The sequence below is a fragment of the Pseudomonas sp. HP_08 genome (genome assembly GCF_055284095.1).
In genome coordinates, this window is sequence record NZ_JBTOQC010000014.1 from 1 (window position 1) to 55338 (window position 55338).

Below are 55338 nucleotides of genomic sequence, written 5' to 3' on the forward strand. Positions count from 1 at the left end.
TCGCCGCCCCCGGCGCGGTCGCCCGCGCCACCGCCCCGCCCCCGGCTGCTTTTGCAGTCGTAAATTTTCAGCGTTTCCGAGATTTTGCGAGCGCTACGCACTCGGTCGCGGGCAAGCGCGCTCCTACAGTGGTGTGTGCCAGATCAGGCGTTGGCCAGTTCTGCCTCTTTGGCTTCAGCCTTTTTGCGTGCCATCGAGGTGCGCATCTTGATGTTGATCGCTTCCACCGCCAGCGAGAACGCCATGGCGAAATACACGTAGCCTTTTGGCACATGCACATCGAACGCTTCGGCGATCAGCACGGTGCCGACCACGATCAGGAACGACAGGGCGAGCATCTTCAGCGACGGGTGCTTGTCGATGAAATCGCTGATCGCGCCGGAGCAGAGCATCATCACCAGTACCGCCACGATGATCGCGGCGACCATCACCGGTACATCCGAGACCATGCCGACCGCAGTGATCACCGAGTCCAGCGAGAACACGATGTCGATGATCGCGATCTGCACGATGGTGTAAAGGAACATGCCGCCGGTGCCTTTTGGTTCTTCGCCGCCCTCTTCTTCACCTTCCATGCCCTGGAAGATTTCCTGCGAGCTTTTCCACAGCAGGAACAGGCCGCCGAAGAACAGAATCAGGTCACGGCCCGAGATGCCCTGGCCGAATACGCTGAACAGGTCGGTGGTCAGGCGCATGACCCAGGTAATCGACAGCAGCAACAGGATGCGCGTGACCATCGCCAGCGCCAGGCCGAACAGCCGGGTGCGTTGTTGCATGGCTTTGGGCATGCGGCTGACCAGAATCGAAATCATGATGATGTTGTCGATTCCCAGAACGATTTCCAGGGCGGTCAGGGTAAAGAAAGCAACCCATATTTCGGGGTTGAGTAGCCATTCCATCTACGTTTCCTCAAGCGATAAAAAATCGCCGCCAGCACAGGCTGACGGCGATCAGGGGTGGTACAGGGAAAATCAGACGCTGCTGACGAGCGGGAAGATACCCATCACCAGTGCCGCGACCATGATGCACAGGCACACCAGGATCGCCCATTTCAGGGTGAAGCGCTGGTGGTCACCGAAATCGATACCGGCCAGGGCCACCAGCAGGTAGGTCGACGGCACCAGCGGGCTGAGCAAGTGAACCGGCTGACCAACGATCGAGGCGCGGGCCATTTCGACGGCGCTGATGCCGTAGTGCGAAGCGGCTTCGGACAGCACCGGCAGCACGCCGTAGTAGAACGCGTCGTTGGACATGAAGAAGGTGAACGGCATGCTCACCAGCGCGGTGATCACCGCCAGGTACGGGCCCATTGCATCGGGGATCACTGCCAGCAGGCTCTTGGACATGGCGTCTACCATGCCGGTGCCGGTCAGGATGCCGGTGAAGATACCGGCGGCGAAGATCAGGCCGACCACCGACAACACGCTACCGGCGTGGGCCGAGACGCGGTCTTTCTGGTCCTGCAGGTTCGGGTAGTTGATGATCATCGCGATGCTGAAGGCCACCATGAACAGCACCGGCAGCGGCAGCAGGCCCATGATCAGCGTGACCATCAGACAGAAGGTCAGCGCACCGTTGAACCAGATCATCTTCGGACGACGGGCGTCAGGGAATTGCGAGACGCTGATTTCGCTGTGGTCGATCTCGTCGCCGGCCAGTTGCAGCACGCCCAGGCGGGCCCGCTCACGCTTGCCGTAGAAGTACGAGATGGCCAGCAGGCAGATCACACCGGCCGCCATGGCCGGGATCATCGGTACGAAAATGTCCGAGGCATCCACATGCAGGGCACTGGCTGCACGCGCCGTCGGGCCGCCCCAAGGAGTCATGTTCATGATGCCGCCGGCCAGAATGATCAGGCCGGCCATGATCCGCGGGCTCATGCCGACGCGGCTGTACAGCGGCAGCATGGCCGCCACGCAGATCATGTAGGTGGTTGCACCGTCACCGTCCAGCGACACCACCAGCGCCAGCACCGCAGTGCCGACCGAGATGCGCATCGGGTCGCCCTTGACCATTTTCAGGATCTTGCGCACCGCAGGGTCGAACAGGCCCGAATCGATCATCAAGGCGAAGTACAGAATGGCGAACATCAGCATGACGCCGGTCGGCGCCAGCTTGGTGATACCGGCCAGCATCATCGGGCCGATCTGCGGACCGAAGCCGCCGAACAGGGCAAAAATGATCGGCACCAGAATCAGAGCGATCAGCGCGGTCATGCGCTTGCTCATGATCAGGTACATGAAGGCAATGACCATGGCAAAGCCAAGGAAAGTCAGCATGGCGAAACTCCAGACGTAATGCGGCCAGGGAAACCGGAAAAGGAAAAGTCAGTTCGGGTCAGCGAAGGGCTGTCTGGGTGCTGTCCTGGGAGGGGCGCGTAACGAGGGTGTACAGGGGGGAAGCAAGCATTTTAATCACCGTTATTCTTGTTGAGTGTCCGGGGGCTCTTGGCAGCCGCCCTGGCTTACCGGTCTGTTGCCGGTGCTGAAGGCGATGCTAAGCCCCCAAGCTTTCAGCCAGCTTTCAGTGGATCAAAGTTTTCTATGGATCCATTGATGTTTATTCAGGGCGATTAACGGTTACTTTTGTTTGACTGATTCCATGGTTTGGCTATTCAATGGATCCATTAAATAAAAACAACACCGGAGAGCCTGTCTCATGTACCCCACCAATACCTGGTATGTCGCCTGCACCCCCGATGAAATCGCCGAAAAGCCACTCGGTCGGCAGATCTGTGGCGAGAAAATGGTGTTTTACCGCGGGCCGGAAAACCGCGTGGTCGCGGTCGAGGACTTTTGTCCGCACCGTGGCGCGCCATTGTCGCTGGGGTATGTCGAGAACGGCCTGCTGGTCTGCGGCTATCACGGCCTAGCCATGGGCAGTGATGGCAAGACCGCCTCGATGCCCGGCCAGCGGGTGCGCGGCTTTCCGTGCAACAAGACCTTCGCCGTCGAAGAGCGCTATGGCTTTATCTGGGTCTGGCCGGGCGATCAGGCCCAGGCCGATGCCACGCTGATTCCGCACCTGGAATGGGCGGTCAGCGACCAATGGGCCTACGGCGGCGGCCTGTTCCACATCGGTTGCGACTACCGGCTGATGATCGACAACCTGATGGACCTGACCCACGAAACCTATGTCCACGCCTCCAGCATCGGCCAGAAGGAAATCGACGAGGCAGCACCGGTCACCCAGATTCAGGGCGACGAGGTGATCACCGCCCGGCACATGGAAAACATCATGGCCCCGCCCTTCTGGCGCATGGCCTTGCGCGGCAATAACCTGGCCGACGATGTGCCGGTGGACCGCTGGCAGATCTGCCGCTTTACCCCGCCCAGCCATGTGCTGATCGAAGTCGGCGTCGCGCATGCCGGTCATGGCGGTTATCACGCCGATGCGCGCTACAAGGCCTCCAGCATCGTGGTCGACTTCATCACCCCGGAAAGCGACACCTCGATCTGGTACTTCTGGGGCATGGCGCGCAACTTCAATCCGCAGGACCAGGCGCTCACCGCGAGCATTCGCGACGGCCAGGGCAAAATCTTCAGCGAAGACCTGGAGATGCTCGAACGCCAGCAGCAGAACCTGCTCAAGTACCCGGAACGCAACCTGCTCAAGCTCAATATCGATGCCGGCGGCGTGCAGTCGCGCAAGGTGCTGGAACGCATCATCGCCAGCGAGCGGGCGGCAACGCCGTCGCTGATCGCCACTGCCCAATAAACCGCCGGAGCCACCGAAATGATCGACGTCGTGGTGATTTCCCGCAAAGAAGAAGCGCCGGGCATTTGCAGCTACGAGCTGGCGCGTGCCGACCGCAGCCCGCTGCCGGCTTTCAGCGCCGGCGCACACATTGATGTGCATGTTCCGGGTGACGCCGGGCTGGTGCGCCAGTATTCGCTGTGCAATGCCCCGCATGAGCAGCATCGCTACCAGATCGGCGTGCTCGACGACCCGGCCTCGCGCGGCGGCTCGGCGACCATTCACCGGCAGTTGCAGGCCGGCATGAACCTGCGCATCAGCGAGCCGCGCAACCTGTTCGAACTGGCCCCCGAGGCGCGGCGCAGTTTGCTGTTTGCCGGCGGCATCGGCATCACGCCGATCCTGTGCATGGCCGAACACCTGGCGACCAGCGGCGCCGATTTTGAACTGCACTACTGCGTACGCGCCCGCGACCGGGCGGCATTCATCACCCGCTTGCAGGCCTCGACCTTTGCCGATCGGGTGTTTGTGCATGCCGATGAAGAACCGGCCAGCGCGTTGCAAGCCGCAGCGGTCCTGGCCGGCCCTCAGCCCGACATGCACCTGTACGTGTGCGGCCCCGGCGGTTTCATGCAGCACGTGCTGGACAGCGCCCGCGCGCAGGGCTGGAATGAAGCCAACCTGCACCGCGAATACTTTGCCGCCGCCCCGGTGGACACCAGCGCCGACGGCAGCTTCTCGGTCAAGGTCAACAGCACTGGGCAAGTGTTCGAGATCCCCAGGGACCAGAGCGTGATCCAGGTGCTGGAGCTGCACGGCATCGAACTGCCGGTGTCGTGCGAGCAAGGCGTGTGCGGCACCTGCCTGACCGGCGTGCTGGAAGGCATCCCCGAGCACCGCGATATGTACCTGACCGAAGAAGAACAGGCACTGAACGACCAGTTCACCCCGTGCTGTTCACGGGCGAAGACACCGCTATTGGTGCTGGATATTTAAGACGCCCAGACGCACGACCCTCGTAGGAGCGGCTTCAGCCGCGAATGGCACACCGCAATTGTGGTGTCTGCTTCCCGACTAAAGTCGGTCCTACGCGGTTCGCCGCATCGTCGTTCGTCGATGTGTTAGCGCTGGATCACTTTCATCCGTTCGGCTGAGGAGGCGCTGAAGATTTCGGCGTAGCGCAGGGTCGCGTTGGCGTGTTCGCGCATGATCGCTTCGGCGCGGGCGCCCTGGCGGTTGACCAGGGCATCGACGATGGAGTGATGCTGCATGTGCGCGTAGTTGAAGCGGCGGTATTCGCGGGCCATGTCGTGGCGGTCGATGGCCAGCGCGCTGACCGAGGCGAACGGCAGGTGGTCGTTGCGCGCCAGGGCATCGGCGATCGCCGGGTTGCCGCTGCCTTCGACGATGATCCGGTGAAAACGCATGTTCAGGTCGTGATAGACCTCAAGGTCGTCCTCGGTCACATAGCCCTTGTCGAACAGCGCATCACCCTCGACCAGGCAGGCGTGCAACTGCTCGCAGGCCTCGGGGGTCAGGCCGCGTTCGGCGCTTTGCCGCGCGGCCAGGCCTTCGAGCACACCGCGCACTTCCACGGCGCCGGCAATGTCTTGGGTGCTGACCGAGCGCACCTGAAAGCCACGCCCGCCGTGGCGTACCAGCAGGCCTTCCTGTTCCAGGGTACGAAACGCGATGCGCACCGGCATGCGCGAGACGCCGAACAATTCGGCGGTAGGCACTTCCATCAGCCGCTCGCCGGCCGCCAGTTCGCCGGCGGCGATCATCTTGCGCAACGCAACCAGCACCGTCTGGCCGGGCTTGTTCATGCAGGTTACTTCCAGCAATCAAGGGGCGCCCATGGTAGCGCGCTGGAATTAATCCACAAACGCTAATGGCAGCTTTGCGCTGTGCAGCCCGGCGACATGCCGGTCGGCCTCGGGCAGCAGCCAGGTAAAGAAGAACTGCGCGGTGTGCAGCTTGGCGGCGCGCAGCGGGTCGTCGGCATCCAGGTGCTGCGCCACGCGGGCGGCGCGGGTCCAGACAAACGCCTGCAAGGTCAGCCCGCACAGGCGCAAAAAGTCCCCGGCGGCGCGGTACGGGTATTCGGCATCCAGCGCGGTCTGCTCGACGCACAAGTGCCAGGCCTGTTCGAGGCCCTGGCAACGGTGCTGCAGCTCATCGGCCAATGCCCGGCACGGCGCTGACTGGCTGGCCAGCCGGGCTTCGTCGCGCAGGATCACCAGCAAGTGCTGCAAGGCCTCGCCGTTGTCGCCCAGCACCTTGCGCAGCAGCAGGTCGTTGGCCTGAATCTCGTTGCTGCCCTCGTAGATCATCGCGATGCGGCTGTCGCGCAGGGTCTGTTCGATGGCGAACTCGCCGACATAGCCATAACCGCCGAACACTTGCAGCGCCTGGCTGGCCAGTTGAAAGCCGCGCTCGGTAAAGAACGCCTTGATGATCGGGGTCAGCAGGCCGCTCAGTTGCGCGGCCTGGGCGCGGGCCTCGGGGGTGCCGGCGTGGTCGGCCTGATCGAGCAGGTGCGCGGCCCAGTAGCCAAGGGCACGCAAGCCTTCGCTGCTGGCGCGCAGTTCCAGCAGGGTGCGGCGTATCGCCGGGTGATAGTGGATCGGGTCGGCGGCGCTGGCAGCCACGCCTTCGGGACGCCGGGGCGCGCGCATCTGCCGGCGTTCGCGGGCGTATTCACGGGCGTTCTGCCAGGCGGCTTCGGCATGCCCCAGGCCTTGCAGGCCGACATGCAGGCGCGCCGAGTTCATCATCACGAACATCGCCGCCAGGCCTTGATGCGCCTGGCCGATCAGCCAACCCTGGGCATTATCGAAGACCAGCGAACAGGTGGCGCTGCCCTTGATGCCCATCTTGTGTTCGATACCGTCGCAGCGCACCGCGTTCAGCGTGCCGTCGTCCAGGCGTCTGGGCACCAGAAACAGCGAAATGCCGCGGCTGCCGGCCGGTGCGTCCGGCAAGCGCGCCAGCACCAGGTGCAGAATGTCGTCGCACAGGTCGTGCTCGCCGCCGGAAATAAACAGCTTGTTGCCGCTCAGCGCGTAGCTGCCGTCAGCTTGCGGCTGGGCGCGACTGCGCAGCAGGCCGACGTCGCTGCCGGCGTGTGGCTCGGTCAGGCACATGGTCGGCAGCGCCTGGCCGCTGACGATGTCGGGCACATAGCGGTCCTGGATCCACTGCGACGCGTGGGTCTTGAGGCACAAATAGGCGCCGTGGGCGATGCCGGTGTACATCGCCCAGGCGTGATTGCTGGCGTAGAGCATTTCCTGCAAGGCCGCATCCAGCAGTTGCGGCAGGCCTTGGCCGCCGTGTTCGGCACTGCACGCCAGCGCCGGCCAGCCGCCCTCGACCCAGGCTTTATAAGCGGCCTTGAAGCCTGCGGGGGTGATGACCTGGCCGTTGTCGAAGCGGCAACCTTCGCGGTCGCCGCTGGCATTCAACGGTGCGAGCACATCGCTGCAAAACAGCCCGGCCTGCTCCAGCACCTGAGTGGCAAGAGGCGCATCGAGAAAATCGAAGGCTTCGGTCTGGCGCCAGCTGTCAGGCGCGTCGAGCCAGTGCTCGATCACGAACTGCATGTCACGCAACGGTGACTGGTAGTGCCACATGGCAATCTCCTTATCAGTTACACCACAGGCCCCCTGTAGGAGCGCGCTTGCCCGCGACCGAGTGCGTAGCGCTCGCAAAATCTGCGAAACGCCACAAATTTACGACTGCTAACGCAGCCGGTCGCGGGCAAGCGCGCTCCTACTAGAGCCCCGTGTTTCAGGGGGTCCAATCCGGGTTTTCGATCAGGATGGCCATGCCTTGGCCGCCGCCGACACAGGCGGCGGCAATGCCATAGCGCAGGTTGCCTTCGCGCAGCTGGCGGGCCAGGGTCAGTACCAGGCGCAGGCCGCTGGCGGCCAGTGGATGGCCGAGACCAATCGAGCCGCCGCGGCGATTGAGGCGTTCGCCGTCCAGTTCCAGCTCGCGGGCCACGGCCAGCACTTGCGCGGCCTGGGCTTCGTTGATTTCCACAAGATCAATCTCGTCCAGGCGCAGGCCGCTGCGTTGCAGCAGCAGACGAATCGCCGGCGCCGGGCCGATGCCCATGTGTTCCGGTGCCACGCCGACCACCGCGCTGGCGCGTAAGTACGCCAGCGCCGCACGGTCCGACACCGGCCCGACCAGCGCCGCTGCGGCGCCATCGACCACCGCGCAACTGTTGCCGGCGGTCTGCACACCGCCGTCATGCACCGCCCGCAAGCGCGCCAGGGCTTCCAGGCTGCTGGCGCGGGGATGACTGTCCTGGCTGACGCTGTCGAGGCCGCGTGGCAGGCGAATGCCGCGTGGCTGATAACCGTCCAGCTCGAAGCGTTCATTCACCACCGGCACGATTTCGTCTGCCAGCCAGCCGCTGGCCTGCGCTTCAAGGGTCAGGCGATGGCTTTGCAGCGCATAGCGGTCGACGGCTTCGCGCGGCAAATCGTAATGCCGCGCCAGGCGGTCGGCGGTGGCGATCATGTCGATGCCAGGTGCCGGGTCGTGCAGCGCCTCCCAGAGAAAGTCCTTGAACTGCACGCCGGCACCAAGCTTGAAGCCATCGCGGTGGGTGTAGGCGGCAATCGGGTTGCGCGACATCGATTCGGCGGCCACGCACAGCGCCAGTTGCGCGCCCTCGCCCACTTGCACGGCGGCCTGGCGCAGCAGCTCGAAACCGGTGGCGCAGATCCGCTGCACGCCCAAGGCCGGCACATGCAACGGCACGCCGCTGTACAAACCGATATGCCGGGGCAGCAGGTACGCATCGAAACTGGCCTGGGCCATCGAGCCGGCCAGCACGCTGTCGACCTGCGTGGCTTCAAGTCCGGCGCGAGCCAGCACGCTGCGCCCGGCCTTTATCCCCAGGTCGATGGGCGACACCTGCGCCAGCGCGCCACCCAGATCGACCCAGGGCGTGCGCACCGCGTCGAACAGCGCCACCTCGGCAAACGCCGAATACTGGCCGGCGGCGTTCATGCCGGCACGCTGGCTGAATGGGATGCCGCGCGCAGAATCGTCGGGTCTTCGCCGCGATACAGCGCCTCGACTTGCGCTGCGCGCCACTGCAACACGGCGCGCTGGTTGATCGAGCCCTTGTCGGTGATTTCACCACGGTCGATGGACGGCGCCTCGACCAGCAGCGCGACCCACTCCAGGCGACTGGCATTGCCGGTGGCGTTCGCGTTCAAGCGTTGCAGCCAGCCGGCAAACCACTGGCACACCGGCGCGCTGGCCAATACTTCGGCGTCTGTGGCTTGCGCGCCGAGGCCGGCCAGTTGCCGACAGTCGTACACACGCGGGAACACCAGCGCGCCCAGGCATTCGCGGTCCGGTGCGGTGACCACGATGTCTTGCACATACGGCGAGCCTTCGAGCACCGCGCGGTTGCGCAGCGGCCCGACGCTGACGAACACACCGGACGACAGCTTGAAGTCCTCGGCAATGCGCCCGTCGAACATCAGCCCCAATTGCGGATCTTGCGGGTCGGCCAGCTTCAGTGCATCGCCCGAGCAATAGAAACCTTCACTGTCGAACGCCTCGGCCGTCTGCTGCGGCGAGCGCCAGTAGCCGGGCATGATGTGCGGCCCGCGAAAGCGCCCTTCCAGCTTGCCGTCGACCGGCACCAGACGCACTTCGCAGCCCGGCGCCGGCAGGCCGATGTAGCCGGCCTGCGACAGGGGACCTGTGGTGAAGGTGCACGACGGCGAGGCTTCGGTCATGCCCAGGCCTGCCATCATGCGGATGCGCTCGCCGCAATGCTGCTCGGCGACGCGGTCCAGACGGTCCCAGATGCTTTGCGAGAGGCCGGCGGCGGCAAAGAAGAACAGCTTCATGCGCGTGAAAAAGCGCTCGCGCAGTTCGGCGTCTTTTTCCAGCGCATTGACCAGTTCTTCCCAGCCCTTGGGCACGGTCAGGTAAGCGGTGGGCGAGATGTCCTTGAGGTTGCGCAGGGTTTCGACAAAGCCCTGCGGCGTCGGCTTGCCGTTATCCAGGTAAAACGTGCCGCCGTTATAGAGCACGATGCCGAGGTTATGACTGCCGCCGAAGGTGTGGTTCCACGGCAGCCAGTCGACCAGCACTGGCGGCTCTTCGCCGAACACCGGGAAGGTCTGCAACAGCATTTGCTGGTTGGCGCAGAGCATGCGCTGGGTGGTGACCACGGCCTTGGGCAGCTTGGTGGAGCCTGAGGTGAACAGGAATTTGGCGATGGTGTCCGGGCCGGTCGCGGCAAAGGCGGCTTCGGCCTCGGGGCCGCCGGGTTGTTCGAGCAGGCGCGCAAACGGCGTCAGCGCGCGGCCCGGCAACTCGCCGCGCACGCTGATCACCGCAACATCGGCGGGCAATACGGCGTCGATGGCTTTCTGATAGCTGGCTGTGTCGCTGACGAACACCAGCCCCGGTTGCAGCACATCACAGACATGGCGCAGCTTGGCAAAGTCCTGCGACAGCAGCGAATAGGCCGGCGACACCGGGCAATAGGGAATGCCGGCGTACATCGCGCCAAGGGCGATTTGCAGGTGTTCGATGTCATTGCCCGACAACAGCGCCAGCGGTCGTTCGGCCGACAGCCCGTAACCGAGCAGGTACTGGGCGATGGCGCGCACATCGTTGAGCATTTGCGCGTAGCTGACTTCGCGCCAGCCGCCGTGGCTGTCGCGGGCGGCGATAAAGGTCTGTGCCGGGCGCACCTCGGCCCAGTGCAACAGGCGGTCGAGCAGCCGGTCGGGAAGTTGGGCCAGCGGTTCCAGGGCGCGCATGTGCAGCACGCCGTGTTCTTCGGTGACCTGCACGGCCGGGTGGCCGATGGAGACCTGGCGATAGCGCGCAGGGTTGGGCCTGACGCTTGCGGATTGGGGATTCACGTGCTGCTCCTCCATCGAGACCGGCCACGCGGGCGGTCTCTGGCTGTCGCCTTATTGTTATTCAGGGGCGGGCGACGCAGGTCGCCCGGACGCAAGAGCGCTTTTATATCGGGTAATGCCGCGGGCCGTTCTGCAGCGTCACCCAGCGCAACTGGGTGAAGAAGTCGACCGAGGCGCTGGCGCCAAAGCTGCCGTAGCCGCTGGACTTGACCCCGCCGAAGGGCATCTGCGCCTCGTCGTGTACGGTCGGCCCGTTGATATGGCAAATGCCCGACTCGACGCGCTGGGCCAGCGCCAGGGCGCGGCCGGTGTCGCGGCTGAAGATCGCCGACGACAAACCGAATTCCGAGTCGTTGGCCAGGCGCAGCAGTTCTTCGTCGCCGCTGCCACGCACCACCACGGCCACCGGGCCAAACGATTCTTCGCGGTACAGGCGCATGCTGTCGGTGACGTGGTCGAGCAGGGTCGGCTGCAAGATGCTGCCGCTGCATTGTCCGCCGGCCACCAGCGTGGCGCCGTGGCTGACCGCGTCGTTGATCAGGCCCAGAATGCGTTCGCCGGCACTGGCATCGACCAGCGAGCCCAGCACCGAGGCCGGATCGTCCGGGCGGCCGGCGCGCAGGGTGGCGATCTTGGCGGCCAGCTTGTCGACGAAGGCATCGGCGACGTTGCTGTCGACGATCAGCCGTTCGGTCGACATGCAGATCTGGCCCTGATTGAAGTACGCCCCGAAGGCCGCCGCTTCAACGGCCGCATCGAGGTCGGCGTCGTCGAGCACCAGAAACGGCGCCTTGCCGCCCAGTTCCAGCAGCGCAGGCTTGAGGTGCCGCGCCGACAGCTCGCCGACAATGCGACCCACATGGGTGGAGCCGGTGAAGTTGACCCGGCGCACAGCCGGGTTGGCGATCAGTCGCTCGACAATGGCCGGCGCGTCGCTGGGGGCGTTGCTGATCACGTTGACCACGCCGTCGCCCAGCCCGGCTTCATGCAGAATCTGGCCGATCAGCCGGTGTACGGCGGGGCTCAGTTCCGAGGCCTTGAGCACCACGGTATTGCCGCACGCCAGCGGCATGGCGATGGCGCGGGTGGCGAGAATCACCGGGGCGTTCCACGGCGCAATACCGAGTACCACGCCGCACGGCTGGCGCAGCGCCATGGCAAAACTGCCGGGTACATCGGAAGGAATGACCTGGCCGACGATCTGGGTGGTCATCGACGCCGCTTCACGGAGGATATTGGCCGCCAGCTTGACGTTGAAGCCATACCAGTTGGCCATCGCGCCGGTTTCGCCGGCGGCGGCGATAAAGCGTTCGCTGTTGGCCTGTAACAGCTCGGCGCCCTTGAGCAACCGCGTGCGGCGCTCGTTGGGCGCCAGGGCGGCCCAGGCGGGAAACGCGGCCTGGGCCGCGGCGACAGCGGCATCGGCGTCTTCAAGGGTGGCGGCGGCGACGTGCGAGACGACCTCGCCGGTCACCGGGTTGCGCCGTTCAAAGGTGCGACCGTCACGCGCAGGCAGCGATTGCCCGCCGATCAGCAAGGGCACGTCGAGCATGGTTCTTCCTCTTTATTGTCTTTATCGGGAACACCGGACACCTCTAAAAACTACCTGCGTTGCCATCGCTGCGTTAAAAACAGGCTCACAATGCTCATTGACAACCAGTCAACTCCGCTTGCTCGCCTGTTTTTGCCTTGCGCTGACTGCCTCGCCTACGTTTTTAGAGGCGCCCTACAGGTGATTCGGGGGCGCGTCCGTATGGCGGGGCTCAGCGCTTGTAAGTCTGCAGGCCCGGCTTGATGCTTTTCTCGTCCAGGAACTGCTTCATGCCCTGCTCGCGGCCGCCTTCGGTGTCGAGCAGGCGCGACTGGTCGAGCTTGGCGTACAGGTAGTCTTCGTTCTGCTCCCAAGTCAGTTCGCGGCAGCGCTTGAAGCCGTGCTTGGCAGCGCGCAGCACGACCGGGTTTTTCTCCAGCAGATTACGCGCCAGCTCGATGGTGGTCTCGCGCAGTTGCTCAAGCGGTACGCTTTCGTTGACCAGGCCCATCTCGGCGGCCTTTTTACCGCCGAAGGTCTTGCCGGTCATGATGTAGTACAGCGACTGACGATGGCCCACGGTGTCGGCCATGGCCTTGCTGACCAGGTTGCCCGGCGGGATGCCCCAGTTGATTTCCGAAAGGCCGAAGGTTGCTTCGTCGGCGCAGATCGCCAGGTCACAGGCCACCAGCGGGCTGAAGCCGCCACCGAAGCACCAGCCGTTGACCATGGCGATGGTGGGCTTGGAGTACATGCGCAGCAGTTTCCACTGCCACTGCGAGGCTTCGCGGCGGATTTTTTCCTGCAGGATTTCAGGGCCCGCGTCGGTTTCGCGGAAGTATTCCTTGAGGTCCATCCCGGCAGTCCACGACTCGCCTGCACCGGTCAGCACCAGCACGCCGGCGTCGGCGTCCTGCTCCAGGGTCTCCAGCACGTCGATCATTTCCCGGTTGAGGGTCGGGCTCATGGCGTTGCGTTTTTCCGGGCGGTTGAGGATGACCCAGGCAATGCCTTCTTCGATCTCGACTTTGACGGTGCTCCAGCGGCCTTCGTAATTGCTCATGGTGGACTCTCTTGTTTTGTGTGTGGGCTTGGTTGCCGATGAACAAAAATTAGCCTGAGAAAATAGTTATGTCAATTAACTATTAATCGAATTAACCAAGCGTTTTATGTCTGCGTGGCGGCCTGCATCGATTCGCCCGGTCGTAGAGATAGCCATGACGGTCCAATCCCGGCAAACTGCATAGCCTTGTTAACTGACCGAATCAGGACTTGCCTCATGGCCAAGCTTTCCAGTGCTGCCCTTTTACGCGATGCCGTGCCAGGCGATGCCGACGCTCCGCTGGATGCGGCGCTGGACGACCTGATCGGTTACGCCCTGCGCCGCGCCCAGCTCAAGCTGTTCCAGAACCTCATCGCGCAACTGGCAGTACACGACCTGCGGCCGGCGCAGTTTTCGGCGCTGGCGATCATTGACCGCAATCCCGGGCTGATGCAGGCCGACCTGGCCCGGGCGCTTGCCATCGAACCGCCCCAAGTGGTGCCGCTGCTCAATAAACTCGAAAGCCGCGCGCTGGCGGTCAGAGTGCGCTGCAAGCCGGACAAGCGCTCGTACGGGATTTTTTTGAGCAAGACCGGTGAAACGCTGCTCAAGGAATTGAAGCAGATCGCCGTGCAAAGCGACCTGGACTCAACCGCCGCACTCGACGACACCGAGCGCGAGCAACTGCTGACGTTGCTGCGCAAGGTCTACCTGTAACGTCCTGACACCCCCCTGTGTAGGAGCGCGCTCGCCGGAATGCCGGACCACCGCGACCGGCTGCGTTAGCAGTCGTAAATTTTCAGCGTTTCCGAGATTTTGCGAGCGCTACGCACTCGGTCGCGGGCAAGCGCGCTCCTACACAAAGGTGTTGTGTTGGTGTGATGCATTACCAGAGCGGCAAGGTGTAGGTCGCCAGAAACCGCGTCTCAATGACGCCGAGCGCGAGCAACTGCTGGCGTTGCTGCGCAAGGTCTAACTGTAATGTCCTGACACCCCCTGTGTAGGAGCGCGCTCGCCCGCGACCGAGTGCGCTAGCGCTCGCAAAATCTGCGAAACGCCACAAAATTACGACTGCTAACGCAGCCGGTCGCGGGCAAGCGCGCTCCTACACAAGGTGTTGTGTTGGTGTGATGCATTACCAGAGCGGCAAGGTGTAGGTCGCCAGAAACCGCGTCTGGTTTTCGTCGCGAAAGGCTGCCCCGGTCGGGAAGTCGTTGCGGTAAATGGCCTTGCGCACCACAAAGCCCAGTTGCTTGAGCGGGCCGCTCTGGATCACGTAGCCCAGTTCCATCTGGAATTCGCGTTCCTTGCGGTCCTCGGCGCGCAGCGAGGTCAGTTCGATGTTGTCGCCGCGCACATAGCGCAGGCGGCTCTTGAGGCCGGGGATGCCGGCGGCGGCAAAGTCGTAGTCGTAGATGGCCTGCCAAGTGCGCTCCTTGGCATTGAGAAAGTCCGAGGCCATGGTCAGTTCGCTCATGCCCATCAGTTCGGTGCCCGACACATATGGTGTGGCGGTGTCGCCGGTCGAGTTCATGTAGCCGACGCCAAGCTTGTGCCCGCCCCAGCGGTACGAAAACAGGGCCGAGGCGTTGATGTTGTCGACCTTGCCGGCCTTGGCGGCGCCTGCTTCTTCGCTGAAAAAACTGCGCAGGTCGCTGGTCAGTACGCCGTCGCCCAGCGGCAGGTTGTGCAGCAGCGCCAAGGTGCTTTGCCGGTACAAATCGTCCACTTCGGCGTGGTACACGCGCACGCTCAGGTCCTTGTTGACCTGGTAGTCGCCGCCCAGATAGCTCATGTGCGAGCTGGTGGCCGCGCCGTTGAAGCGCCCGTTCGGCGAGGCGATGGCCATGTTCTGGTAAGAGGTCGAGTCGCGGCGGTTGATGCGGTCGATGTAGCCGGCATTCAGCGTCAGCCCGTCGATGTCCTTGGAACTCAGGGTGGTGCCGCGAAAGGTCTGCGGCAGCAGGCGCGACGGGCTGGCGAAGGCAAACGGCAGAAAGATCGACACATCGCCGGTTTTCACCGTGGTCTTGGCAAAGCGCAGTTTGCCGGTCAGCGCCAGGCGCGAGTAGTCGTCCGGGGCGCGTTTGTCGCTGGCAGACACCGGCAGCAGTTCGGTGCCGCTGCGGTCCGGCGATGAGTCCAGCTTGATCCCCACCAGCGCCCGCGCATCGAGGCCAAAACCCAATGCGCCCGGTGTATAGCCCGATTCGACATTGAGGATGAATGCCTGTGCCCATTCGCGGGCGGCGGTCTTGGCGCCGTTGTCCTTGTAGTCGCGGTCCAAGTAGTAATTGCGCAGCGTCAGGGTGCCGTGGCTGTCGTCCAGCAGACCTTCGGCGTATAGCGCCGGGCTGCACAGGCTCAAGCCAAGGCCCAGCCCCAGGCAGCAGCGAGCAGGAAGTGCATGAAACGGAAGGCTCGGGCGAGCCCCCTGGATGTCCGAAGGTGTGTCTGGCATGTCCGTTGTCCATTTATTGTTGTTGTTCTTGAGCGCGAGCGGCGCAGATCCCGTGCCGCTTGCGGGCAAGAATGGGAAGGCGGCACGCGGTCGTCAACGGGGAATATCCGATAATCGAACGTTAATTTTGTTATCTATATTTTCGGCTGGGCATGGTTTTGGTTAAGTCCATGTTTTTACTGAGCATGCTGGTTCGTCTGGCGATTCAGCATCGGCTTTGCTTTTTAGTTATCTTTGTTAATCTTATTTTCAAGCCCGGCATGACCCTGCTACCGTGCGGCCGTCAGCTTCGCGATCACAACAAAAACAACAATGAGGTTTATCCATGGACAGTTCATTGCGCCGCCCGGCGCTCACCATCGCGCTGTGCTTTATCGTGGCGCTTATCGAAGGCTTCGACCTGCAAGCGGCAGGCACGGCGGCTGCCGGTTTGCGCCATACATTCGAGCTGGACCCCAGGATGCTCGGCTGGGTATTCAGTGCCGGCATCATCGGCCTGCTGCCCGGTGCCTTCTTTGGTGGCTGGATTGCCGACCGGATCGGGCGCAAGAAAATCCTGATTGCCGCCGTGCTGCTGTTTGGTGTGTTTTCCCTGGCCACCGCCTACGTGCAGAGCTACGCGGTGCTGTTGCTGGTGCGCTTCATGACCGGGCTGGGCCTGGGCGCGGCCTTGCCCAACCTCATCGCCCTGTGCGCGGAAGCGGTGGGCGAGCAGCGGCGCGGCACGGCGATCAGCATCATGTACGCCGGCGTACCGCTGGGCGGCGCCCTGGCGGCGGTGGTGGCAATGCTTGGCGGCGATCACTGGCAACTGACGTTCATCATCGGCGGCATGGCGCCCTTGCTGGTGGTGCCGTTGATGATGGTGCTGCTGCCCGAGTCCACCGTGTTCCGTCAGCAGGCCGATGCCACGGCGCGGGTCTCGACTTCCAAAGCCCTGTTCGGCGAAAGCCGTGCGCCGATCACCCTGGCGTTGTGGGTCAGCTACTTCTTCACCCTGACGGTGATGTACATGCTGCTCAACTGGCTGCCGTCGTTGCTGATGGGCCAGGGTTTTAGCAAGCCTGAAGCCGGGCTGGTGCAGATGCTGTTCAACATTGGCGGCGCGCTGGGTTCGCTGTCCGGCGGCCTGCTGCTTGACCGCTTCAATGGCGTCAAAGTGGTGATCGGCGTGTACCTGGGCCTGCTGGCCGCGCTGGTCGGCGTCGGCCTGTCGGTCGGCATCGTGCCGATGGCGATCGCCGGCTTTGCGGCCGGTGTGTTCGTGATGGCGGCGCAACTGGTGCTGTACGCCATGGCGCCGCCGTCCTACCCGACCTCGGTGCGGGCGACCGGTGTCGGCGCGGCGGTGGCGATCGGGCGACTGGGTTCGGTGGCCGGGCCATTGGCGGCCGGGCAGATTCTGGCGGCGGGTGCCGGCACCACCGGCGTGCTGCTGGCAACCTCGCCGGGGCTGGTGATTGCGGCGCTGGCGATCATTACCGTGGTGTCACGCCCTGGCCTGGGCGTGCGACCACGGCTGAAGACCGCCAATTGAAGGCTTACAGCGCCTTTTCGAAGATCTTCGAATTACGCTGGTAGTTGTACAGCGAGGCACGCGCGCTCGGCAGGCGGTCAACGCTGCTGGGCTCGAAGCCGCGTTCGCGGAACCAGTGCGCGGTGCGGGTGGTGAGGACGAACAAGGTCTTCAGCCCCAGCGCCCGCGCACGGTTTTCGATGCGCTCAAGCAATTCATCGCCGCGCCCGCCATGGCGGTATTCCGGGTTGACCGCCAGGCACGCCAGCTCGCCGGTTTGCGAGTCGGCAATCGGGTACAGCGCCGCGCAGGCGATGATCATGCCTTCACGCTCGACCACGCTGAACTGCTCGATCTCGCGCTCCAGCACTTCGCGTGAGCGCCGCACCAGAATGCCCTGCTCTTCCAGTGGCGTGATCAGCTCGATCAGGCCGCCGACATCTTCGATGGCCGCTTCGCGCACGCGCTCGAACTGCTCTTGCGCGACCAGTGTGCCGCCACCGTCACGGGTGAACAGCTCGGTCAGCAGTGCGCCGTTTTCGGCGTAGCTGACGATATGGCTACGGCCCACGCCGCCACGGCACGCTTCGGCGGCGGCATCCAGCAGTTCGGCCTGGTAGTTGCTGCCCAGGCGCTGCAAATGCGCCGGCACTTGTTGCGGACGCAGCTCGCGCACCAGATGGCCGCGCTCATCCAGCAGGCCCTGTTCTTCGCCGAACAGCAGCAGCTTGTCGGCGCCCAGGTCGATGGCCACGCGGGTCGCGACGTCTTCGCAGGCCAGGTTGAACACCTCGCCGGTCGGCGAATACCCCAGTGGCGAGAGCAGCACGATGTGGCGCTCATCGAGCAGGCGGTTGATGCCCTTGCGGTCGACGCGGCGCACTTCGCCGGTGTGTTGATAGTCGACGCCTTCAAGCACGCCGATCGGCCGCGCGGTAACCAGGTTGCCGCCAGTGACCCGCAGCCGCGAGCCCTGCATCGGCGAGGCGGCAATGTCCATCGACAGCCGCGCCTCGATGGCGATGCGCAAGCCGCCGACTGCGTCGATCACGCATTCCAGGGTTTCGGCATCGGTGACCCGCAGGTCGCGGTGAAAGCGCGGGGTCAGGCCGCGCTGGGCCAGACGGCTCTCGATCTGCGGCCGGGTGCCATGCACCAGCACCAGGCGCACGCCCAGGCTGTGCAGCAGCACCAGGTCGTGGACGATATTGCCGAAGTTGGGGTGTTCGACACCGTCACCGGGCAGCATGACCACAAAGGTGCAGTCGCGGTGGGCGTTGATATAAGGAGAAGCGTGGCGAAGCCAATTGACGTATTCGGGCATAACCGCAAAAGCCTGTAAAAAGTTGGACGAAAGACACACAACACGCACAACAGAGGTGGCGGTTATCGTCGGAACAGGCTTGGCAACACGCGCATTCTCCTTTCTATCAAGGTTCGCTATCAGGGTTCGGCCTGCCGCTTATTGCGGGGTCAGGCAGTAATGTTCGATCAACTGGCTTAACAGACGCACTGTAGGCTGCAAACGTGACATTTCAAGATATTCGCCCGGCTGATGCGCACAGGCGATGTCACCAGGGCCCAACACCAGGGTTTCGCAGCCCAGCCGTTGAAGATAAGGCGCTTCGGTGCCAAATGCCACCGCTGCGGCCGTATGCCCTGTCAGACGCTCGGCAACCCGCACCAGTTCCGCGTCGGCGGCCTGTTCGAACGGCGCGCACTCCGGAAACAGCGGTTTGTAGTCGATCTGCACCTGATGCCGCTCGGCAAGGGGCTGTAGTTTCTGACGAATCAGCGAGCGCAAAATTTCCGGGTCCATGCCCGGCAGCGGCCGCAGGTCGAATTCCAGCGAGCACTGCCCGCAAATCCGGTTGGGGTTATCGCCGCCATGAATGCAGCCCAGGTTGAGGGTCGGCTGCGGCACCGTGAACTGCGGGTTGCGGTACTCGGTCTGCCATTGCGTGCGCAGGCCTTTCAGCTCGCTGATGGCGTCGTGCATGGCTTCCAGTGCGCTGTGGCCCAGGCTGGGGTCTGAAGAGTGGCCGCTGCGCCCGAGAATGTCGATGCGCTCCATCATCACGCCCTTGTGCAGGCGAATCGGCTTGAGCCCGGTCGGCTCGCCGATCACCGCCGCGCGTCCCAGTGGCCGGCCGGCATCGGCCAGGGCACGGGCGCCGGCCATCGAGCTTTCTTCGTCGCAGGTGGCCAGAATCAGCAGCGGCTGCCTGAACGGCTGGTCGAGCAACGGCCTTACCGCCTCGATGATCAAGGCAAAAAAGCCCTTCATGTCGCAACTGCCCAGGCCCACCCAGCGGCCGTCGACCTCGGTCAGCTTCAGCGGGTCGGTCTGCCACAACGCATCGTCGTAGGGCACCGTGTCGCTGTGCCCGGCCAGCACCAGGCCGCCCGGGCCGCTGCCGTAAGTGGCCAGCAGATTGAACTTGCCCGGCGATATGGTCTGGATCTCGCAGGCAAAGCCCAGGTCGCCCAGCCAGCCGGCCAGCAGGTCGATGACCGCCCGGTTGGACTGGTCCAGCGACGCCTGGGTGCAGCTAACCGATGGGGTGGCGATCAGCGCGGCGAACTGGTCCTTCAAGGATGGCAAGGGCATGAGCGGCTCCGCAGCAAGAGTGACAAGAGTGGCAAAACGCGATGCGGTCCATCATAGAGGCATAACGCGTCAGGAATAAACCGTGATGGCCCATGTCCTGTACACTGCCGTTCTCATCAGTACCAGCGTTTGGATTGCCCCGGCCATGCACAAAGAAACCGAAATCAAACTGCGCGTCAGCCGCGAAACCCTCGTCGCCCTGCGCGAGCATCCCCTGCTGAAAAAGCGTAACAAGAGCGGCTGGGAGCGCCTGGAACTGACCAACCAGTACTTCGATACCGCGGAACGCGACCTGGCCGGCGCCAAGGTCGCGCTGCGCATTCGCCGCGATGGCGAGCAGCTGATCCAGACCCTCAAGACCCGTGGCCAGAGCGTCGCCGGGCTGTCGGAGCGCAACGAGTTCAACTGGGACCTGGCCAAGGCCAAGCTCGACCTGAAGAAGCTCGATGACCAGTGCTGGCCCGAGCAACTGGCCGAACTCGACAAGAAAACCATCAAGCCGCTGTTCACCACCGATTTCGTCCGCGAAAAAGCCGAGATTGCCTGGGGTCGCGGCAAGGCCAAGGTGGTGATCGAAGCCGCGCTGGACCTGGGTCAGGTGGTGGCCGGCAAGCAGAAAGAAGAAATCTGCGAGCTGGAGCTTGAGCTGCGTGAAGGCGAGCCCGATGCCCTGCTGGAACTGGCCGCCGAGCTGGCCGCGACCCTGCCGCTGATGCCGTGCGATATCAGCAAGGCCGAGCGCGGCTATCGCCTGCTCGATGCCGGCAGCTACTCGCTGAGCCTCAAGGCGCCGCAACTGCACGCCGAACTGCCGCTGGACGACGCCTACACCGCGCTGGCCTGGCACCTGCTGGGCAGCAGCCAGCGGCTGGCCGAGCAATATCGCTTCAACGGTCACTGGCGCCTGCTGCAAGACTGGGTCGAGCAACTCGCCGAGCTGCGCGCCCTGACCGGTAGCCTGGGCCAGTGCGCCCCGCGCGCCACCACCGCCAGCCTGCGCAGCGCACTGGATGCCTTGCTCGAAGACTGGCGCCCGCTGGTGCAGGCCGGCCAGGACGACGAAGACGTGCGCGGCGCCGCCCATGAGCAGTTCCTCGAAGAACTGCAAGACACCCGCTGGGGCGAGTTCTCGCTGAACACCTCGCGCTGGTTGCTGGCCCGCAGCTGGACGGTGGATCGCAACAATCGCGGCAACCGCCTGGGCGCCGTCGAGCTGGGTAACTGGCTACCGACGCAACTGGCCGACGAAGCCCGGTCCTTGCAACTGACCCGTTACCAGCAACAGCCCGAAGACCTGGCCGAGCAACTGCCGCGCATCGAGCGCTTGCAGGCCTGGCTGCACTGGGCCCGCCATGTGCTTGAGCTGCCGGAGATGGACCGTTTGTATGGCGAGCTGAACAAGCTGGAAAAGCTGGCCAACCAGGACATCAGCGACGAAGTGCTCGACGCCCGCGTCCAGCAGGCGCTGACGGTCGCGCAGACCAAGACCTGGAAAGAACTGCTGAAGTTGTAATCCCGTGCCATTCGCGGCCATTGGCCGCGAATGGCTAGCGCCCGATCGGCAAGGTCGTGGTCGATTTGATTTCCGATAACGCCACGATCGAATTCACTTCCTGAATCCCCGGCACCATCGACAGTTTGTCGAAGAAGAATTTCTCGTAGGCCTCGATATCGGCCGTCACGATGCGCAACAGAAAATCCACCGCGCCCATCAGCACATAACACTCCAGCACCTCGGGAAACTCGCGAATCGCCTCGGTGAATTCGGCGAAGTTGGAGCGGCCGTGGGCGTTGAGTTTGATCTCGGCGAAGATTTGCGTATTCAGACCGATCTTCTTGCGATCGAGCAAGGTGACCTGACGGCGGATAACCCCTTCATCCTTGAGCCGCTGAATCCGTCGCCAGCACGGCGACTGCGACAAGCCCACTTGCTCGGCGATTTGCGCGCTGGAAAGAGAGGCGTCTTCCTGAAGAAGTGTCAGGATCTTGCGATCAAAGGCATCCAGCTCTGTTGACATGAATAATTCTCTTTGGGCGTGCATGACAGATTGATCATGCGCTATCTGGCGCTCAGGCCGGATAATAGACCAGTTTTGCCGCGATCTTCATGCAAGAATTTCAGCACTTGCTCAGGAGATCCGCCCATGCCCACGCTCGAAGCCGTACCTGCCTCGCCACGCCGCCCGGATGCCTGGTCCGCCGCTCAATCGCAGTGTGCGGTGCGCTACCGTATCCAGGCCGCCGCCGAGCCTGCGCTGCTCTGTCAGGTGCTGAACCTGTTTGCCATGCAGTATCTGGTGCCCAGCCAGATCAATATGTTGCGCCGTGGCGATGAGCTGCACATCGAGGTGGATGTGGATGGCCTGAGCGCGCACCGGGCCGAGGTGATCGGTGAAAAAATGCGCAACCTGATCGATGTCGATTCAGTGCAATTGCAGGCCCTCGATCACGCCCTGGCAGTCGAATCCATGGGCGCCCGAGCGATGGCGTAACCAATATTTGCAGCAATGCCTGTTCACATAAGGGGCGCAACACTGGCACGCTTGGGGTCTACGCTTGCTCGCTATCAGAGTGACACCTCTCCGGACTCGCCCAAGGAACCAGCATGGCTGTTCACGCTACCTCTTCCACGGACCGCTGGCTTGACCTCAACGATCTGCTGCGCGACCTGGTTACTCAGGGTCATCTGGAGCAAAGCGACGCCGAAACGGCCATCACCCTGCGGCGTGGTTCGGCCAATATTCAGTTGCACCCGCTGGAGTTTCTCGCCAGCCAGGCCTTTGAAGACCTCAAGCGTCCCGGTCGCAAGCTGGACCTGGAAACCCTGACCGCCTGGCTGGCGGCGCAATCAGGCCAGCCGTACCTGCGCATCGACCCGCTGAAGATCAACGTGGCGGCCGTTACCCCGCTGATGTCCTACGCCTTCGCCCAGCGCCACCGGATTCTGGCCGTGGCGGTGGACCGCGAGTCGGTGACCATCGCCAGCGCGCAACCTTATGTGCAGGGCTGGGAAGCAGACCTGTCGCATGTGCTCAAGCTGCCGATCAAGCGCGTGGTCGCCAACCCGGCCGATATCCAGCGCATGACCGTGGAATTCTTTCGCCTGGCAAAATCGGTCAGCGGCGCCACGGCAACCGATCAGAAAACCAGCAACATGGGCAACTTCGAGCAGCTGCTCAAGCTCGGTGCCAGCGACCAGGAGCCCGACGCCAACGATGCGCACATCGTCAATATCGTCGACTGGCTGTTCCAGTACGCTTTTCAGCAACGCGCCAGCGATATCCACATCGAGCCACGCCGCGAACACGGCACGGTGCGCTTTCGCATCGACGGCGTGCTGCACAACGTTTATCAGTTTCCGCCGCAGGTGATCATGGCGGTGGTCAGCCGGCTCAAGAGCCTGGGCCGCATGAACGTCGCCGAAAAGCGCAAGCCCCAGGACGGCCGGGTCAAGACCAGCACCCCGGCCGGCGGCGAGGTCGAGCTGCGGCTGTCGACGCTCCCGACCGCCTTCGGCGAAAAGCTGGTGATGCGGATTTTCGACCCTGATGTGCTGCTCAAGGACTTCGACCAGCTGGGTTTTTCCAGCGACGATTTGCGCCGCTGGCAGGGCATGACCTGCCAGCCCAACGGCATCATTCTGGTCACCGGCCCGACCGGTTCCGGCAAGACCACCACGCTGTACACCACGCTCAAGAAGCTGGCGACCAGCGAGGTCAACCTGTGCACCATTGAAGACCCGATCGAAATGGTCGAGCCGGCCTTCAACCAGATGCAGGTGCAGCATAATATCGACCTGACCTTCGCCAGCGGCGTGCGGGCCCTGATGCGTCAGGACCCGGATATCATCATGATCGGCGAAATTCGTGACCTGGAGACCGCTGAAATGGCGATTCAGGCGGCCTTGACCGGTCACCTGGTGCTGTCGACCCTGCACACCAACGACGCGCCCAGCGCCATCAGCCGCCTGCTCGAGCTGGGCGTGCCGCACTATCTGCTCAAGGCGACGATTCTCGGCGTCATGGCCCAGCGTCTGGTGCGCACGTTATGCCCGCATTGCAAGGCGCCCATCGAGCTGGACGAGGTCGACTGGCAAACCCTCACCCGTCCCTGGCAGGCGCCGGTGCCGGCCGGCGCGCACCGTGCCGTGGGCTGCGCCGAGTGCCGCGACACCGGCTATCGCGGGCGCGCCGGGGTGTACGAGATCATGCTGATGTCCGACGGCGTCAAGGCCCTGATCGCCGCCGACCTGGACCTCACCGCCATGCGCCGCCAGGCTTTCAAGGAAGGCATGCGCAGCTTGCGCCTGTCGGGGGCGCAAAAGGTCTCGGCCGGGCTGACTACGCTTGAGGAAGTGCTGCGCGTCACACCGCAGAGCGAACAACGTTGAAATACTTGCCCGCGTGCTGCATTGCTGTACATCGACGACAATCGCCGCCCTCAACTCGTACTGACAAGGAAGTACCATGCAAACCGGAAGTATCGTAATCCTCCTGTTCGTTGGCCTGGCACTGGCCATCGTGTTCATGGGCTTCAAGGTGGTACCGCAAGGCTACCAGTGGACCGTGGAGCGCTTTGGCCGCTACACCAACACGCTCAAGCCCGGCCTGAACATCATCATTCCGGTCATGGACCGCATCGGACGCAAGATCAACGTGATGGAAAGCGTGCTCGACATTCCGCCGCAGGAAGTCATCACCGCCGACAACGCCACGGTGCAGATCGATGCCGTGTGCTTCTTTCAAGTCATCAATACGGCCCAGGCCGCGTACGAGGTGAACAACCTCGAACACGCGATCCGCAACCTGCTGCAAACCAACATCCGCACCGTACTGGGCTCGATGGAGCTGGATGCAATGCTCAGCCAGCGTGACGGTATCAACGAGCGGCTGCTGCGCATCGTCGATGAAGCGACTGCGCCGTGGGGCATCAAGATTACCCGTATCGAGATCAAGGACATCAGCCCGCCGCAGGACCTGATGGCGGCCATGAGCGGACAGATGAAAGCCGAGCGGATCAAGCGTGCGCAGATTCTTGAAGCCGAAGGCTTGCGTGCCTCGGCGATCCTGACCGCCGAAGGCAAGAAGCAGGCACAGATCCTTGAAGCCGAGGGCAGCCGGCAAGCGGCCTTTCTGGAATCCGAAGCCCGTGAGCGCCAGGCCGAGGCCGAAGCGCAGGCGACCCGCGTGGTGTCCGAGGCGATTGCCACCGGCAACGTGCAGGCCATCAACTACTTCGTGGCACAGAAATACATCGAAGCGCTCGGCCAGCTGGCGTCTGCCGACAACAGCAAGGTCATCCTGATGCCGCTGGAAGCCAGCCAGGTCATCGGCGCGGTGAGCGGTATCGGCGAGATCGTCAAAGCCACTTTCGACCGCAAGGCCTGAGGCGCACACCATGAGCTGGCTGTCTAACCTCTCGTTCTGGGACTGGCTGGCGCTGGGCACGATCCTGTTGATTCTGGAAGTGTTCGGTGCCGGCGGCTACCTGCTGTGGATCGGCATCGCGGCGGCGGCGGTCGGTGTGCTGAGTTTCGTGCTGCCGGAGTTGCCATGGACCGCGCAGTTTCTGCTGTTCGCGGTGTTTGCGGTGCTGACGGCGGTGTACTGGTGGTATCGGCAGCGTACGGCGGCGCGGCCTTCGGACCAGCCGGGGCTGAACAGGCGCGGTCATGAACTGATCGGCCACAGCTTTGTGGTGCAGCAAGCCATCGTCGAAGGGCGCGGCAAGATCAGGGTTGGCGACAGCGTGTGGATCGTGGTCGGGCCCGATACAGCGGTGGGCAACCGGGTCAGGGTCGTGAGCCAGGACGGTACGGTGCTGAAGGTCGAACCGGTGTGAGCCATCGAGGGCGCAGGGAACTACAGGAGGCGGAAAATCTCCAATGGCTTGGAACATCCCCTATCTGGAGTACTTCACCATGCGTCTGAAACTTGCTGTCGCCACCTGTGCTCTGCTCTCTCTTCCGGTCGGTTCGGCCATGGCCGATGCCGGTTTCTGGCGTGACGTCATTTCGTCGGGTGCCACTACCGGTTCTACTTACCTGACCTTCAAGGATCACAAGCTGATCGTCGCCGCTCAAGACGACGCCGGTAGCTTCGTGGCCAGCGATGGCGGGATTCGCGGGCCATTCCTGGAGGCCGCCATTGCCCAGGTACGCCAGGACAATCCTGGCCTGCAGGCCAGCGACATGGAACTGGCCAACGCGATCCTGACCCGCGAAGCTCAGTGATACACGTAAAACGCGTACACAAAAAAATGCCGCTCAATGGAGCGGCATTTTTTTGAGGGGTTATTCGCCGATAGCGGCCTGATAACCGGCTGCATCGAGCAGCTTGGCCAGATCGGCCTCGGCGTCGGCTGGTTTGAGCTTGAAGATCCAGGTGCCGTAGGGTTCGCTGTTGAGCAGCTCGGGGCTGTCGCCCAGTTGTTCATTGGCCTGGATAACTTCACCGGCCACCGGCGAATAGATGTCGGAGGCGGCCTTGACCGACTCGACCACGCCTGCGGTGTCGCCGGCGGCGAACACGGTGCCGACTTCCGGCAACTCGACGAACACTACATCACCCAACGCTTGTTGAGCGTGGTCGGAAATGCCCACGGTAATCGTACCGTCGGCTTCCAGGCGCGCCCATTCATGGCTTTCGGCGAAACGCAGTTCGGCGGGAATATTGCTCATTTGTCATCCTCAGCTTCATCAGGTCAGCGGTCACCCGCATAAATTCATTAGATAAGCACTTTGCCATGGCGCACAAAGCTCGGGCGCACCACGCGCACGGGGTACCACTTGCCGCGAATTTCCACCTCGGCCCGGTCGGCGGTAGCCATCGGCACGCGGGCCAGAGCAATCGACTTGCTCAGCGTAGGAGAGAAACTACCACTGGTGATCTCTCCATCGCCAATTTCTGCGATTCGTACCACTTGATGGGCGCGTAAAACACCGCGCTCTTCAAGCACCAGGCCGACCAGCTTGGAAGCGGCGCCTGCGGCCCGCTCGTGCTCCAGCGCAGTGCGGCCGATGAAGTTGCGCTCTGCAGGCTCCCAGGCAATGCTCCAGGCCATGTTGGCGACCAGCGGCGAGACATTTTCGTCGATGTCCTGGCCATACAGGTTCATGCCGGCCTCCAGGCGCAGCGTGTCACGCGCGCCCAGGCCGATCGGCGAGATGCCGGCGCCGACCAGATCGTTGAAAAACGCCGGCGCCTGATCGGCGGGCAAAATTATTTCCAGCCCGTCTTCGCCGGTATAGCCGGTGCGGGCAATGAACCAGTCTTGATCATCATGGCCTTCGAAAGGCTTGAGGCGGCGGATCAGCTCGGCGCGCTGGCTCGACAGCAACTCGGCAATCCGCTGGCGGGCCCGCGGGCCCTGAATGGCCAGCATCGCCAGTTCCGGGTGCTCGATCAGTTGCACATCGAAGCCGGCCAGGTGAGCCTGCATCCAGGCCAGGTCCTTGGCGCCGGTGGCGGCATTGACCACCAGGCGATAACCGACAGGCGTTAGGTAGACGACCATGTCGTCGATGATGCCGCCCTGTTCATCGAGCATGGCGCTGTACAGCGCCCGGCCGGTGTCTTGCAGGCGGCCCACATCGTTGGCCAGCAGGTAACGCAGCCAGGGCTTGGCCTGGCTGCCGATAATATCGATCACATGCATGTGAGAGACATCGAATACACCGCAATCGCGACGCACCTGATGGTGCTCCTCAACTTGCGAGCCGTAGTGCAACGGCATGTCCCAACCACCAAAATCGACCATCTTCGCGCCCAGCGCGAGGTGCAGGTCAAACAGGGGGGTACGCTGTCCCATGGGTTTCTCCTTCCGGGCGTGGCGAGGATACGGGCCGCAACTGGCTGGCAAGCCCCCAATGACTCGGGGTCTGCTACAACTGAAAACCTGCCGTCGAAGCAACGGTCCGCATCGATTGCGGCGCATTGTAGCCGCATGACGAGAAGCCCGCATCCGACGCAGGACGATCTGAAATACGCAGTGTCATTTCATTTGGCCAGCAGCAAGGTATCAGCCGTGCTGGCGGGCCGAGCGGCGAATGAGGCCGATCACCGGCAGCAGGCCGACCAGCACCAGGGTCAGGGCCGGCAAGGCGGCCCGCGCCCACTCGCCCTCGCTGGTCATTTCAAAGATGCGCACCGCCAGGGTGTCCCAGCCGAACGGGCGCATCAGCAAGGTGGCGGGCATTTCCTTGAGCACATCGACAAACACCAGCAAGGCCGCGCTCAAGGCGCCCGGCACCAGCAAGGGCAGATAAATGGTGAAAAACAGCCGTGGGCCGCTGGTGCCCAGGCTGCGCGCCGCTTCCGGCAACGACGGGCGGATCCGCGCCAGGCTGCTTTCCAGCGGGCTGTAGGCCACGGCAATGAAACGCACCAGATACGCCAGCAGCAAGGCCGCCAGGCTGCCCAGCAGCAACGGCTTGCCGGCGCCGCCCAGCCACGACGACAGCGGAATCACCAGCGCCCGGTCCAGGTAACTGAACGCCAGCATGATCGACACCGCCAGCACCGAGCCCGGCAGCGCATAGCCCAGGTTGGCAAGGCCGACCCCTGAGCGTATCGCCGTGATCGGCGCCAGGCGCTGGGCGAACACCAGCACCAGCGCCACGCTGACGGTGATCAGCGCGGCAATGCTGCCTAGGTACAAGGTGTGCAGCACCAGGCCGGTGTAACGTTCGTCCAGGTCGAAGCGCCCGCGCTGCCAGACCCAGACCACCAGTTGCAGCATCGGCACGGCAAACGCGCAGATGAACACCAGCGCGCACCAGCTGCTGGCCGCCAGCGCCTTGAAACCACGCAGGTGGTACAACGCCTTGCCGCGCGGGCGCTCGTTGGTGGGCCGGCTGATGCCGCGTGCGCGACGTTCGCCATACAACACGACCATCACCGCCAGTAACAGCAGGCTGGCCAGTTGCGCTGCGCTGGAGAGGCTGAAGAAGCCGTACCAGGTCTTGTAGATGGCGGTGGTAAAGGTGTCGAAGTTGAACACTGACACCGCGCCAAAATCCGCCAGGGTTTCCATCAGCGCCAGCGCCACGCCGGCACCGATGGCCGGGCGTGCCATCGGCAGGCCCACGCGCCAGAACGCTTGCAGAGGCGACAGGCCGAGCACCCGCGCCGCTTCCGTCAGGCCGCGACCCTGAGCCAGAAACGCAGTGCGCGCCAGCAGGTAGACATAGGGATAGAACACCAGCACCAGCACCACGATCACCCCGCCGGTGGAGCGCACACGTGGCAGGCGCAGACCAGTGCCGAACCACTCGCGCAGCAGAGTTTGCACGGGGCCGGCAAAGTCCAGCAGGCCGACGAAGACAAACGCCAGCACATAGGCGGGGATCGCGAACGGCAGCATCAAGGCCCAGTCGAGCCAGCGCCGGCCGGGGAATTCGCACAGGCTGGTCAGCCAGGCCAGGCTCACGCCCAGCAGGGTCACGCCCACCCCGACGCCGAGCACCAGCGTCAGGGTGTTGCCCAGCAAGCGGGTCATCTGGGTTTCAAGCAGGTGCGACCAGATCTGTTGATCGACACTTTGCCAGGACAACAACAGGACGCTGAGGGGTAACAGCACCAGCGCGGCGATGGCAAAGACCAGGGGATACCAGCGGCGTTGGGCGGGATGGGCCAAAAGAGGGAATCTCGGTTCGCGGTGGTTCGCCAGTGTTCGCGGTTTTAACCGCGAACGGCGAAAAGGGCGGGTATTAAATCAATTCCAGCCCGCGCGATCCATCATGCGAATCGCTTCTGCCTGACGCTTGCCCGCGACTTCGACCGGGATGGTGTCGGCCTTGAACGAACCCCAGCTGGCCACTTCGGCACTCGGCGGCACGTTCGGGTTGGCCGGGAACTCCTGATTGACGCCGGCGAAGATCGCCTGGGCTTCAGGACCGGTCATCCATTCCACCAGCGCCTTGGCCGCCTCGGCATGCGGTGCGTGCTTCGTCAGGCCGATACCCGACAGGTTGACGTGTACGCCACGGTCGTTCTGGTTGGGCCAGAACAGTTTCACCGCCAATTGCGGGTTCTGCTTGTGCAGACGGCCGTAGTAGTAGCTGTTGACGATGCCGACGTCGCACTGGCCGGCGTTGATGGCCTCAAGCACGGCGATGTCGTCGGAGAACACGTCGGTGGACAGGTTGTTGACCCAGCCCTTGAGAATCTTGTCGGTGGCCTCGACGCCGTGGGTTTCGATCAGGGTGGCGGTCAGCGACTGGTTATAAACCTTCTTGGCCGTGCGCAGGCACAGGCGGCCTTCCCAGTTCTTGTCGGCCAGCGCCTCGTAGGTGCTCAGCTCTTCGGGTTTGACCCGGTCGGTCGAGTAGGCAATGGTCCGCGCGCGCAGGCTCAGCCCGGTCCAGGCGTGGGTCGATGAGCGATACTGCGTCGGGATGTTGGCATCGATCGTCGGCGTGCTGAACGGTTGCAGGATGCCCATCTGCTCGGCTTGCCACAGGTTGCCGGCATCGACGGTCAGCAGCAGGTCGGCGGTGGCGTTTTCACCCTCGGCCTTGATGCGCTGCATCAGCGGCGCTTCCTTGTCAGTGATGAACTTGATCTTGACCCCGGTCTTGGCGGTATAGGCATCGAAAACGGGCTTGATCAACTCGTCGATTCGCGACGAATACACCACAACTTCATCGGCCGCCTGGGCAGTGCTGCCGAGCATTGTCAGTGTCAGGGCAGCGAGAAGACGCTTGCTTGCCTGCATGGGAAAGCCTCTAGGTTCAAATACGAGGCCGAAATGGTAGTCAATACCATTGGCGACCTCAATCAAGGGAGGTGAAGAGCCGTAACTTAATGTTGCGACACGCGGCTTAGATCCGCGCCAGGGCCGGCATTTCTCCCGACAATCCCAATGCTTCGCGCACGAACATGGCTTTGACTTCGGGCAGGTCGTTGACCACTTTCAGGCCGGTGTTGCGCAGCCAGCGCAAGGGCAGACGGTCGTCCTGGAACAGCCGCTCGAAGCCTTCCATTGCGGCCATCAGGCTCAGGTTGTGCGGCATGCGCCGGCGCTCGTAGCGACCCAGTACACGTTCATCGGCAAGCCTTTCGCCGCGTGCGGCGGCGTGCAACAGCACTTCAGCCAGCACGGCCGCATCCAGAAAGCCCAGGTTCACGCCCTGCCCGGCCAACGGGTGAATGGTGTGCGCGGCATCGCCGATCAGCGCCAGGCCCGGGGCCACATAGCGCTTGGCGTGGCGCTGGCGCAGCGGTACGCACATGCGCGCGTCGGCATGCAGCACGGTGCCCAGTTGTCCCTCGAAGGCGCGTTCCAGTTCGGCGCTGAACAAGGTGCTGTCGAGCGCCATCAAGCGTTCGGCCTCGACCGGGGTCACCGACCAGACGATGGAGCACCAATGCTCGCCTTCGCGCGCCAGTGGCAGGAAGGCCAGCGGGCCGTCGTCGGTGAAGCGCTGCCAGGCCGTGCGGCCGTGCGGTTGTTCGGTGCGCACGCTGGTGACGATGGCGTGATGCAGGTAATCCCATTCGCGGGTCGGCGTGCCGCTCAAGCGGCGGATGGCCGAGTGTGCACCGTCCGCGCCGACCACCAGCGGTGCCCGCAGGCGCCGGCCATCGGCCAGGGTCAGCAGCCAGTCATCGCCGGAATGGCGCAGCTGTTCGAGGCGTGCATGCTCCAGCAGGCCGATGTCGCTGTCGTGCAGGCGCTCAAGCAGCGCATCCTGGACCACGCGGTTCTCGACGATGTGACCGAGCACATCGGCGTGCACGCTGGCGGCGGAAAAATGAATCTGTCCGGTGCCGCTGCCATCCCAGACCTGCATCTGCGCGTAGGGACTCAGGCGCCTTGAGACGATGCCGTCCCAAGCGCCGAGACGCTGCAGAATCCGCTGGCTGGCGGCCGACAGCGCGCTGACACGCGGCTCGAACGGCGCGTGCGGGTCGAACGGTTCGACGCTCATGGAGCCGCCGTCGACCACCAGCACGTCCAGGCCGCTGCCTTGCAATGCCAGCGCCAGGGCACTGCCGACCATGCCGGCTCCAACGATCAGCACATCCGCGCGGGTTTCCATGGTTCAGATCACTCGTATTGGGCGCGCAGGCCGGTGGGTGGTGAGAGGCTCAAGCATCGGGACGGGTTCCCAGGCCCATGGCCTGGCGGGCGAACCAGCGTTTGGCCGGCGGCAGCAGGTCCAGGCCGAGCAGTCCCAGGTTACGCCCGGCGGTGACCGCCGACCGGGTACTGCCGAACAGCCGCGTGACCTTGTCGGAAAAGCCCACGGTCAGTTGTTGATCGAGTTGCTGGCGGTCGCGATAACGTTGCAGCGTCGCCAGGTCGCCCGGCGCCTCGGGGCTTTCAAGCAGCGTACGCGCCAGAGCATCGGCGTCACGCAGCGACAGGTTGAAGCCCTGCCCGGCAATCGGGTGCAGGCTGTGCGCCGCATTGCCGAGGACCACCAGGTGCGAGCGCACCTGCTCATCGGCCTCGACCAGCGTCAGCGGGTACACATGCCGTGCGCCGACCTGGCACAAGCGGCCCAGGCGGTAGCCGAACACGTCCTGCAGCTCACGCAGGAAACTGCGCTCGTCGAGGGCCGCCAGCCGCTGGGTGTCGTCGCCGGTGCGGGTCCAGACCAGCGCGCAGCGGTTCTCCGGCAGCGGCAGCAAGGCCATCGGGCCCTGATCGGTAAAACGTTCGAAGGCCTGGCCGCAATGCGCTTCGGCGGGGCTGATATTGGCGATCAACGCACTCTGCCCGTAAGGCCGCTGGCGCACGCTGATGCCCAGTTGTTCGCGCAGGCTGGAGCGCCCGCCGTCGGCCAGAATGGCCAGGTCGCATTCCAGCTCGGTTTCGTCGCTGAGGCTCAGGCGGTAGCCACCGGTAATCGGCTGCATCGTGCGCACCTCGGCCGGCACCCGCCAACTGATTACCTCAGGGTCCAGGCCTTGCCACAGGCATTGGCCCAGCCAGGCGTTTTCCACGACATAACCCAGTGCCGGCACGCCTTCTTCGAGCGCCGACAGGCGTGTAGCGCCAAAGCGGCCGCGATCCGACACCTGAATCTGCAGGATCGGCTCGGCGCGCCGGGCAATGTCCTGCCACAGGCCCAGCTGTTCGTAGATGCGCCGGGCGCCAAACGACAGCGCCGAAGAGCGTGCGTCGTAGCTGGGCTGATAGGCATCGCCCGGAGCGAACGGCTCGATCAGCACGATCTTCCAGCCGCGTGCACGGGCACCGGCCTGTAAGGCCAGGGCCAGGCTGGCGCCGACCAGCCCGCCACCGACGATGGCCAGATTGAAGCGGCTCATGCGGCCTGTACCCGGGCGGCGGCCATCAAGGCCTCGATCTCGGCCACGGTTCTGGGCACATCACCGGTCAGGATGTCGCAACCCTGGCGGGTCACCACCACATCGTCTTCGATTCGCACACCGATCCCTCGCCATTTTTTCGCGACAGTCTTGTTGTCTGCCGCAATATAGATGCCCGGTTCCACGGTCAGTGCCATGCCGGGTTCGAGCACGCGCCATTGGCCGCCGACCTTGTAGTCGCCGACATCATGGACATCCATGCCCAGCCAGTGGCCGGCACGGTGCATGTAGAACGCCTTGTGCGCGTCGCTGGCGATCAGCGCGTCGATGTCGCCATCGAGCAGTCCCAGCTCAACCAGCCCTTCGGTAATGACCCGCACCGTGGCTTCGTGCGCCTCGTTCCAGTGACGGCCCGGCGCGATGGCCTCGAAGGCGGCTTGCTGGGCCTTGAGCACCAGCTCGTAAATCGCCTTTTGCTCCGGCGAAAACGTACCGCTGACCGGAAAGGTGCGAGTGATGTCGCTGGCATAGCAGTCGATCTCGCAGCCGGCATCGATCAGCACCAGATCCCCGTCCTTGAGCGGCGCGTTGTTTTCCTGATAGTGCAGGATGCAGGCATTGCGGCCCGAGGCGACAATCGAGCCATAGGCCGGCATGCGCGCCCCGCCCTTGCGGAACTCATACTCCAGCTCGGCTTCCAGGCTGTATTCATGCAAGCCTGCGCGGCTGGCCTGCATCGCCCGCACATGGGCACGGGCCGACACCTGCGCTGCGTAGCGCATGACCTTGATCTCGGCCGCCGATTTATACAGGCGCATGTCATGCAGCAGGTGATCCAGGGCAACGAATTCGTTTGGCGGCTGCGCGCCCAGGTGGGCCTTGGAGCGGATGGTGTTGATCCACTCCATCAGGTGCCGGTCGAATTCCGGGTTGCTGCCCATCGCCGAGTACACCCGGTCGCGGCCTTCGATCAGGCCCGGCAGGATGTCGTCGATGTCACTGATCGGAAAAGCGTCAGCGGCGCCGTAGTCGCGCACGGCACCTTCCTGGCCGGCGCGCAGGCCGTCCCACAGTTCTCGCTCGGGATTGCGTTCACGGCAGAACAACACGTACTCGCCGTATTCGCGGCCCGGAATCAGCACCACCACCGCTTCCGGCTCCGGGAAGCCGCTCAGGTAGTGGAAGTCGCTGTCCTGGCGATAGACGTGCTCGACATCGCGGTTACGAATCGCCACCGCCGCTGCCGGCAGGATGGCAATGCTGTCGGGTTCCATCTGCGCCATCAGGGCCTTGCGGCGCCGGGCGTATTCGGACTTCGGGATATGCATCATGGGTAATGGGCGTCCCCGTTCAAACGGTGTGAACACCCTGGCACTGGCCAGGTGTTCACAGCGTACTTGAGATGATGGGATCAGTGCAGCGAAGGCTTGGCGGCTGCCGGTGCGGCGCTGGCTTTGGCGCACTCGGTGAACAGTAGCAGCGGCGCGACGCGCAGGTATTCCATGACTTCCATGTAATCGCTTTCGCCGTCTTCGGACTCTTCCAGTGCGTCCTGAACCTGAGCAATGGCGGCCAGGTCCTGCAGCACTTCGGTGGCCTCCGGGCTGATCACCCGGTCGCCGGCAGCCAGGCCAAAGCCCGACAGAAAGCCCTGGCACCATTGGCCCAGTGCGGCGGCGCGCTCGGTCAGTGGCTCATCGTCACCGGGCAACAGCAGCACCACGGTCATGTCGTCGCTGGTCAGTTCACCCTTGACCATTTCCTGCAGTCCGACCAGGGCCTGGCGCACGTTGTCCTGTGGCTCGGTTTCCAGCAGGATCGAGGCATCGGCAAACCAGCTTTCGGCATCGAAGCCTGCACCGGCGCAACTGCGGCCAAGCAGCATGCCATGCAGCTCGGCGGGAGAGACCGGATGGCCGCCGCTGGCGAGCAAGGTGGCGAAGGCTTTGTAAGGGGAGTTTTGAGTAGGCATGGGTAACTGGTCGCCAAACGGCGCAATGTCTAGAATGAAGGCCTTGTATCCTAGGGGCTGTTAGCGTTGCAGCACAAGCTGAACCCCACAAACTATCTGTAAGGCACGTGGGTCCGGCAAGCTTATCGAGGCCGTGCAGCCGACGCTCTTTATTGCGCCACTTATCAGAAATAATCAGTGAGGCTCCATGCCAGATACCGATCTGCAAGCGCTGATGGCCCGCTTGGAGTTGTTGCTTGACCATGTCGAGCAACTAAAAGGCCAAAATGCGTTCCTATTAGCTCAGCAAAAGTCCTGGCGCGAGGAACGCGCCCACCTCATTGAAAAGAACGAAATCGCCCGGCAGAAGGTCGAGTCACTGATTTCGCGCCTCAAAGCCCTGGAGCAAGACTCATGAGCAATGGCAACAGCGTTACCGTGCAAATCCTCGACAAGGAATATTCCATCAGTTGCCCGGCCGAGGAGCGCGCCAATCTGGTCAGCGCTGCCCGCTACCTCGATGGCAAGATGCGGGAAATCCGCACCACCGGCAAAGTCATCGGCGCCGATCGCATTGCCGTGATGGCCGCCCTGAACATCACCCACGACCTGCTGCACAGGCAGAGCCTGCCCGACGTACAGGCCAATGGCTCGACGCGTGAACAGGTGCGCAACCTGCTCGAACGGGTCGACCTTGAGCTGTCCGGCGATGCCCCGACTAGTGGCAGTTCGTCGCACAGCTGATTATTTCGTAACGTTTCTGTATACTTGCGCCGCTCCCTGGAGTGTTTGCCAGTCGGTCATGTCCCTGAGCCGATACGCACAACCACGGGGGTTGCACGTGGAGTTGGTGTGCATGTCCGCTCGCCGGAAAGCCTTAAAACTTCCTGTAATCTCCACCTTGAACTTTCGGGTTCAAGGGCTACACCGACAGCGGCTCGTCGGGGAGTCTTGATTCAAGCCATTGCCTGGTAACGCCCGGCAATGGCTTTCTTCTTCCTCAATTCGAGGACCTGTCTGCATGACACTTCGCTCATGATCAGCGCCACCTCAATGTCCCGCCCCCAACTGCGCCGCTTGCTGCGCAAAACGCGCCGTGCCTTGAGCCGTAGCCAGCAACACGCCGCCGCGCACGGGCTGTACCGGCAACTGGCGCAACATCCGCTGTTTCGCCGCGCCCGGCATGTCTCGCTGTACCTGGCCAATGACGGTGAAATCGACCCGCGCCTGCTGCTGCAGGCTGCCCAGCGACGTGGCAAGACGGTTTACCTGCCGTTGCTCAACGCCTGGCCCAGAACCCGAATGGTGTTCCAGCGCGTGCAGCGTGGCGAGACGTTCAGGCCCAATCGTTTTGGTATTCCGGAGCCGCTCATCAACCGCGCCCGGCAACGGCCGGTCTGGGCGCTGGACCTGATTCTGATGCCGTTGGTGGGGTTCGACGAGCAGGGTGGGCGTCTGGGGATGGGCGGCGGCTTCTACGATCGCAGCCTGGCCTATCGCAGCCGCCGGCAAACCTGGCGCAAGCCGACGCTGCTGGGCCTTGCCCACGAATGTCAGAAAGTCGAGCAGTTGGCCCTGGCCAGTTGGGATATCCCGCTGCAGGGCACGGTGTCAGACAAGCGCTGGTATCTGGCTTAGAGACGGCGGGGCCGGTCAATCAATGACGGCCCGGAACCTTTTGCTGTTGCTGAACGATTTCCAGCGGCGCGTCAGGCTTGTTGGTCCACAGACTTTGCGCATAGCCGGTGGTGACAATACCCAGGCCGAACAAGATGACAAGAATCCAGAGAAGATCCGGCTTGCGATTCACTGATTGCCTCCTGAAGCGAATCAAATACGTTGTCAGCAGCGGGGTAAGGTGGGGGCCGTGCGGCAGCGTGGTACGAAAGGGAGCGCATTTTGCGGTAACGTGACGCAGTACGCAAATCATCAATTCAACCGGCTGTCGGTTTGTCATGAACTTGTATTAACCCCCCTTTCAGGAGTACCGCGCGTGGCCTATTGGCTGATGAAATCCGAACCCGACGAGTTCTCGATCAGCGACCTCAAGCGCCTGGGCAGCGCCCGCTGGGACGGTGTACGCAACTATCAGGCGCGTAACTTTCTGCGCAGCATGGCCGAGGGCGACGGGTTCTTTTTCTACCACTCCAGTTGCCCGCAGCCGGGTATCGCCGGCATTGGCAGCATCGTGCGCAGCGCCTACCCCGACCCCACCGCGCTTGACCCGGACAGCCACTATTTCGACGCCAAGGCCAGCCTGGAGAAAAATCCCTGGAGCGCCATCGACGTGGGCTTTACCGGGATTTTTCCCAAGGTGCTGGGGCTCGACTGGCTCAAACAGCAACGTGCGCTGGAGGCGCTGCCCCTGGTGCAAAAGGGCAGCCGCTTGTCGGTCATGCCGGTGAGCGCCGAACAGTGGGCCGCGATTATGGCGCTGGTGGGCGGTAAATGACCGCCCCAACCGGCTCTACTGGGCGATCAGGTTGTTGAACAGCAAATCATCAACGATCGGCTTGCCTTCTTCGTCGTTCATGACCTGCTGGACCTGCTTGAGCGCTTCCTGACGCAGCTTTTCCTTGGCCTCGGCGGTGCTCATGCTCTCGACGGTCTGCTGGGCAAACAGTGCCACCAACTGGTTGCGCAGCAAGGCGTCATTGCGCTTGACCGCCGCCTGGGCATCGGCGCCGGTAACGCGCAAGGCGATATCGGCCTTGTACACGCGCACCTTTGGGCCGCCATCCAGCGCATAGTTACCCACGAACGGTGGCGTCATGCTCACATACGCCGCCTTCGGTGCGCCCTCTTCTTCCTTCTTTTCTTCTGCCTGCGCCAGGGCGGGCAGCGACAAGGCCAGCAACATCAGAATCCACGCTTTCACAGTCCACTCCTTCAATACAGTTAGCGCCGGGCTGCGCAGTCTACAGCGTTTGAATAGACGCCTGCCGAATGCTCATCCAGCCGGATCGGCGTTGTCCTGAGCATATCGGCCAGCACGATAAAAGAAATAGCCATGAACGCTGAATGCTCATCAAAACGACGCCCCGCCCTCTGTAAAGACCAGAAGATTGCGAGCCTCTATCTTTCTGGGGGCCTTGCGCGTGACCCGCCACGGCTCGAAACGCCATTGACTCACCGTAGCCACGACGTCCTTTTCAAATCCCGGATGAGTGCTCTTGAGGATCCTGACACGGCTGACCGTACCGTCGTTGTGGATAACAAAGCTGATGCTGACCAGGCCGGAAAGTCTGGCCTGTAGCATCTCTGCGGGATAAGCCGGAACCGGTTGATGGGTAAATACCACGTTGAATGGCGTGGCCATGGCTGTAGTGCAAGCCAGCCATAGGGCAAAAACCGCCAGTATCCTGCGATTCATCAGGACGCCTCCTGCAGTTCAACCGGCTCATCGACGCCCACCAGCAATTGCCTGATGGACGGCGGCAGATGATCGCCGTATCGGGATTGCGGCCGCTGGCGGCAGCCTTTGACAATGCCTGGAATGGCTGTCTCCAGCTTGGCAAGCAAGGCCTGGCGCTCACGTTCATCGTGTTGCAAGGCAACGTATTCGTCATGCAGGAATTGCCGGGTGTACCAGAACACGTCGACCTGTCTCATCGGTGCGTGTGGGAAGTGTTGTTGCTGGGCTTTGACTTCATAGTTGATATAGGCGCAGCGAATATTGCCCAGGCCGACATTCACGAGGCTGTCAAAGCGGGCAAGGCCTTGGGAGCCGAAGATCACCGGCAGAGTGACGGCAACCTGTGGTGGTGCCCTGAGGTTTCCTGCCCATGGTTTGAAACGCCACTGCTCAAAGGTTTTTTCGACGGAGGTGGTCAGTGCCGGATGCATGCTTTCGATGACCCTGACCTCGGCAATCGAACCATCGGACTTCACGATCAGCCGTGCTCGCACCTTGCCGGCGTAGCGGTTTTCGATCAGTTGCGCGGGGTATTCGGGAGCGGGGGCCAGTACCGGTACCAGCACCAGCCGCTCTTTCGCCGCCTGCACCGGGTACGGCAATAACCCCATGATCAACACCACCAGCCATTTCATCCCCACCTCCAGCGCAGAAACGCCGGTATGGCGCCATGGCTGTGATGCTAGGCCGAATGGGCGTTGTTCATAAGTTCATGGCGTCCGAGGCGGTTGTAGGAGAACTCCGAAATATCTTGTATCCACCTGAACGAGGTGGATACACAGTTTTTTCAGGACAGCGAGCCGCAGCGTTTGAGGCGTGCTTCCAGTACCCGGTCCGGCATGGCATGGCTGCGCAGGGCCTGAGCGGTCTGGTGGACATAGTCGCGGGTGGTGCCGAAGCGTCCGCAGGCGCTGGCCAGTACCTGGCTGAGTACGCTGTCGGGCAGGTTGCCGGCGTAGCTGGGCAGGTGGCGCTCCAGCACAAAACCCAGCGCCTGAACCTTGCGGCCATCTTCCAGGCGGCAGCTGAGCCAGTGCGGGCGATAGGAGGGATAAGGCATTTCACGTTTCCACAACGCGATCAGCGATTCTTCGAGGCATTCTTCGCCCAGCCGATAGGCAAAGCCGGTGCAGGAGCCGCCACGGTCCAGGCCGAACACCAGGCCCGGAATGTCCGGCGTGCCACGGTGTTCGTGGGACCACAGGTACAGGCCGCGATGATAACCGTGCACTTTGGCGCGCTGACGCTCCACGGCGGGGCATTCGGGGCGCCAGATCAGCGAGCCGTAGGCGAACAGCCAGACCGGGCCGCCTTCGTGGCCTTGCAGCGTGGCGTGCATCGACGCCAGCAATTGTTCGTGGGTGAGTTGCGGGCCGAGGTCGATGCTCGGTGGATAGGTCAGGCCCAGACCGTTATGTACGGCGGCTGACAGCTCATTGACTGGATTACCCATGTGTCCCCCTGGCAGTGGCCGAAGGCGTGATCTGCCGGTGTTACAAAGAACGTCTAGCGATTGAAAAGGTGTCCGATGAAACGAAATCGAACAAGGCCTCAATACTGGCATGAAGCAATTTTTAATCCAACCGCAAAGGGCGTGCGGCAGGCTTCAGATCAGCGGGATATAAGACCGTTTGAGGATAAGAAGCTGTGCAAATGCCATAAGGCTATGCAATAGCGGCCGGTCGGCCGCTGTTATCGAGGGGCGTAGGCGAAGACGTCGGCGCGCATGCGATGGGCGTCCATGCCGGCTTCGACCAGAGCATCCAGGGTGGCGTAGATCATGGCCGGTGAGCCGCTGGCATAGACATTCACGGCGGACAGATCCTTGATGTCTTCACGCACCGCTTCATGCAGCATGCCGCAACGGCCTTCCCAGCCGCACAGGTCGCTGACGACCTTGTGCAGGAACAGGTTGGGCAGCTTCAACCATTCGTCCCAGTGGCCGATGGCGTAGAAGTCTTCCGGGCGGCGTACGCCCCAGTACAGGTGCACCGGGTGCTTGAAGCCTTCGGCGCGGCAGTGTTCGATCAGGCTGTGCATCTGCGCCATGCCGGTGCCGGCGGCGATCAGCACCAGCGGGCCATCCGGCAGCTCGGCCAGGTGAGTGTCGCCGAACGGTAGCTCGACCCGCGCCAGGCCGTCGCGCTGCAATTGCGCGATCAAGGCCAGAGAACCGGCTTCACGGGCCAGCACATGCAGTTCAAGGTCGCGGCCACGGTGCGGCGCGCTGGCCAGCGAAAACGCTGACTTTTCGCCGCCCTCGCGCTCGATCATCAAATATTGCCCGGCGTGGTAGCGCGGCGGCTTGCCTGCCGGTGCGCGCAGGCCGATGCGCCAGACATCGCCGCCCACCGGCGTGCATTCGCTCAACTGGCACGCCAGGCGGCGCACCGGCAACTCACCCAGGGCAAGCACGCCGTCCCACAGCAGCACGCAGTCTTCAAGCGGCTCGGCCAGGCAGGTATAGACCTCGCCGTGGTCGTGCGCCTGCCCGCCTTGCAGCACCTGGCCTTCGACCAGCAAGGCGGCGCACACATGGCAGTTACCGTTGCGGCAGCTGTTCGGGCATTCGTAGCCCAGGCGCTGCGCGGCGGCAAGAATGGCCTCGCCGGGCAGGGTTTCCAGCACCGCGCCCGAGGGCTGCAAGGTGACACGCATCAGTTGATTCCCAGTTGGTTCCAGATCTCGTCGACGCGGCGTGTGACGGCCTCATCCTTGACGATTGCGCGGCCCCATTCACGGGTGGTTTCGCCCGGCCATTTGTGCGTGGCGTCCAGGCCCATCTTCGAGCCCAGCCCGGACACCGGCGAGGCGAAGTCCAGATAGTCGATGGGCGTGTTCTCGATCATCACCGTGTCGCGCTTGGGGTCCATGCGCGTGGTGATGGCCCAGATCACGTCGTTCCAGTCGCGTGCGTTGATGTCGTCGTCGGTGACGATAACGAACTTGGTGTACATGAACTGTCGCAAAAACGACCACACGCCGAGCATCACGCGCTTGGCATGGCCGGGGTACTGCTTCTTGATGGTCACCACCGCCATGCGGTACGAGCAGCCTTCGGGCGGCAGGTAGAAGTCGACGATTTCCGGGAACTGCTTCTGCAGGATCGGCACGAACACTTCGTTGAGCGCAACGCCGAGAATCGCCGGCTCATCCGGTGGCCGGCCGGTGTAGGTGCTGTGATAGATCGGCTTGATCCGATGGGTGATGCGCTCGACGGTGAACACCGGAAAGCTGTCGACTTCGTTGTAGTAGCCGGTGTGGTCGCCATACGGGCCTTCATCGGCCATTTCGCCGGGATGAATCACCCCTTCGAGGACGATTTCGGCGCTGGCCGGCACTTGCAGGTCGTTGCCACGGCACTTGATCAGCTCGGTGCGGCTGTCGCGCAGCAGGCCAGCGAAGGCATATTCCGAGAGGCTATCGGGCACTGGTGTCACGGCGCCAAGAATGGTCGCCGGGTCCGCCCCGAGGGCCACGGCCACCGGAAACGGCTGGCCCGGATGTTTGGCGCACCATTCCTTGAAGTCCAGCGCGCCGCCACGGTGGCTGAGCCAGCGCATGATGACCTTGTTGCGACCAATCACCTGCTGGCGATAGATGCCCAGGTTCTGGCGCTCCTTGTTCGGCCCGCGGGTGACGGTCAGGCCCCAGGTGATCAGCGGCGCGACATCGCCCGGCCAGCAGGTTTGCACCGGCAGCAGGCCCAGGTCGACGTCGTCGCCTTCGATGACCACTTCCTGGCACGGTGCGTCCTTGACCACTTTGGGGGCCATGGCGATGACTTTCTTGAAGATCGGCAGCTTCGACCAGGCGTCCTTGAGCCCCTTGGGCGGCTCGGGCTCTTTGAGGAAGGCCAGCAATTTGCCGATCTCGCGCAACTCGGCAGTGGTCTCGGCGCCCATGCCCATGGCCACCCGCTCAGGGGTGCCGAACAGGTTGCCGAGCACCGGAATATCGAAACCGACGGGCTTTTCGAACAGCAGGGCCGGGCCCTTGGCACGCAGGGTGCGATCACAGATCTCGGTCATTTCCAGGACTGGGGAAATGGGCATCTGGATGCGTTTCAACTCTCCGCGCTGCTCAAGCTGCTGCACGAAATCCCTAAGATCCTTGAATTTCATTGACCCGGCCACTTTCTGAAATAGGTGCGTATCGTACCTGCTCCAGAGCGTGGCTTGGGCACACAGGCAAAAAAAATGGCGCCCCGAAGGGCGCCATTTTCATGAGTTGCTGCCTGTCACTTGCGTTTCATGGACAGGAAGAACTCATCGTTGGTCTTGGTCGTCTTGAGCTTGTCGATCAGGAACTCGATGGCCGCGACTTCATCCATAGGATGCAGCAGCTTGCGCAGGATCCACATACGCTGCAGTTCGTCGTCGGCCGTCAGCAACTCTTCACGGCGAGTGCCGGAGCGGTTGATGTTGATGGCCGGGAAGACGCGCTTCTCGGCGATCTTGCGGTCCAGGGGCAGTTCCATGTTGCCGGTACCCTTGAACTCTTCGTAGATGACTTCATCCATCTTCGAGCCGGTTTCGATCAGCGCGGTGGCGATGATGGTCAGCGAGCCGCCTTCTTCGATGTTACGCGCGGCACCGAAGAAGCGTTTCGGCTTCTCGAGGGCGTGGGCATCGACACCACCGGTCAGTACCTTGCCGGAGCTCGGGATCACGGTGTTGTAGGCACGTGCCAGACGGGTGATGGAGTCGAGCAGGATGACCACGTCCTTCTTGTGCTCGACCAGGCGCTTGGCCTTCTCGATCACCATTTCGGCAACCTGCACGTGGCGGGTTGGCGGTTCGTCGAAGGTGGAGGCAACTACTTCACCGCGCACGGTGCGCTGCATCTCGGTCACTTCTTCCGGGCGCTCGTCGATCAGCAGAACGATCAGGTGCACTTCGGGGTTGTTACGCGTGATGTTCGACGCGATGTTCTGCAGCATGATGGTCTTGCCGGCCTTTGGCGGCGCAACGATCAGGCCGCGCTGGCCCTTGCCGATCGGCGCGCAAAGGTCGATCACCCGACCGGTCAGGTCTTCGGTGGAGCCGTTGCCGGCTTCCATCTTCATGCGGATGGTCGGGAACAGCGGCGTCAGGTTTTCGAACAGGATCTTGTTCTTCGCGTTCTCGGGACGGTCGTAGTTGATCGTGTCGACCTTGAGCAGTGCGAAGTAACGCTCGCCTTCTTTTGGCGGGCGGATCTTGCCAACGATGGTGTCACCGGTGCGCAGGTTGAAGCGACGGATCTGGCTGGGCGAGACATAGATGTCGTCCGGGCCGGCCAGATAGGAAGCGTCTGCGGAACGCAGGAAACCGAAGCCGTCCTGGAGGATCTCCAGCACGCCATCACCGGAGATTTCCTCACCGCTTTTAGCGTGCTTCTTGAGCAGGGAGAAAATCACATCCTGCTTGCGCGAACGGGCCATATTTTCTATGCCCATCTGTTCGGCCATTTCGAGCAGATCGGTAATCGGCTTTTGCTTGAGTTCAGTCAGGTTCATATGGGAATGAAGTAATCGTATATGAGGGGAAATTAAGCGTTTGGCTTAATGAGACCGCGCCGCAGAGATGGCGAAAGGATCGCGTACTGAATCGAAAGGAGAGCGTCGGCGACGGCTTGCAGGGGGCTACGGAAGAAACCATAGCGGGGCCGAATGTAACACCTGAATTTGCATGCGTCTAGTATGGAAACTGAAAAAAACCCCGCAATTTGCGGGGTCTTGAATGTGCGGCAAGTCTTACAGGTGAGCGTCGAGGAACGCCTGCAGTTGCGACTTCGACAGCGCGCCAACCTTGGTGGCTTCGACATTACCGTTCTTGAACAGCATCAGGGTCGGAATGCCGCGCACGCCGTGCTTGGTCGGGGTTTCGGAGTTGTCGTCGATGTTCAGCTTGGCGACGGTCAGTTTGCCTTGGTAGGTCGATGCGATGTCGTCCAGAACCGGGGCGATCATCTTGCACGGGCCACACCACTCAGCCCAGTAGTCAACCAGCACAGGGCCTTGAGCCTTGAGGACATCGGCTTCAAAGCTGGCGTCGGTGACGTGTTTGATCAGGTCGCTACTCATGGAAATCTCCGAGGTGTCAGGCTAAAAAAACGTCGCCCATCATAACGGGCCTGCCAGCATTCAGGAAGTCGGCGATCATTGACTCTAGCTATGGCGCTGCATGAGCGAGCTTATAGCCGGCCGTTCAGGTGGCCGGCGAGACAAACACAATGCCGGTGCGCAGCGCCGCAGCGCGAATGTGTTCCTGCATGGCGCGCTGGGCCGGCCCGCTGGCATGGCGTGCCAGTGAGCGCAGGATCTTGCGGTGTTCCTGCCAGGTTTCCATGGCGCGCGAGGCGCGGATGAACGGCATTTTCTGGCTCTCCAGAAAAATATCGGCACCGGAGGTCATGATGCCGAGGATCGCCTGATTACCACTGGCGAGCAGAATCAGCCGGTGAAACTCGAAGTCCAGCTTTCCTGCCGCCTCGAAATCACCGGCACGCAGCTCCAGGCGCATGGCTTCGACGTTGTCTTCGAGCACATCGCATTCGTCGGCGGTCAGCGTCACCGCCGCCAGACCTGCCGCAAAACCTTCCAGTGCATAGCGCAGTTGAAAGGTATCGGCCGGGGAAACCTCGGCGCCCTGAGGCCACGAAAAACCCTGGCTGCGCGATTGTGGTTCATTCAGCGACTGCACAAACACGCCCTTGCCCGGCTGCACGCTGACCACGCCCATGGCGCTGAGCGAAGACAGCGCCTCACGCAGGGAGGCCCGGCTGACGCCCAGCAATACCGCCAGATCACGCTGCGATGGCAGGCTGTCGCCCGGCTGATAGCCCTGCTCGGTAATCAGTTTGCGGATGGCCCTGAGGGCCGATTCGGGTACGGCGAGGGAAGTCGTGAGCATTACTGTTCAGGCCAGTCTGTCCGGTAAAAATCCCTTTTATCCTTAACCACGCCATCGGGCAAGCGACGCCCAGTGCTGGGGCGACAGGGCCTGGCGGCGCTCCAGGATTGGGCGCGCCCTCCCTTGACTGTTCAGACCAGTAAGACCAAAACAGCGCTGAAAGCCTTGATTTACCGTTGCGGGCAAAAGTGTGGCATGGCCTGTGCACTGGCACTTGTGTCCACCTTATTCGCGCCATCCGGAGATGTCTCATGACCAAGCGTTACAGTGCTCTGCTCGCGGCTTTGTTTACCAGTCTGGCTCTCAGCCAGGCACCCGCCCATGCCAATGGCCTGGACGACATCACCACCCGCGGCACGCTGAAGGTCGCCGTGCCGCAGGACTTCCCGCCTTTTGGCTCGGTTGGCCCGGACATGAAGCCGCGCGGCCTGGACATCGACACGGCCAAGCTGCTGGCCGACCAGTTGAAGGTCAAGCTGGAACTGACGCCGGTCAACAGCACCAACCGCATTCCGTATCTGACCACCGGCAAGGTCGACCTGGTGATTTCCAGCCTCGGTAAAAACCCTGACCGCGAAAAGGTCATCGACTTCTCGCGCGCTTATGCGCCGTTCTACCTGGCCGTGTTCGGCCCGCCTGAAGCACCGATCAAGGACATCGCCGACCTCAACGGCAAGACCATCAGCGTGACCCGTGGCGCCATCGAAGACATCGAGCTCAGCGCCGTCGCCCCACAAGGCGCGACCATCAAGCGCTTTGAAGACAACAACTCGACCATCGCCGCCTACCTGGCCGGGCAAACCGACCTGATTGCCAGCGGCAACGTGGTGATGGTTGCCATCAGCGAGCGCAACCCCAAGCGCATTCCGGAACTGAAGGTGAAGCTCAAGGATTCGCCGGTGTACGTCGGCGTGAACAAGGGCCAGCCGGAGCTGCTGGGCAAGGTCAACGAGATTCTGAATGCGGCCAAGGCCGACGGCACCCTGGAAAAAGCCTCGACTACATGGCTCAAGCAACCGCTGCCGGCTGATCTCTGACCTGTTTCCGATCGCTGACGCTGCACTGACGAGACCCGCCCATGGCTTATAACTTCGACTTCACACCGGTGGTGCAAAACACCGACCTGTTGCTGCGCGGTGCGCTGTTCACCCTGGAACTGACCGCCATCGGCACGCTGCTTGGGGTCAGCCTGGGCATTGTCGGTGCGCTCGTCAGGGCCTGGAACATCAAGCCGTTCTCGGCGATCTTCGGCGTTTATGTCGAGCTGATCCGCAATACGCCGTTTCTGGTGCAGTTGTTCTTCATCTTCTTCGGCCTGCCGTCGCTGGGGCTGCAGATCAGCGAGTGGCAGGCGGCGATCCTGGCCATGGTGATCAACCTGGGCGCCTATTCGACGGAAATCATCCGTGCCGGCATCCAGGCCATTCCCAAGGGCCAGCTTGAAGCCGCTGCGGCGCTGGCCATGACCCGCTTCGAGGCATTCCGCCATGTGGTGCTGGTGCCGGCGCTGGGCAAGGTCTGGCCGGCGCTGAGCAGCCAGATCATCATCGTCATGCTCGGATCGTCGGTGTGTTCGCAGATTGCGACCGAAGAACTGAGCTTCTTCGCCAACTTTTTGCAATCGCGCAACTTCCGTGCGTTCGAGACCTACATCGCCACCACCCTGATCTACCTGTGCATGGCCTTGCTGATCCGGCAATTGCTGGCCTGGGTCGGGCGGCGCTATATCGCGAGGAATCGCTGATGGATTTCACCTTATGGGACATCCTGCGCAACCTGCTGACCGGCCTGCAATGGACGCTGGCCCTGTCGCTGGTGGCGTTTGCCGGCGGCGGGCTGGTCGGCCTGCTGGTGATGGGCATGCGCTTGTCGACCAGGGCCGGGCCGCGCTGGCTGGCGCACATTTATATAGAGCTGTTTCAGGGCACGCCGTTGCTGATGCAGTTGTTTCTGGTGTTTTTCGGGGTGGCGCTGCTGGGCGTGGATATTTCGCCCTGGGCCGCCGCTGCCGTGGCGCTGACCCTGTTTACCAGTGCGTTCCTGGCCGAGATCTGGCGCGGTTGCGTCGAGTCGATCGGCAAGGGCCAGTGGGAAGCCTCGGCCAGCCTGGCGCTGACCCCGCTGGAGCAGATGCGTTACGTCATCCTGCCGCAAGCCTTGCGCATTGCCGTGGCGCCCACCGTGGGTTTCTCGGTGCAGGTGGTCAAGGGCACGGCGGTGACCTCGATCATCGGCTTCACCGAACTGACCAAGACCGGCAGCATGCTGGCCAACGCGACGTTCGAACCCTTCATGGTCTACGGCTTCGTGGCCCTGGGCTATTTCATCCTGTGCTATCCCCTGTCGCTCTGCGCGCGCCATCTGGAAAGGAGGCTGCATGCCACCACTGCTTAGAGTTTCCGCGCTGCATAAATACTATGGCGATCACCATGTGCTCAAAGGCATCGACCTGTCGGTCGAGCAAGGCCAGGTCGTGGCGATCATCGGTCGCAGCGGTTCGGGCAAGAGCACGCTGCTGCGCACGCTCAACGGCCTGGAGTCGATCAACGACGGCGTGATCGAAGTCGACGGCGAATACCTCGACGCGGCCCGCGCCGACCTGCGCAGCCTGCGCCAGAAGGTCGGCATGGTGTTTCAGCAGTTCAACCTGTTCCCGCACCTGTCGGTCGGCGAAAACGTCATGCTCGCCCCGCAAGTGGTGAAAAAGACCAACCGCAGCGACGCGGCCAAACTGGCCCGGCAGATGCTCGACCGTGTCGGCCTGGGCGACAAGTTCGATGCCTTCCCGGACCGGCTGTCCGGCGGCCAGCAGCAGCGGGTGGCAATCGCCCGCGCCCTGGCCATGTCGCCCAAGGTGCTGCTGTGCGACGAGATCACCTCGGCACTGGACCCGGAACTGGTCAACGAAGTGCTCAGCGTGGTGCGCCAGCTGGCTACCGATGGCATGACGCTGATCATGGTCACCCACGAAATGCGCTTTGCCCGTGAAGTGGGCGACAAGCTGGTGTTCATGCACCAGGGCAAAGTGCATGAAACCGGGCACCCCAGAGAGCTGATGGCCAACCCGCAGACGCCGGAGCTGGCCAATTTCATCGGTTCGGTGGAGCAGGCCTGAGCCCCGGCAGGCAGCTTCGCGTTGGCTACGGGCATGGATCGTGGCACGATGGCGCGGTCACTGACCGAGACTCATCTGATCATGCCCCATACCAAACCCAAGAATTTCTCCCTGATCGCTGCCATCGACCTGGGTTCGAACAGTTTTCACATGGTTGTCGCCAAAGCCGATCAGGGTGAAATCCGTATTCTTGAGCGGCTGGGCGAGAAGGTGCAGCTGGCTGCCGGAATTACCCAGGAGCGCCAGCTCACCGAAGAGTCCATGCAGCGCGGCCTGGACTGCCTCAAGCGCTTTGCCCAATTGATCAACGGTCTGCCGCTGGGCGCTGTACGTATCGTGGGCACCAACGCGCTGCGCGAGGCGCGTAACCGCAATGAGTTCATCCACCGCGCCGAGGCCATTCTGGGCCACGACGTCGAAGTGATCTCGGGCCGTGAAGAGGCGCGCCTGATCTATCTCGGCGTGTCGCACACCCTGGCCGACACGCCCGGCAAGCGCCTGGTGGCCGACATCGGCGGTGGCAGCACCGAATTCATCATCGGCCAGCGCTTCGAGCCTTTGCTGCGCGAAAGCCTGCAGATGGGCTGTGTCAGCTTCACCCAGCGTTATTTCCGCGATGGCAAGATCACCCCTGCGCGTTACGCCCAGGCCTACACGGCCGCGCGTCTGGAATTGATGAGCATCGAGCAGGCCTTGCACCGCCTGAAGTGGGATGAGGCCATCGGTTCGTCCGGTACCATTCGCGCCATTGGCGCAGTGCTCAAGGCCAACGGCCATGGTTCGGGCGAGGTGAATGCCGAAGGCCTGGCGTGGCTCAAGCGCCGGCTGTTCAAGCTGGGCGACATCGAGAAAATCGACTTTGAGGGCATCAAGCCCGATCGTCTGGCTATTTTCCCGGCGGGGCTGGCGATTCTGGAGGCGATTTTCGACGCGCTGGAGCTGCAACGCATGGATCACTGCGAAGGTGCGCTGCGCGAAGGCGTGCTCTACGACCTGCTGGGCCGCCATCACCACGAAGACGTGCGCGAGCGTACGCTCAAGTCGTTGATGGACCGCTACCACGTCGACCTGGGCCAGGCCGAGCGGGTCGAGCGCAAGGCGCTGCATGCGCTGGAGCAAGTGGCCGAGTCGTGGGACCTGCAGGATGAAAACTACGCCGAACTGCTGAGCTGGGCGGCCAAGGTGCATGAAGTGGGCCTCGACATCGCCCACTACCATTACCACAAGCATGGCGCCTACCTGATCGAGCACTCCGACCTGTCGGGCTTCTCACGCGAAGACCAGCAGAAGCTCGCGCTGCTGGTGCGCGGCCATCGCCGTAATATTCCAAAGGACAAGTTCGCCGAATTCGGCGATGAAGGCGTCAAACTGATCCGCCTGTGCGTGCTGCTGCGCTTCGCCATCCTGTTCCACCACATCCGTGGTACCCAGGAAATGCCACAGGTGGTGCTGCGCGCCGATGGTCCGAACCTCGATGCGCAGTTCCCGGAAGGCTGGCTGGAAAACAACCAGCTGACCCAGGCCGACTTCGCGCTGGAAGCGGAGTGGCTGACCCGGGTCGGGATCGTCTTCAGTTCACGCTGATCACCGGGTTGCTCAGGCGCTCCAGCAGGGTCGCCTGGGCACTGCGGGCATTCTGGTTGCCGGTCGGGGTGCTGCGGATATAACGCCCGTCCGGCTGCAACAGCCAGCTATGGGTGTTATCGGACAGATAAAGCTCCAGCTCCTTCTTGACCCGCAACAGCAGCTTCTTGCCCTCTACCGGGAAGCAGGTCTCGACGCGCTTGTCGAGGTTGCGCTCCATCCAGTCGGCACTGGACAGGAACAGCTGCTCGTCGCCGCCATTCAGGAAGTAATAGACCCTTGTGTGCTCCAGGAAGCGGCCGATGATCGAGCGCACCTGAATGTTATGCGACACCCCTGGAATACCTGGGCGCAGGCAGCACATGCCGCGCACCACCAGATCGATCTTCACCCCTGACTGACTGGCCTTGTACAACGCGCGGATGACCTTGGGGTCGGTCAGCGAGTTGAACTTGGCGATGATGTGCGCCGGCTTGCCTTCACTGGCGAACTGCCCTTCGCGGGCAATCATGTCGAGAATGCCCTTCTTCAGGGTAAACGGCGCATGCAGAAGCTTTTTCATGCGCAGCGTCTTGCCCATGCCGATCAGCTGGCTGAACAGTTTGCCGACGTCTTCGCACAGGGCGTCGTCAGCGGTCAGCATGCTGTAGTCGGTGTACAGGCGGGCGTTGCCGGCATGGTAGTTACCGGTGCCCATGTGCGCGTAACGCACGATCTCGCCGGCCTCGCGGCGCAGGATCAGCATCATCTTGGAGTGGGTCTTGAAGCCGACCACGCCATAGATCACCACGGCACCGGCCGCTTGCAGGCGGCTGGCCAGCAGCAGGTTGGACTCTTCGTCGAAGCGTGCCCGCAGCTCGATGACCACGGTGACTTCCTTGCCGTTACGCGCGGCATCCACCAGCGCATCGACGATCTCGGAGTTGGCACCGCTGCGGTACAGGGTCTGGCGCACCGCCAATACATGCGGGTCCTTGGCGGCCTGGCGCATCAGGTCGACCACCGGCGTGAACGACTCGAACGGGTGCAGCAGCAGGATGTCCTGCTTGCGGATCACGCTGAACAGGTTGTCGCTGTTCTGCAGCAGCTTGGGAATCGCCGGCGTGAACGGCGGGTATTGCAGCTCTGGATGGCTGTCAAGGCCGGTGATGCTGAACAGGCGGGTCAGGTTGACCGGGCCGTTGACCCGGTACAGCTCCGACTCGTTGAGGCTGAACTGCTTGAGCAGGTAGTCCGACAGCTGTTTAGGGCAGGTATCGGCCACCTCAAGGCGCACCGCATCGCCGTAACGACGCGAGAACAGCTCGCCGCGCAGGGCGCGGGCCAGGTCTTCCACATCTTCGGAGTCCAGCGCCAGGTCGGCGTTACGGGTCAGGCGGAACTGATAGCAGCCCTTGACCTTCATGCCCTGGAACAGGTCGTCGGCATGCGCGTGGATCATCGACGACAGGAACACGAAGTTATCGCCAGGACCACCGACGTCCTCAGGCACCTTGATGACCCGCGGCAGCAGGCGCGGTGCCGGAATGATCGCCAGGCCCGAGTCGCGACCGAAGGCATCGACGCCTTCGAGTTCGACGATGAAGTTCAGGCTCTTGTTGACCAGCAACGGGAACGGGTGCGTCGGGTCCAGGCCGATCGGGGTGATGATCGGCGCGATTTCGTCGCGGAAGTAACGGCGCACCCAGGTCTTGAGCTTCACCGTCCAGTAGCGACGGCGAATGAAGCGCACCTGATGCTTTTCAAGCTCTGGCAGCAGGATGTCGTTGAGGATCGCGTACTGGTGATCGACCTGGCCGTGGACCTGCTCGCTGATCCGGCTCAGCGCCTGATGCGGCTGCAGGCCGTCGGCGCCGGCCTGTTCACGGGCAAAGTTGATCTGTTTCTTGAGGCCTGCGACGCGGATCTCAAAGAATTCATCGAGGTTGCTGGAAAAGATCAGCAGGAACTTCAGTCGTTCCAGCAACGGGTAAGACTCATCCAGGGCCTGTTCCAGCACGCGGATATTGAACTGCAACTGCGCCAGCTCGCGGTGGATGTAAAGGCTGCTGTCGTCCAGGTTCGGCACGACAATCGGCGGGGCCGCAACGACCGGTGCTTCGGCAGTCGCCGTCTCGACGGCTTCAGCCTCGACAACCGGCGCTTCGGCAGGCGAAGCCGGCTTGGCTTCAGGCTCGACCACGATTGCAGCCTCCTGAACATCCGCTTCTACAGTGGCTTGGGTGAGTCCTTCGGTATTCATGACAGTTCCTGTGAGGAGGCTATTGCCCTTTTAACAATTGAGCGGCACGGACGGCAAAGTAAGTCAGGATGCCGTCGGCACCGGCGCGTTTGAAAGCGGTGAGCGATTCAAGAATCACCCCCTCGCTCAACCAGCCATTCTGGATAGCGGCCATATGCATCGCGTATTCGCCGCTGACCTGATAAACAAAAGTCGGAACCTTGAACTCGTCCTTGACCCGATAAAGGATGTCCAGATAAGGCATGCCCGGCTTGACCATCACCATGTCGGCGCCTTCGGCAAGGTCGGCGGCCACTTCATGCAGCGCTTCATTGCTGTTGGCCGGGTCCATCTGATAGGACGCCTTGTTGGCCTTGCCCAGGTTCAGGGCCGAGCCCACCGCATCGCGGAACGGGCCGTAGTAGGCACTGGCGTATTTGGCCGAGTAGGCCATGATCCTGACATTGACATGTCCGGCCAGTTCCAGCGCTTCACGGATGGCCTGGATGCGGCCGTCCATCATGTCCGACGGGGCCACCACCTGGGCGCCCGCAGCGGCGTGCGACAGGGCCTGCTTGACCAGCGCATCGACGGTGATGTCGTTCTGGACATAGCCTTCTTCGTCGAGGATGCCGTCCTGACCATGGGTGGTGAACGGGTCCAGGGCCACATCAGTGATGACGCCCAGCTCTGGAAACCGGTCACGCAACGCGCGGGTAGCACGCTGGGCGATACCGTCCGGGTTCCAGGCTTCGGCGCCATCCAGGGATTTCTTTTCGACCGGGGTGACCGGAAACAGGGCCAGCGCCGGAATGCCCAGTGCTACCCAGTGCTCGGCTTCCTTGAGCAGCAGGTCGACCGACAGGCGCTCGACGCCCGGCATCGAGGCCACCGACTCACGGCGGTTTTCGCCATCGAGTACGAAGACCGGCAAAATCAGATCGTCGACCGTCAGGACGTTTTCACGCACCAGGCGACGAGAAAAATCGTCGCGACGATTACGACGCAGGCGAGTGAGGGGGAACAGGCGGTTGGCGGGGGTAAAACTCACGGCAAGACTCCTGAGCCCGCATACGCGGGCAAGCGCGACAGTTATAAGCCGCCATTATGACCAATGTGTGACACTTTAAGTGCAAGCTGCGACCCGAGGCCGCAGTAGAGCCTCTGGCGCTGCAAAGGCCAGTGTGCTTGTAACATTCTTTAACGTCGAGACGTGGTTGGGTGCTTTCCAGTTTGCTGCGACCGGGTTAGGCTGCGTGCTCATTTCGCCAGCATCCAGACAATGCTCCAGAATTTTCTCAATGATTACGGCTACCTCGCCCTTTTCATAGGCACCTTTTTTGAAGGCGAAACCATTCTGGTTCTTGCCGGATTTCTGGCGTCACGCAGCTATATGGACCTCAACACGGTGATGATCGTCGCATTTTGCGGCAGTTATGCCGGTGACCAGTTGTGGTACTTCATGGGCCGCAAGCACGGTCGCAAACTGCTCGCGCGCAAACCGCGCTGGCAGGCCATGGGCGACAAGGCCTTGCGTCTGGTGCGCAAGCATCCCGACCTGTGGGTGCTGAGCTTCCGCTTCGTCTATGGCCTGCGCACCGTCATGCCGGTTGCCATCGGCCTGTCCGGCTACCCGCCGGCGCGCTACCTGCTGCTCAACGGCATCGGTGCGGCCGTCTGGGCCATCGCGCTGGCGTCCGCTGCCTATCACTTTGGCGCGGTGATGGAAGGCCTGCTGGGCAATATCAAGAAATACGAGCTGTGGGTGCTTGGGGGCCTGCTGGTGCTGGGCCTGGGTCTGTGGCTGCGCCGGCGTCTCAAGAATGCGCGCATTGCGCGTGAAGAGAAGCTCAAGCCCGTGGTTGTCGAAAGCAGCGAAACGCCGCTGGACCTGACCAAGAAAGCCGACGACTGATACGATCTCTCTCTACCAGGCGCTACCAGCCCCACGATAGAGAGAGTTCGACATGCACAAGAAAGTGGCCGTTATCCTGTCCGGCTGTGGCGTCTATGACGGCGCCGAAATCCATGAAAGCGTCCTCACGCTGCTGCGTTTGAATCAACGCGGCATTGAGGTGCAGTGCTTTGCCCCCGACATCGCGCAACTGCACGTCGTCAACCACCTGACCGGCGAAGCCACCGACGAGTCGCGCAATGTGCTGGTCGAGTCGGCCCGCATCGCGCGTGGCGCCATCAAGAATGTACGTGAAGCTGATGCCGGCGATTTCGATGCAGTGATCGTTCCCGGCGGCTTTGGTGCTGCGAAAAACCTTTCCAGCCTGGCCGTTGAAGGTGCTGCCTGCGAGGTGCAGGCTGATGTGCTGGCGCTGCTCAAGGCCTTTGCCGCTGCCGATAAACCGGTCGGCCTGATCTGCATCACCCCTGCGCTTGCCGCGAAAATCTACGGCCCAGGCATTGTCAGCACCATCGGCAACGACCGGGACACCGCCGCGACCATTACCCAAATGGGCGGCGTACACCAGGACTGCCATGTCGACGAAATCGTTGAAGACACCGCGCACAAACTGGTCAGTACCCCGGCCTATATGCTTGCCCGGAGCATCAGCGAAGCGGCTGCCGGCATCAACAAGCTGGTCGACCGGATCATCGAGCTGACGCACGAGCAGGATCCTGCCTGATTGGTATCAAAAGATTAGAAATGTTTCAAAGCCGACACCGTCGACACCTCAGCAATAACAGCTAAAAGCCCACATAAAGTGTGACGAACCTCTGGGAACGAAGCTAAATATTCATTGTCATCGACGACCCTGCGCTTATAATTCCGCGCCCTCCGCATATAGCGGGATCCAATTTCCCCTGCGGTGGCGTGTAATTTTCAGGCAGCTCGCCCTGCCAGCCATTGGATTGGCATCGCGAGCATCCTTGGCCCCAGCCATCGAATTCAGGGAATGGAACGAACATGTCCTCTCGTGCGTTGACCGCGCTTACGTTGATCGCCGCTGTACAACTGGCCGGCTGCGCCGCCTTTCGCAGCTACGACAATGAGCTCAAGGAAACCAACCAGCAACTGACCGCCGGCAACATTGTCGGCGCTCTGGCCACGCTGGAAAAAAACAACACCAGCGCCGATAAAGACCTGCTCTATTA

General features: G+C 62.6%; 54 protein-coding genes and 1 other RNA gene (1 of these 55 only partly in view). 23 read left to right on the plus strand and 32 right to left on the minus strand.

What is annotated here, in order from left to right; translation table 11 throughout:
- Positions 1 to 143: 143 nt before the first annotated feature.
- Positions 144 to 899: a TerC family protein gene (locus ACYAS9_RS14690; RefSeq protein ID WP_463569035.1), complete on the minus strand. Its 756-nt coding sequence runs from the start codon at positions 897 to 899 to the stop codon at positions 144 to 146.
- Positions 900 to 971: 72 nt separating this feature from the next.
- A complete protein-coding gene (locus ACYAS9_RS14695; RefSeq protein WP_463569036.1) occupies positions 972 to 2279 on the minus strand; it encodes a CitMHS family transporter in 1308 nt (435 codons plus the stop codon).
- A gap of 379 nt (positions 2280 to 2658) precedes the next feature.
- Here ACYAS9_RS14695 and ACYAS9_RS14700 point away from each other — a divergent pair, with 379 nt between their 5' ends.
- Together ACYAS9_RS14700 and ACYAS9_RS14705 are read left to right on the plus strand one after the other, a co-directional pair.
- Entirely contained in the window at positions 2659 to 3717 is a 1059-nt protein-coding gene (locus ACYAS9_RS14700) for a Rieske 2Fe-2S domain-containing protein (protein ID WP_463569037.1), read from the plus strand.
- 18 nt (positions 3718 to 3735) lie between these two features.
- Positions 3736 to 4692 carry a PDR/VanB family oxidoreductase gene (locus tag ACYAS9_RS14705; RefSeq protein ID WP_463569038.1) on the plus strand — a complete coding sequence of 319 codons (957 nt, stop codon included), beginning with the start codon at positions 3736 to 3738 and terminating at the stop codon, positions 4690 to 4692.
- Between the two features lie 125 nt (positions 4693 to 4817).
- On the opposite strand, the gene ACYAS9_RS14710 is transcribed toward ACYAS9_RS14705, so the two are convergent.
- The 6 genes from ACYAS9_RS14710 to ACYAS9_RS14735 all read right to left on the minus strand — a co-directional run bounded on the left by ACYAS9_RS14710 (position 4818) and on the right by ACYAS9_RS14735 (position 13201).
- A complete protein-coding gene (locus ACYAS9_RS14710) occupies positions 4818 to 5522 on the minus strand; it encodes a GntR family transcriptional regulator (RefSeq protein ID WP_463569039.1) in 705 nt (234 codons plus the stop codon).
- A 48-nt stretch (positions 5523 to 5570) separates the two neighbouring features.
- Positions 5571 to 7328, minus strand: coding sequence for an acyl-CoA dehydrogenase family protein (locus ACYAS9_RS14715; protein WP_463569040.1), 1758 nt, complete (start codon positions 7326 to 7328; stop codon positions 5571 to 5573).
- 157 nt (positions 7329 to 7485) lie between these two features.
- Complete coding sequence (locus ACYAS9_RS14720; RefSeq protein ID WP_463569041.1) at positions 7486 to 8721, minus strand: thiolase family protein; 1236 nt, start codon at positions 8719 to 8721, stop codon at positions 7486 to 7488.
- Positions 8718 to 10607 carry a feruloyl-CoA synthase gene (locus ACYAS9_RS14725; RefSeq protein ID WP_463569042.1) on the minus strand — a complete coding sequence of 630 codons (1890 nt, stop codon included), beginning with the start codon at positions 10605 to 10607 and terminating at the stop codon, positions 8718 to 8720. Before ACYAS9_RS14725 ends, ACYAS9_RS14720 begins: the two co-directional genes overlap by 4 nt.
- Positions 10608 to 10710: 103 nt before the next feature.
- The gene (locus tag ACYAS9_RS14730) at positions 10711 to 12159 is read right to left on the minus strand and encodes an aldehyde dehydrogenase (protein WP_463569043.1); all 1449 of its coding nucleotides are present in this window, start codon (positions 12157 to 12159) and stop codon (positions 10711 to 10713) included.
- Positions 12160 to 12370: 211 nt separating this feature from the next.
- Positions 12371 to 13201 (minus strand): p-hydroxycinnamoyl CoA hydratase/lyase, encoded by an 831-nt coding sequence (locus ACYAS9_RS14735; RefSeq protein WP_463569044.1) that lies wholly within the window; start codon positions 13199 to 13201, stop codon positions 12371 to 12373.
- Positions 13202 to 13417: 216 nt separating this feature from the next.
- Between ACYAS9_RS14735 and ACYAS9_RS14740 the strand changes: the two genes are divergently transcribed.
- Complete coding sequence (locus tag ACYAS9_RS14740; RefSeq protein ID WP_463569045.1) at positions 13418 to 13897, plus strand: MarR family winged helix-turn-helix transcriptional regulator; 480 nt, start codon at positions 13418 to 13420, stop codon at positions 13895 to 13897.
- A 418-nt stretch (positions 13898 to 14315) separates the two neighbouring features.
- Here ACYAS9_RS14740 and ACYAS9_RS14745 read toward each other — a convergent pair whose 3' ends face one another.
- Complete coding sequence (locus tag ACYAS9_RS14745; RefSeq protein ID WP_463569046.1) at positions 14316 to 15641, minus strand: OprD family porin; 1326 nt, start codon at positions 15639 to 15641, stop codon at positions 14316 to 14318.
- A 325-nt stretch (positions 15642 to 15966) separates the two neighbouring features.
- Between ACYAS9_RS14745 and mhpT the strand changes: the two genes are divergently transcribed.
- Complete coding sequence (gene mhpT, locus ACYAS9_RS14750) at positions 15967 to 17178, plus strand: 3-(3-hydroxy-phenyl)propionate transporter MhpT (protein ID WP_463569047.1); 1212 nt, start codon at positions 15967 to 15969, stop codon at positions 17176 to 17178.
- Positions 17179 to 17182: 4 nt separating this feature from the next.
- Here mhpT and argA read toward each other — a convergent pair whose 3' ends face one another.
- Both argA and argE read right to left on the minus strand, forming a co-directional pair.
- The gene (argA, locus tag ACYAS9_RS14755) at positions 17183 to 18481 is read right to left on the minus strand and encodes an amino-acid N-acetyltransferase (protein WP_463569048.1); all 1299 of its coding nucleotides are present in this window, start codon (positions 18479 to 18481) and stop codon (positions 17183 to 17185) included.
- A 138-nt stretch (positions 18482 to 18619) separates the two neighbouring features.
- A complete protein-coding gene (gene argE, locus ACYAS9_RS14760) occupies positions 18620 to 19768 on the minus strand; it encodes an acetylornithine deacetylase (RefSeq protein ID WP_463569049.1) in 1149 nt (382 codons plus the stop codon).
- 145 nt (positions 19769 to 19913) lie between these two features.
- On the opposite strand from argE, the gene ACYAS9_RS14765 reads away from it, so the two are divergent.
- Entirely contained in the window at positions 19914 to 21281 is a 1368-nt protein-coding gene (locus ACYAS9_RS14765) for a CYTH domain-containing protein (protein ID WP_463569050.1), read from the plus strand.
- Positions 21282 to 21315: 34 nt separating this feature from the next.
- Here the strand turns inward: ACYAS9_RS14765 and ACYAS9_RS14770 are convergent, their stop codons facing one another.
- Positions 21316 to 21786, minus strand: coding sequence for an Lrp/AsnC family transcriptional regulator (locus ACYAS9_RS14770; protein ID WP_463569051.1), 471 nt, complete (start codon positions 21784 to 21786; stop codon positions 21316 to 21318).
- A 126-nt stretch (positions 21787 to 21912) separates the two neighbouring features.
- Between ACYAS9_RS14770 and ACYAS9_RS14775 the strand changes: the two genes are divergently transcribed.
- From ACYAS9_RS14775 to ACYAS9_RS14795, 5 genes are all read left to right on the plus strand, one after another.
- Complete coding sequence (locus tag ACYAS9_RS14775) at positions 21913 to 22260, plus strand: hypothetical protein (protein ID WP_463569052.1); 348 nt, start codon at positions 21913 to 21915, stop codon at positions 22258 to 22260.
- Between the two features lie 113 nt (positions 22261 to 22373).
- Entirely contained in the window at positions 22374 to 24158 is a 1785-nt protein-coding gene (gene tfpB, locus ACYAS9_RS14780) for a type IV pilus assembly ATPase TfpB (protein ID WP_463569053.1), read from the plus strand.
- A gap of 76 nt (positions 24159 to 24234) precedes the next feature.
- Positions 24235 to 25155: an SPFH domain-containing protein gene (locus ACYAS9_RS14785; protein ID WP_463569054.1), complete on the plus strand. Its 921-nt coding sequence runs from the start codon at positions 24235 to 24237 to the stop codon at positions 25153 to 25155.
- A gap of 10 nt (positions 25156 to 25165) precedes the next feature.
- Complete coding sequence (locus ACYAS9_RS14790; RefSeq protein ID WP_463569055.1) at positions 25166 to 25609, plus strand: NfeD family protein; 444 nt, start codon at positions 25166 to 25168, stop codon at positions 25607 to 25609.
- A gap of 79 nt (positions 25610 to 25688) precedes the next feature.
- On the plus strand, positions 25689 to 26000 hold the full coding sequence (locus tag ACYAS9_RS14795; protein ID WP_459743454.1) for a DUF2388 domain-containing protein: 312 nt from the start codon (positions 25689 to 25691) through the stop codon (positions 25998 to 26000).
- 60 nt (positions 26001 to 26060) lie between these two features.
- On the opposite strand, the gene gcvH is transcribed toward ACYAS9_RS14795, so the two are convergent.
- From gcvH to ACYAS9_RS14835, 8 genes are all read right to left on the minus strand, one after another.
- A complete protein-coding gene (gene gcvH / locus ACYAS9_RS14800) occupies positions 26061 to 26447 on the minus strand; it encodes a glycine cleavage system protein GcvH (RefSeq protein WP_463569056.1) in 387 nt (128 codons plus the stop codon).
- 47 nt (positions 26448 to 26494) lie between these two features.
- Positions 26495 to 27577, minus strand: coding sequence for a glycine cleavage system aminomethyltransferase GcvT (gene gcvT, locus ACYAS9_RS14805; protein WP_463569057.1), 1083 nt, complete (start codon positions 27575 to 27577; stop codon positions 26495 to 26497).
- A gap of 210 nt (positions 27578 to 27787) precedes the next feature.
- Positions 27788 to 29404 carry an ABC transporter permease gene (locus ACYAS9_RS14810; protein WP_463569058.1) on the minus strand — a complete coding sequence of 539 codons (1617 nt, stop codon included), beginning with the start codon at positions 29402 to 29404 and terminating at the stop codon, positions 27788 to 27790.
- Positions 29405 to 29482: 78 nt separating this feature from the next.
- Positions 29483 to 30484, minus strand: coding sequence for an extracellular solute-binding protein (locus ACYAS9_RS14815; protein ID WP_463569059.1), 1002 nt, complete (start codon positions 30482 to 30484; stop codon positions 29483 to 29485).
- Positions 30485 to 30590: 106 nt separating this feature from the next.
- Complete coding sequence (locus ACYAS9_RS14820; protein ID WP_463569060.1) at positions 30591 to 31811, minus strand: 2-octaprenyl-3-methyl-6-methoxy-1,4-benzoquinol hydroxylase; 1221 nt, start codon at positions 31809 to 31811, stop codon at positions 30591 to 30593.
- 49 nt (positions 31812 to 31860) lie between these two features.
- Positions 31861 to 33048, minus strand: coding sequence for a 2-octaprenyl-6-methoxyphenyl hydroxylase (gene ubiH / locus ACYAS9_RS14825; protein WP_463569062.1), 1188 nt, complete (start codon positions 33046 to 33048; stop codon positions 31861 to 31863).
- Positions 33045 to 34379, minus strand: coding sequence for a Xaa-Pro aminopeptidase (gene pepP, locus ACYAS9_RS14830; RefSeq protein ID WP_463569063.1), 1335 nt, complete (start codon positions 34377 to 34379; stop codon positions 33045 to 33047). Before pepP ends, ubiH begins: the two co-directional genes overlap by 4 nt.
- 80 nt (positions 34380 to 34459) lie before the next feature.
- Positions 34460 to 35020 (minus strand): YecA/YgfB family protein, encoded by a 561-nt coding sequence (locus tag ACYAS9_RS14835; RefSeq protein WP_463569064.1) that lies wholly within the window; start codon positions 35018 to 35020, stop codon positions 34460 to 34462.
- Between the two features lie 187 nt (positions 35021 to 35207).
- On the opposite strand from ACYAS9_RS14835, the gene ACYAS9_RS14840 reads away from it, so the two are divergent.
- From ACYAS9_RS14840 to ACYAS9_RS14855, 4 genes are all read left to right on the plus strand, one after another.
- A complete protein-coding gene (locus ACYAS9_RS14840; RefSeq protein ID WP_463569065.1) occupies positions 35208 to 35417 on the plus strand; it encodes a TIGR02449 family protein in 210 nt (69 codons plus the stop codon).
- Positions 35414 to 35743 carry a cell division protein ZapA gene (locus tag ACYAS9_RS14845; protein WP_463569066.1) on the plus strand — a complete coding sequence of 110 codons (330 nt, stop codon included), beginning with the start codon at positions 35414 to 35416 and terminating at the stop codon, positions 35741 to 35743. Before ACYAS9_RS14840 ends, ACYAS9_RS14845 begins: the two co-directional genes overlap by 4 nt.
- Before the next feature lie 30 nt (positions 35744 to 35773).
- Positions 35774 to 35951, plus strand: a non-coding RNA gene (gene ssrS, locus ACYAS9_RS14850) — 6S RNA.
- An 83-nt stretch (positions 35952 to 36034) separates the two neighbouring features.
- Positions 36035 to 36637, plus strand: a complete 603-nt coding sequence (locus ACYAS9_RS14855; RefSeq protein WP_463569067.1) for a 5-formyltetrahydrofolate cyclo-ligase — start codon at positions 36035 to 36037, stop codon at positions 36635 to 36637.
- A 19-nt stretch (positions 36638 to 36656) separates the two neighbouring features.
- On the opposite strand, the gene ACYAS9_RS14860 is transcribed toward ACYAS9_RS14855, so the two are convergent.
- Positions 36657 to 36809: a hypothetical protein gene (locus ACYAS9_RS14860; RefSeq protein WP_459742653.1), complete on the minus strand. Its 153-nt coding sequence runs from the start codon at positions 36807 to 36809 to the stop codon at positions 36657 to 36659.
- A gap of 183 nt (positions 36810 to 36992) precedes the next feature.
- Here ACYAS9_RS14860 and ACYAS9_RS14865 point away from each other — a divergent pair, with 183 nt between their 5' ends.
- Positions 36993 to 37451 (plus strand): EVE domain-containing protein, encoded by a 459-nt coding sequence (locus ACYAS9_RS14865; protein ID WP_463569068.1) that lies wholly within the window; start codon positions 36993 to 36995, stop codon positions 37449 to 37451.
- A 15-nt stretch (positions 37452 to 37466) separates the two neighbouring features.
- Here ACYAS9_RS14865 and ACYAS9_RS14870 read toward each other — a convergent pair whose 3' ends face one another.
- The 9 genes from ACYAS9_RS14870 to ACYAS9_RS14910 all read right to left on the minus strand — a co-directional run bounded on the left by ACYAS9_RS14870 (position 37467) and on the right by ACYAS9_RS14910 (position 45310).
- Entirely contained in the window at positions 37467 to 37877 is a 411-nt protein-coding gene (locus ACYAS9_RS14870; RefSeq protein WP_463569069.1) for a flagellar basal body-associated FliL family protein, read from the minus strand.
- A 150-nt stretch (positions 37878 to 38027) separates the two neighbouring features.
- The gene (locus ACYAS9_RS14875; protein ID WP_463569070.1) at positions 38028 to 38372 is read right to left on the minus strand and encodes an energy transducer TonB; all 345 of its coding nucleotides are present in this window, start codon (positions 38370 to 38372) and stop codon (positions 38028 to 38030) included.
- Positions 38372 to 39049 (minus strand): energy transducer TonB, encoded by a 678-nt coding sequence (locus tag ACYAS9_RS14880; RefSeq protein WP_463569071.1) that lies wholly within the window; start codon positions 39047 to 39049, stop codon positions 38372 to 38374. Before ACYAS9_RS14880 ends, ACYAS9_RS14875 begins: the two co-directional genes overlap by 1 nt.
- A gap of 152 nt (positions 39050 to 39201) precedes the next feature.
- Entirely contained in the window at positions 39202 to 39867 is a 666-nt protein-coding gene (locus tag ACYAS9_RS14885; RefSeq protein ID WP_463569072.1) for a gamma-glutamylcyclotransferase, read from the minus strand.
- Between the two features lie 239 nt (positions 39868 to 40106).
- Positions 40107 to 41072, minus strand: coding sequence for a CDP-6-deoxy-delta-3,4-glucoseen reductase (locus ACYAS9_RS14890; protein WP_463569073.1), 966 nt, complete (start codon positions 41070 to 41072; stop codon positions 40107 to 40109).
- On the minus strand, positions 41072 to 42538 hold the full coding sequence (gene ubiD, locus ACYAS9_RS14895) for a 4-hydroxy-3-polyprenylbenzoate decarboxylase (RefSeq protein WP_463569074.1): 1467 nt from the start codon (positions 42536 to 42538) through the stop codon (positions 41072 to 41074). The genes ACYAS9_RS14890 and ubiD overlap by 1 nt, the downstream gene beginning before the upstream one ends.
- A 116-nt stretch (positions 42539 to 42654) precedes the next feature.
- Entirely contained in the window at positions 42655 to 43914 is a 1260-nt protein-coding gene (rho, locus tag ACYAS9_RS14900) for a transcription termination factor Rho (protein ID WP_056841185.1), read from the minus strand.
- Positions 43915 to 44151: 237 nt separating this feature from the next.
- Positions 44152 to 44481 carry a thioredoxin TrxA gene (trxA, locus tag ACYAS9_RS14905; RefSeq protein WP_463569075.1) on the minus strand — a complete coding sequence of 110 codons (330 nt, stop codon included), beginning with the start codon at positions 44479 to 44481 and terminating at the stop codon, positions 44152 to 44154.
- 124 nt (positions 44482 to 44605) lie between these two features.
- A complete protein-coding gene (locus ACYAS9_RS14910; protein WP_463569076.1) occupies positions 44606 to 45310 on the minus strand; it encodes a FadR/GntR family transcriptional regulator in 705 nt (234 codons plus the stop codon).
- A 251-nt stretch (positions 45311 to 45561) separates the two neighbouring features.
- On the opposite strand from ACYAS9_RS14910, the gene ACYAS9_RS14915 reads away from it, so the two are divergent.
- The 5 genes from ACYAS9_RS14915 (at position 45562) to ppx (ending at position 50009) form a co-directional block, all read left to right on the plus strand.
- The gene (locus tag ACYAS9_RS14915) at positions 45562 to 46347 is read left to right on the plus strand and encodes a transporter substrate-binding domain-containing protein (protein WP_463569077.1); all 786 of its coding nucleotides are present in this window, start codon (positions 45562 to 45564) and stop codon (positions 46345 to 46347) included.
- A 41-nt stretch (positions 46348 to 46388) separates the two neighbouring features.
- Complete coding sequence (locus tag ACYAS9_RS14920; protein WP_463569078.1) at positions 46389 to 47054, plus strand: amino acid ABC transporter permease; 666 nt, start codon at positions 46389 to 46391, stop codon at positions 47052 to 47054.
- Positions 47051 to 47704 carry an amino acid ABC transporter permease gene (locus ACYAS9_RS14925; RefSeq protein ID WP_463569144.1) on the plus strand — a complete coding sequence of 218 codons (654 nt, stop codon included), beginning with the start codon at positions 47051 to 47053 and terminating at the stop codon, positions 47702 to 47704. Before ACYAS9_RS14920 ends, ACYAS9_RS14925 begins: the two co-directional genes overlap by 4 nt.
- Positions 47688 to 48425, plus strand: coding sequence for an amino acid ABC transporter ATP-binding protein (locus ACYAS9_RS14930; RefSeq protein WP_463569079.1), 738 nt, complete (start codon positions 47688 to 47690; stop codon positions 48423 to 48425). The genes ACYAS9_RS14925 and ACYAS9_RS14930 overlap by 17 nt, the downstream gene beginning before the upstream one ends.
- An 81-nt stretch (positions 48426 to 48506) precedes the next feature.
- Positions 48507 to 50009 carry an exopolyphosphatase gene (ppx, locus tag ACYAS9_RS14935; RefSeq protein ID WP_463569145.1) on the plus strand — a complete coding sequence of 501 codons (1503 nt, stop codon included), beginning with the start codon at positions 48507 to 48509 and terminating at the stop codon, positions 50007 to 50009.
- Here ppx and ppk1 read toward each other — a convergent pair.
- Both ppk1 and hemB read right to left on the minus strand, forming a co-directional pair.
- Positions 49996 to 52251: a polyphosphate kinase 1 gene (ppk1, locus tag ACYAS9_RS14940; protein WP_463569081.1), complete on the minus strand. Its 2256-nt coding sequence runs from the start codon at positions 52249 to 52251 to the stop codon at positions 49996 to 49998. The genes ppx and ppk1 overlap by 14 nt on opposite strands.
- A 19-nt stretch (positions 52252 to 52270) precedes the next feature.
- The gene (gene hemB, locus ACYAS9_RS14945; RefSeq protein ID WP_463569082.1) at positions 52271 to 53281 is read right to left on the minus strand and encodes a porphobilinogen synthase; all 1011 of its coding nucleotides are present in this window, start codon (positions 53279 to 53281) and stop codon (positions 52271 to 52273) included.
- A 231-nt stretch (positions 53282 to 53512) separates the two neighbouring features.
- Here hemB and ACYAS9_RS14950 point away from each other — a divergent pair, with 231 nt between their 5' ends.
- From ACYAS9_RS14950 to ACYAS9_RS14960, 3 genes are all read left to right on the plus strand, one after another.
- Entirely contained in the window at positions 53513 to 54145 is a 633-nt protein-coding gene (locus tag ACYAS9_RS14950; RefSeq protein WP_463569083.1) for a DedA family protein, read from the plus strand.
- Positions 54146 to 54197: 52 nt separating this feature from the next.
- Positions 54198 to 54869 (plus strand): isoprenoid biosynthesis glyoxalase ElbB, encoded by a 672-nt coding sequence (gene elbB, locus ACYAS9_RS14955; RefSeq protein ID WP_463569085.1) that lies wholly within the window; start codon positions 54198 to 54200, stop codon positions 54867 to 54869.
- A 281-nt stretch (positions 54870 to 55150) separates the two neighbouring features.
- A protein-coding gene (locus tag ACYAS9_RS14960; RefSeq protein ID WP_463569086.1) for a COG3014 family protein crosses the window boundary here: on the plus strand, positions 55151 to 55338 show its start. The gene runs 1204 nt beyond the window's last position; 188 of the gene's 1392 nt are visible here — the first part of the coding sequence; its start codon is at positions 55151 to 55153; its stop codon lies off the right edge, out of view.

What these genes read in the sequence shown, in the direction of transcription:
- ACYAS9_RS14690 (WP_463569035.1), bottom strand. Translation starts at nt 899, where the DNA reads ATGGAATGGCTACTCAACCCCGAAATATGGGTTGCTTTCTTTACCCTG.
- ACYAS9_RS14695 (WP_463569036.1), bottom strand. Translation starts at nt 2,279, where the DNA reads ATGCTGACTTTCCTTGGCTTTGCCATGGTCATTGCCTTCATGTACCTG.
- ACYAS9_RS14700 (WP_463569037.1), top strand. Translation starts at nt 2,659, where the DNA reads ATGTACCCCACCAATACCTGGTATGTCGCCTGCACCCCCGATGAAATC.
- ACYAS9_RS14705 (WP_463569038.1), top strand. Translation starts at nt 3,736, where the DNA reads ATGATCGACGTCGTGGTGATTTCCCGCAAAGAAGAAGCGCCGGGCATT.
- ACYAS9_RS14710 (WP_463569039.1), bottom strand. Translation starts at nt 5,522, where the DNA reads ATGAACAAGCCCGGCCAGACGGTGCTGGTTGCGTTGCGCAAGATGATC.
- ACYAS9_RS14715 (WP_463569040.1), bottom strand. Translation starts at nt 7,328, where the DNA reads ATGTGGCACTACCAGTCACCGTTGCGTGACATGCAGTTCGTGATCGAG.
- ACYAS9_RS14720 (WP_463569041.1), bottom strand. Translation starts at nt 8,721, where the DNA reads ATGAACGCCGCCGGCCAGTATTCGGCGTTTGCCGAGGTGGCGCTGTTC.
- ACYAS9_RS14730 (WP_463569043.1), bottom strand. Translation starts at nt 12,159, where the DNA reads ATGCTCGACGTGCCCTTGCTGATCGGCGGGCAATCGCTGCCTGCGCGT.
- ACYAS9_RS14735 (WP_463569044.1), bottom strand. Translation starts at nt 13,201, where the DNA reads ATGAGCAATTACGAAGGCCGCTGGAGCACCGTCAAAGTCGAGATCGAA.
- ACYAS9_RS14740 (WP_463569045.1), top strand. Translation starts at nt 13,418, where the DNA reads ATGGCCAAGCTTTCCAGTGCTGCCCTTTTACGCGATGCCGTGCCAGGC.
- ACYAS9_RS14745 (WP_463569046.1), bottom strand. Translation starts at nt 15,641, where the DNA reads ATGCCAGACACACCTTCGGACATCCAGGGGGCTCGCCCGAGCCTTCCG.
- mhpT (WP_463569047.1), top strand. Translation starts at nt 15,967, where the DNA reads ATGGACAGTTCATTGCGCCGCCCGGCGCTCACCATCGCGCTGTGCTTT.
- argA (WP_463569048.1), bottom strand. Translation starts at nt 18,481, where the DNA reads ATGCCCGAATACGTCAATTGGCTTCGCCACGCTTCTCCTTATATCAAC.
- argE (WP_463569049.1), bottom strand. Translation starts at nt 19,768, where the DNA reads ATGCCCTTGCCATCCTTGAAGGACCAGTTCGCCGCGCTGATCGCCACC.
- ACYAS9_RS14765 (WP_463569050.1), top strand. Translation starts at nt 19,914, where the DNA reads ATGCACAAAGAAACCGAAATCAAACTGCGCGTCAGCCGCGAAACCCTC.
- ACYAS9_RS14770 (WP_463569051.1), bottom strand. Translation starts at nt 21,786, where the DNA reads ATGTCAACAGAGCTGGATGCCTTTGATCGCAAGATCCTGACACTTCTT.
- ACYAS9_RS14775 (WP_463569052.1), top strand. Translation starts at nt 21,913, where the DNA reads ATGCCCACGCTCGAAGCCGTACCTGCCTCGCCACGCCGCCCGGATGCC.
- tfpB (WP_463569053.1), top strand. Translation starts at nt 22,374, where the DNA reads ATGGCTGTTCACGCTACCTCTTCCACGGACCGCTGGCTTGACCTCAAC.
- ACYAS9_RS14785 (WP_463569054.1), top strand. Translation starts at nt 24,235, where the DNA reads ATGCAAACCGGAAGTATCGTAATCCTCCTGTTCGTTGGCCTGGCACTG.
- ACYAS9_RS14790 (WP_463569055.1), top strand. Translation starts at nt 25,166, where the DNA reads ATGAGCTGGCTGTCTAACCTCTCGTTCTGGGACTGGCTGGCGCTGGGC.
- ACYAS9_RS14795 (WP_459743454.1), top strand. Translation starts at nt 25,689, where the DNA reads ATGCGTCTGAAACTTGCTGTCGCCACCTGTGCTCTGCTCTCTCTTCCG.
- gcvH (WP_463569056.1), bottom strand. Translation starts at nt 26,447, where the DNA reads ATGAGCAATATTCCCGCCGAACTGCGTTTCGCCGAAAGCCATGAATGG.
- gcvT (WP_463569057.1), bottom strand. Translation starts at nt 27,577, where the DNA reads ATGGGACAGCGTACCCCCCTGTTTGACCTGCACCTCGCGCTGGGCGCG.
- ACYAS9_RS14815 (WP_463569059.1), bottom strand. Translation starts at nt 30,484, where the DNA reads ATGCAGGCAAGCAAGCGTCTTCTCGCTGCCCTGACACTGACAATGCTC.
- ACYAS9_RS14820 (WP_463569060.1), bottom strand. Translation starts at nt 31,811, where the DNA reads ATGGAAACCCGCGCGGATGTGCTGATCGTTGGAGCCGGCATGGTCGGC.
- ubiH (WP_463569062.1), bottom strand. Translation starts at nt 33,048, where the DNA reads ATGAGCCGCTTCAATCTGGCCATCGTCGGTGGCGGGCTGGTCGGCGCC.
- pepP (WP_463569063.1), bottom strand. Translation starts at nt 34,379, where the DNA reads ATGATGCATATCCCGAAGTCCGAATACGCCCGGCGCCGCAAGGCCCTG.
- ACYAS9_RS14835 (WP_463569064.1), bottom strand. Translation starts at nt 35,020, where the DNA reads ATGCCTACTCAAAACTCCCCTTACAAAGCCTTCGCCACCTTGCTCGCC.
- ACYAS9_RS14840 (WP_463569065.1), top strand. Translation starts at nt 35,208, where the DNA reads ATGCCAGATACCGATCTGCAAGCGCTGATGGCCCGCTTGGAGTTGTTG.
- ACYAS9_RS14845 (WP_463569066.1), top strand. Translation starts at nt 35,414, where the DNA reads ATGAGCAATGGCAACAGCGTTACCGTGCAAATCCTCGACAAGGAATAT.
- ACYAS9_RS14855 (WP_463569067.1), top strand. Translation starts at nt 36,035, where the DNA reads ATGATCAGCGCCACCTCAATGTCCCGCCCCCAACTGCGCCGCTTGCTG.
- ACYAS9_RS14875 (WP_463569070.1), bottom strand. Translation starts at nt 38,372, where the DNA reads ATGAATCGCAGGATACTGGCGGTTTTTGCCCTATGGCTGGCTTGCACT.
- ACYAS9_RS14880 (WP_463569071.1), bottom strand. Translation starts at nt 39,049, where the DNA reads ATGAAATGGCTGGTGGTGTTGATCATGGGGTTATTGCCGTACCCGGTG.
- ACYAS9_RS14885 (WP_463569072.1), bottom strand. Translation starts at nt 39,867, where the DNA reads ATGGGTAATCCAGTCAATGAGCTGTCAGCCGCCGTACATAACGGTCTG.
- ACYAS9_RS14890 (WP_463569073.1), bottom strand. Translation starts at nt 41,072, where the DNA reads ATGCGTGTCACCTTGCAGCCCTCGGGCGCGGTGCTGGAAACCCTGCCC.
- ubiD (WP_463569074.1), bottom strand. Translation starts at nt 42,538, where the DNA reads ATGAAATTCAAGGATCTTAGGGATTTCGTGCAGCAGCTTGAGCAGCGC.
- rho (WP_056841185.1), bottom strand. Translation starts at nt 43,914, where the DNA reads ATGAACCTGACTGAACTCAAGCAAAAGCCGATTACCGATCTGCTCGAA.
- trxA (WP_463569075.1), bottom strand. Translation starts at nt 44,481, where the DNA reads ATGAGTAGCGACCTGATCAAACACGTCACCGACGCCAGCTTTGAAGCC.
- ACYAS9_RS14910 (WP_463569076.1), bottom strand. Translation starts at nt 45,310, where the DNA reads ATGCTCACGACTTCCCTCGCCGTACCCGAATCGGCCCTCAGGGCCATC.
- ACYAS9_RS14915 (WP_463569077.1), top strand. Translation starts at nt 45,562, where the DNA reads ATGACCAAGCGTTACAGTGCTCTGCTCGCGGCTTTGTTTACCAGTCTG.
- ACYAS9_RS14920 (WP_463569078.1), top strand. Translation starts at nt 46,389, where the DNA reads ATGGCTTATAACTTCGACTTCACACCGGTGGTGCAAAACACCGACCTG.
- ACYAS9_RS14930 (WP_463569079.1), top strand. Translation starts at nt 47,688, where the DNA reads ATGCCACCACTGCTTAGAGTTTCCGCGCTGCATAAATACTATGGCGAT.
- ppx (WP_463569145.1), top strand. Translation starts at nt 48,507, where the DNA reads ATGCCCCATACCAAACCCAAGAATTTCTCCCTGATCGCTGCCATCGAC.
- ppk1 (WP_463569081.1), bottom strand. Translation starts at nt 52,251, where the DNA reads ATGAATACCGAAGGACTCACCCAAGCCACTGTAGAAGCGGATGTTCAG.
- ACYAS9_RS14950 (WP_463569083.1), top strand. Translation starts at nt 53,513, where the DNA reads ATGCTCCAGAATTTTCTCAATGATTACGGCTACCTCGCCCTTTTCATA.
- elbB (WP_463569085.1), top strand. Translation starts at nt 54,198, where the DNA reads ATGCACAAGAAAGTGGCCGTTATCCTGTCCGGCTGTGGCGTCTATGAC.